The sequence below is a fragment of the Bifidobacterium samirii genome (assembly GCF_003952945.1).
Classification (GTDB): Bacteria; Actinomycetota; Actinomycetes; order Actinomycetales; family Bifidobacteriaceae; genus Bifidobacterium; species Bifidobacterium samirii.
The window spans coordinates 1-57671 of sequence record NZ_QXGK01000013.1 but is presented as its reverse complement, the minus strand read 5'-3'; the positions used below and the strand labels follow the sequence as shown (position 1 = coordinate 57671).

The following is a 57671-nucleotide window of genomic DNA, read 5'->3' as shown; positions in this document are numbered from 1 at the left end:
GTGAGCGGCAAGAAGATCGAGACCGTCGTCAACATCGGCATCGGCGGCTCCGATCTGGGCCCCGTCATGGTGTACGAGGCGATCAAGCCGTACGCCGACGCCGGCATCTCCGCCCGCTACGTCTCCAACATCGACCCGAACGACCTGGCCGAGAAGACCAAGGGCCTCGACCCGGAGACCACCCTGTTCGTCGTCGTCTCCAAGACCTTCACCACCCTGGAGACCCTGACCAACGCCCGCTGCGCCCGCACCTGGCTGCTCGACGCCCTCAAGGCCGCCGGCGCCGTCGACGGCTCCGACGAGCAGAACGCCGAAGCGGTCAAGAAGCACTTCATCGCCGTCTCCACCAACCTGGAGAAGGTCGCCGAGTTCGGCATCGACCCGGAGAACGCCTTCGGCTTCTGGAACTGGGTCGGCGGCCGCTACTCCGTCGACTCCGCCGTCGGCACCTCCCTGGCCATCGTCTTCGGCCCGGCCCGCTTCGAGGAGTTCCTCAACGGCTTCCACGCGATCGACACCTACTTCGCCGAGACCCCGTTCGAGGAGAACGTCGTCGCGCAGCTCGGCATGCTCAACGTGTGGTACCGCAACTTCTTCAAGGTCGCCTCGCACGCCGTGCTCCCGTACGACCAGTACCTGCACCGCTTCCCGGCCTACCTGCAGCAGCTGACCATGGAGTCCAACGGCAAGTCCGTGCGCTGGGACGGCACCCCCGTCACCACCGAGACCGGCGAGATCTTCTGGGGCGAGCCGGGCACCAACGGCCAGCATGCCTTCTACCAGCTGATCCACCAGGGCACCCAGCTCATCCCGGCCGACTTCATCGCGTTCGTCAACACCCCGAACCCGACCAAGGACGGCGACCAGGACGTGCACGAGCTGTTCCTGGGCAACTACTTCGCCCAGACCAAGGCCCTCGCCTTCGGCAAGACCGCCGACGAGGTGCGCGCCGAGGGCACCGCCGAGGAGATCGTCCCGGCCCGCGTGTTCACCGGCAACCGTCCGACCACCTCCATCTTCGGCGTGGCCCTGACCCCGTTCGCCGTCGGCGAGCTGATCGCCCTGTACGAGCACATCACCTTCGTCGAGGGCACCGTGTGGGGCCTGGACTCCTACGACCAGTGGGGCGTCGAGCTTGGCAAGCAGCTCGCCAAGCAGATCACCCCGGCCATCTCCCAGGACGACGAGGCCCTCGCCGCCCAGGATGCGTCCACCCAGTCGCTGATCCAGTTCTACCGCAAGAACCGTCAGTTCTGATCCGGAGCCGGCCGCAGTCCGTCCGCCGGATCGTCCCCATGACGGTCCGACGACCCGGCCGGCCATCTGTCGGGCCGCCCCCGTGACGGTCCGACGTTCCGTCTGACCGGCGGCCACCGCGCACCGAGGCCCGGCATCATCCGTGATGCCGGGCCTCGTCATATCCCCGCCCGTTCTTTCCGCGTCGCAATCCGATTCATTCCGCCGATTCCCTTACGGATTACGACGCTGGCCGTCCCGTTTGCGTCGCAACCCGCAAAATACGGACGGTCCGTTAACTGATTGCGACGCTGGACAGCCGGTTTGCGTCGGGATTCGCACAGGTTGGATGGTTTATGGACGGATTGCGACGCTGGTCGGTCCGTTTGCGTCGGGATTCGTATGGGATGGGTGGTTCGTTGACGACTTGCGACGCCGACCCGCCCGTTTGCGTCGGGATTCGTATGGGATGGATGGTTCGTTAACGGATTGCGACGTTGGCCGTCCCGTTTGCGTCGGGATTCGTATGGGATGGGTGGTTCGTTGACGACTTGCGACGCCAACCCGCCCGTTTGCGTCGGGATTCGCATAAGTCCGATGATTCCCATACGACTTGCGACGCGCCACCCGCCGGCCCCGCGTGCCGCGCCGGCCGCGGTAAGCGGCAGGGACTAGTCTGGAACCGGCAAAGCAACCATCGTCGGCAAGGAGGCGGCAATGGCATCCACATATCAGAGCCATGACACGGACTATCCGATGGCTCCGGCGGTCTACTTCACGCGCGACATCAGCCCGGAGGGCCTGATGCGCGTCTACGAGGCGCTCGGCGCGCGCCCGACCGGCAAGGTCGCGGTCAAGCTGAGCACCGGTGAGGGCGGCAACAGGCACTATCTCGACCCGAACCTCATCAAGGACCTCGTGCAGCGGCTCGACGGCACCATCGTCGAATGCAACACCGCGTACGCGGGCACGCGCGACACGAACGACGCGCACTGGCGCACGATCAAGGAGCACGGCTTCCTCGACATTGCGCCCGTCGACCTGCAGGACGAGGAGGGCGAGATCGAGATCCCGGTCGAAGGCGGCCGCCGCATCACCGCCGACATCGTCGGCTTGCATTTCACCGACTACGACTACTACGCGGTCCTCTCGCATTTCAAGGGCCATGTGATGGGCGGCTTCGGCGGCGCGCTCAAGAACATCTCGATCGGCATCGCCTCGTCGAACGGCAAGAAGCGCCTGCATTCCGGCCAGGACGACATCCTCGGCCAGCATTTCTCCGGCGACCAGGTAGCGTTCCTGGAGGCGATGGCCGAAGGCGCGACGGCCGTGTTCAACGCGCTCAAGGGCAACATGTGCTTCGTGAACGTGATGAACAACCTGTCGGTCGACTGCGACTGCGACGGCAATCCGTCCGCCCCGGTCATGGCCGACGTGGGCGTGTTCGCCTCGCTCGACCCGGTCGCCGTCGACCAGGCGTGCGTCGACACCGTGTACCTGTCCGACGATCCGGGCCGCGACGCGCTGGTCGAACGCATCGAATCACGTCTGGGCGTGCACATCATCGAGCACGCCGTCGAGATGGGGCTGGGCAGCCGCGACTACCGTCTCATCGACCTCGACGCCCGCTGACCGCGCGCCGGTCGCGTCGATGGACCGGGCGGTCCGTCGGGTTCCGCCATAACCCATGACCCCCCGGACCGCCCGGCACCGGCAACGAAGCATCGCATTGTTGAATTGAAGGAGAGCATCATGTCAACCACCACCGCACACGCCTCGACCCGCACGCTGCCGTCGGTTAGGGTCCAGTCCGCCGCGACCGTCCTCGCCATCGTCGGCGCGGTCGCGCTGCCGCAGGTGTTCCACGTCGCCGGCGCCGCGATCGGCGTGGGCACGGGCCTCGGCCAGTCGCTGCTGCCGATGCACCTGCCGGTCCTGCTCGTCGGCCTGCTGGCCGGCCCGTTCGCCGGCGTCGCCACCGGCGCGATCGCCCCGATCGTCAGCTTCGCGCTGACCGGCATGCCCGTCGCCGCGATGGTCCCGTTCATGGTGATCGAGCTGGCCGCGTACGGCCTGTTCGCCGGCCTGATGCGCGGCGTCGACGCGCCGCGTCCGCTCGCGTCGCCGATCGCCTGGTTCGGCCGCCTGTTCGCCGCGCAGGTCGCCGGCCGCCTCGTGCGCGCCGTCGCCGTCGTGGTCGCCGTGTCACTGCTGGGCGGCACCGCCGTGACCGTCGCGTCGATCTGGACGTCGGTCGTCGCCGGCGTGCCGGGCCTGATCGTCCAGTGGATCGCGATTCCGGCGATCATGGCCGCCGTCGACGCCCGCCGATGAGCGATACGACGACGATTCAACCGGCGCCTGCCGTTCCGTCCGCCGTCGCCTCGCCCGACGGAACGGCCGCCCCGACGGCCGGTCCGGCGACGGCCCCGCCGACCGTCCCGTCGGCCGACCCTCCGTCCGATCTGACGCGCGCGATCGCGGTGCTCGCCGCCGACGCGACGCTCGGCTGCGTCGCCTGCCGCACCGGCGACGACGGTGTGACGGCGACGCTGACCGGCTCCGGCCGTGGCGTGCGCCCGCTGCTGCAATGGCTGGCGGACGGCGTGCGGCTGGACGGGTTCGCCGCCGCCGACCGCGTCGTCGGCAAGGGCGCGGCGCTGCTGTACGCCCGACTGGGCGCAGCGGCCGTGCATGCGCGCACGATGAGCGAATCCGGCCGCGACGCCCTCGCCGCGCACGGCATCGCCGCCTCATGGGATGTGCTCGTGCCGACTATCCTCAACCGCGCCGGCGACGGCATGTGTCCGATCGAGCGTTCCGTCGCCGGCATCGAGGACCCGGACGAGGCCGAGCCGGCGATCCGCGCCGCCGTCGCTGTCCTGATGGCGGCGCGCGGCTGAAGGGCGCGGGGCAATCGGACGAGTGAGGGGAAGAATCCGGGCCTTGCACGCTTCTTTCGGCGATCTGAGGGGACCGTCACGCCGGATAGTTCCCGTCACATCGGGCCGTTCCGGCCGGAAACCCTTGCCATCCGGCCCTCGGATCAGAGGAATCCTTCCCCTCAGATGGCGAAACGAAGCCTGCAAGGCCCGGATTCTTCCCCTCAGATGGTCGAAAGAAGTCTGCAAGGCCGCGATTGCTCCCCTCGGATCGGAATTTCATGTGGACCGAGCCGTACACGCGGCTGCACGGCCCTGACGCGCCACCATGTGAAGAGCGGGTTCGTCCCGCACGCCGCGTATAATCGTGCGTTGCTGTGCCGGGAGGCGGGCCGCCGCGTAAGCCCGCATCTCCACGAGTCCAGCCGCCGGCCGCAAGGCCCGTGCGGCGGATCGGCAGGCGTCCCGAGGGCAGACCCGAGGGACCACGATTCCGGCTCCCGCCGCGCCGACGCGCCGGCGGCAGGGCCCCGTCCGTGGCTGATATGCGGCAGCCGCTAAGGAACACCAATGGTTAACGCTATTGAGGCTTTCGACGCCAAGCACAAGAAGCCGGCCGAGGAGATCCCGGCCTTCCGTCCCGGCGACACCGTCGACGTGAACGTGAAGATCAAGGAAGGCAACAACTCCCGTATCCAGACCTTCACCGGCGTGGTGATCGCCCGTCAGGGCGGCGGTCTGCGCGAGACCTTCGTCGTCCGCAAGATCAGCTTCGGCACCGGTGTCGAGCGTCGCTTCCCGCTGCACTCCCCGTCCATCGACTCCATCAAGGTCGTGCGTCACGGTCGCGTGCGCCGCGCGAAGCTGTACTACCTGCGCGCCCTGCGCGGCAAGGCCGCTCGTATCGCCGAGCGCCGCGACAACTCCGCCAAGTGAGTTTCGTCGCCTGAGGCGAGCGCAGCGTAGTCTGCATGCGATTCGGCCCGGCACCGGAAGGTGGCCGGGCCGTTTCATATCCGTCGCGTATGATGGGGCCGTCGCATACGTTGTCGTTAAGGAGCCTGGATGCCGCAACGGTATGAGGAAGGGGACGCCCCGCAGCCGCAGGACGCGTCGGATCAGCGTCGGCCGGGAAGCCGGCGCGCGCGTCGCACGCCGCGCCACGCCGCGCCGAGACGCCGTGACACGGTCGCCTCGGGCGTCGTCGGCATGACCGGAGGCGCCGGTGAGGAGCCGCGCAATCCGCTGCATGCGACGAAGTCGATGGAGCAGGCCGTCGACGACGCGTTCGGCCTGCGCGACATGCTCGTCTGGTGCGGCGTGCCGGTGCTCGTCATGCTGCTGCTGCGCCTCGTGCTGTTCGGCTGCTACATGATCCCGTCCGGCTCGATGCTCGACACGATCGAACTGGGCGACCGGGTCGTCACGTCCAAGCTGTCGCCGCGGTTCATCGACCTGCAGCGCGGCGACATCATCGTGTTCCACGATCCGGCGAACTGGCTGTCGTCGGAGAAGCAGTCCACGGTCGGCGGCGACTATCTGATCAAACGTCTCATCGGCATGCCGGGCGACACGGTCTCGTGTGCGGGCGCGGGCGAGCCGATCACCGTCAACGGCGTCGCCGTGGACGAGAGCGCGTATCTCAAGCCGGGCGTCGATCCGAGCGCGTTCCCGTTCTCCGTGACCGTCACCGAGGGGCATGTGTTCGTGATGGGCGACAACCGCGCCAATTCCGCCGATTCCCGCTACCATCAGAACGACGGCGCGAACGGTCTGGTGCCGATCGACGACGTGGTCGGCGTGGCCGTCGCCCGCTATTGGCCGTTGGATCGCATCTCGCTGCTGTCTGGCCATCACGACGTGTTCGCCGACGTGCCCGACGCGACGGCGTCCGGTTCCGCCGGTTCGTCCGGTTCGTCCGTAGCGTCGGCTGCCTCCGGTTCGTCCGGTCCGTCTGATTCCGTCGGCTCGTCGGCCTTGCCGGCCGCGCTCGCCGCCGGAAAGGGGGCATGATGGCCGTTTCGGAGATTCCCACCCTCGATATGGAGCGCGCGCTGGCAGCCGACGGCCATGACCTGATCGTCGGATTCGACGAGGTCGGCCGCGGTTCGCTCGCCGGCCCGGTGATGGTCGGCGCCGCCGCCGTATGGTCGCGCGACCTGCCCGATCTGGACGTGCCCGACGGTGTCGCCGATTCCAAGATGCTCACCGAACGCCGCCGCGAGGCGATCTGCGACCCGCTCAAGGAGTGGTGCGCTGCATGGGCGGTCGGCGAGGCGTCGAACGACGAGATCGACGAGTGGGGCATCGGCTACGCGCTCGGCGTCGCCGCCCTGCGCGCACTCGACCGCGTCGAACGCACGCTGGGACTGGGGGATGGGTCGGTCGGCACGCCGATCGGCACGCCGGTGCGCGTCGCCGGCATCCTCGACGGCCCGCACGACTACATCACCAAGGCGCTCGGCACGTTCGACGCGCCCGCCATCCCCGTCGCCCCCACGATGACGACCCAAGTCAAGGGCGACCGCCACTGCGCGACCGTGGCCGCCGCCGCAGTCATCGCCAAGGTGACCCGCGACCGGCTCATGGCCGGCATCGCCGCCGCGCACCCCGAATGGGACACGTACGGCTGGGCGTCCAACAAGGGCTACGGTTCGACCGCGCACCGCAAGGCGATCGCCGACCTCGGCCCCACGCCGCTGCACCGCGTCAGCTGGAAGCTGACCTGATTCGGTCGACTGGTCCGCTGAGATGGAAGCCGTTGGAAACCAACGTTTGTTAGCGCTCACCGTGTCGCGGCGCCGCACGCGGTAAGCTCGAAGCGGACCGCAACGAGGCGCGCACGCGCCGCCCGGACGAATCGGACGAATCGGACGAATCGGACGAACCGAACCGGACGAACCGGGCGCATCGCGGCGGGCCGGAACGCACCGGAAAACGCCGGAACGAGCCGGAACCAACCGGAAAGGACCGCATATGGGAACCAGCCGCGGCGCCGCCAAGCGCCCCTCGATGTTCGAAGTCGCCAAACTCGCCGGCGTCAGCCACCAGACCGTATCCAGGGTCATCAACCGCTCCCCGGACGTGTCCGACGCGACCCGCGCCAAGGTCCTCGCCGCCATCAAGGAACTCGACTACCATCCCAGCAACTCGGCGCGCGCCCTCGCCTCGCGGCGCTCGCGCACGATCGGCCTCATCGCCGGCGGCCTGCGCTTCTTCGGCCCCATCTCGGCGATCTCGTCGATCGAGACGCTCGCCCGCTCCCACCGGCTGTTCATGTCGGTGATGATGGTGCACGAGGCGTCGTGCACCCAGCATGACTTTGAGGAGCTGTGCGGCACGTTCAACGAGCAGAACGTGGACGCGTTCATCTACCTGACCCCCACCGACGCGATGTTCGACGCGGCCTGCCGCACGCTGGTCGCCCAGCCGCGCGTGTTCGTCACGTCCACGCACGGCTCGCTCGCCATCACCGACGGGCTGCGGCTCGCCGGCACGCGCGACCGCAGCCGTGTCGCGATGGTCGGCATCGACCAGTGGGGCGCGATGGAGGACCTGGTGCGTCTGCTCGACGAATACGGTCACCGCCGCGCCCTCTACTTCGCCGGACCCACCGAATGGCGCGACGCGGCGACCCGCCTCGACGCGTGGGTCAAGACGAGCCGCGCGCATTCGATCAGTTCGGTCACCGTGCGCTGTGACACGTGGGATTCCACCGAGGCGTACGGTCGGATGAACCATCTGCTCGACTCGATCGGCCGCGCCGGCGGCGTGCTGCCGACCGTCGTCGTCACCGCGAACGACAGCCAGGCGGTCGGCGTGGCGCGCGCCCTGCACGAGCATGGCGTGCGCATCCCGCAGGACGTGAGCGTCGTCGGATTCGACGACATGCCGGCGATGGACAACATGTTCCCGCCGCTGACGACGGTCCGCCCCGACTTCGAGCAGCTGGGCGCCGCCGCGATGCGCGAGACGCTGCGGCTGCTGGGGGAGGGCGGCGACGTCGCCTACCCGTCCTCGTCGCACGGCGTGGGCCTGATCCCCGCCAAGGTCGTCAAGCGCGCCTCGCTCGGCCCCGCCGCCCGTCGCTGACGCCGTCTAGTTCTGCGTGACCTGAGTTCGAGCTTTCCGACGGTTCTCGGACTCCAGTCACGCAATATGCCCGCTTCGCGTGACCGGAGTCCGAGGTTTCTGTCAGTTCTCGAACTCGGGTCACGTAATCTCTTGGCTTGATCATGAGACGTGCCGTGCTGAGCGGGATTCGGCGAGCATGATCGACAGGTTAATCCCGGATTGTTCTCGCTGAGAGGGGTGCAGCGAGAAGAATTCCCGATCTCGTCAGAGGTTGTTCTCGTTGGACGGTTCCCGGCGAGCATGATTGGCGGGCCGGTACTGGATTGTTCTCACTGAGAGCCCATTGGTGAGAAGGATTCCCGGGTTGGCCGGTGATCGTTCTCGCTGGGATGGTCCCCAGCGAGCGTGATTGGCGGGGTGATCCCGGATTATTCTCGCTGAGAGGGGTGCAGCGCGAAGCATTCCCGATCCGGTCGGAGGTCGCTCTCGCTGAGAGGAGCCTAGCGCGAAGGATTCCCGAGCTGCTTGGAGCTTGTTCTCACTGGATGGTTCCCAACGAGAAGGATTAATGGGTTGATTCCGGATTGTTCTCGCTGAGAGGGGTGCAGCGAGAAGAATTCCCGATCTCGTCAGAGGTTGTTCTCGCTGGCTGGTCCCCAGCGAGCATGATTGGCGGGCCGGTGCTGGATTCTTCTCGCTGAGGGCCTATTAGTGAGAGGAATTCCCGGGTTGACCTTGAGATGTTCTCGCCGGGAGCCTATCAGTGAGAGGAATTCCCGGGGTGGCCGGTCATCGTTCTCGCTGAGCGGGAGCTGGCGAGCGCGATTGGCGGGTTGATCCCGGATTATGTTCGCTGACGGGTTTCCAGTGAGAAGGATTTCCGGTGTGGTCGGAGGTAGTTCTCGCTGAGAGACTGCCGGCGAGAAGAATCGCCGGTCTGGTCGTGGGATGTTCTCTCCGATGGAGGCGGAACTTCGCAATGGACGCGCAATCGGATGGGCTGCGTGTCCGTTGTGAAGGTTGGATGGGGTGAAACCTCACAACGGACACGCACACGTTGGGATTGCGCGTCCGTTGTGAGGATTGATGGTCCGGTGCGAGGGACGGGGACGATGTGAGCGGCAGGGAGCCTGATGGGAGAGGCGGGAGCCTGATGGGAGAAGGAACCTGATGGGAGAAGGAACCTGATGGGAGAGGCGAAAGGCGTGAGGGACGGGACGATGTGAGCGGCAGTGGGTCCGGTGGGAGAGGCGAGGGGCGCGACGCGCACGGGCGCGTCGCGGCTTGTGCTGTCCCGGTGTCGTCGCTACAATGAAACCGAAGATTGTGAGCGTTAACAATTCTCCGATGTGGCAGAAGGCGGCGCTCAGGGCAAAGGAGTTCGACAGTATGGCAACCATCCAGAACGACACCGACCAGATCGCCGCGATCGCCGGCAAGATCCGCGACGGCAGGACCTCGCTGGGTATCGAATTCGGTTCCACCCGCATCAAGGCCGTGCTCGTCGACGACGAGTACGCGACCATCGCCTCCGGCGACCACGGCTGGGCCAGCCACCTCGAAGACGGCCTGTGGAGCTACTCCGTCGAGGAGATCTGGGACGGCCTGCGCGACGCGTACGCCGCGATGTCCGCCGACGTCGAAGCCAAGTACGGCGTCAAGCTCACCACCGTCGGCCACATCGGCTTCTCCGCGATGATGCACGGCTACCTCGCCTTCGACGAGGCCGGCGAACTGCTCGTCCCGTTCCGCACCTGGCAGAACACCAACACGCACGCCGCCCACGAGAAGCTCTCCGAACTGTTCCAGTACAACATCCCCGAACGCTGGTCCATCGCCCACCTCTACCAGTGCGTCCTGAACGGCGAGGAGCACGTCGGCAAGGTCGCGTTCTTCACCACGCTCGCCGGCTACGTCCACTGGAAGCTCACCGGCCGCAAGGTGCTCGGCGTGGGCGACGCGTCCGGCATGTTCCCGATCGACCCGGCCACCCGCACCTGGGAGCGCGACTTCGTCGAGCGCTTCGACGCGCTGCCCGAGATCGCCGCCCAGCCGTGGACCCTCGAACAGCTCCTGCCCGAGCCGCTCGTCGCCGGCGAGCCGGCCGGCGAGCTCACCGCCGAAGGCGCGCTCCTGCTCGACCCGACCGGCACCCTGCAGCCGGGCGTCGTCATGGCCCCGCCGGAAGGCGACGCCGGCACCGGCATGATCGCCACCAACTCCGTGCGCGTGCGCACCGGCAACGTGTCCGCCGGCACGTCGATCTTCGCCACCGTCGTGCTCGAAGGCAAGCTCGAACGCCTCCACCCCGAAGTCGACCTCGTCGCCACCCCCGACGGCCATCTCGCCGGCATGAGCCACGCCAACAACTTCACCTCCGACCTCAACGCGTGGGTCGGCCTGTTCGGCCAGTTCGCCGATGCGCTCGGCACGCCCGTCGACGCCGGCACCCTGTACGGCACGCTGTTCCGCCTCGCCATCTCCGAGAGCGCCGACGCCGACTGCGGCGGCCTCATCAACTACCCGTTCCGCTCCGGCGAGTTCCTCGCCGGCCTCGAAGAGGGCCGACCGCTGTTCGTGCGCAACCCCGAGGCGACGATGACCCTCGCCAACTTCATGCGCGCCCAGCTGTTCTCCGCGTTCAGCCCCGTCAAGATCGGCATGGACGTCATGACCAAGGACGAGCACGTGCGCGTCGACTCGCTCGTCGGCCACGGCGGCATCTTCGCCACGCCCAAGGTCGCGCAGAGCATCCTCGCCGCCGCGTTCGACACCCCGATCAAGGTCATGACCACCGCGGCCGAAGGCGGCGCCTGGGGCATGGCCGTGCTCGCCGACTACCTCGACCACGCGAACGCCGACCGCTCCGACCTCGCCGACTGGCTCGACGAGCGCGTGTTCGCGAACGCCCAGTCCGTCACCGAAGAGCCCGACGCGCACGACGTGGCCGGCTTCGAGGCCTTCTTCGCCCGCTTCGCCCAGGGCCTGCCCGTCGAGAAGGCCGCCATCGCCGCGATCCCGCTCGAAGGCTGACACCCACCGGCCGGCCCCGCAATCCGAAATCCAAAACCGCACAACCCCGAAACCGGGGCCGGCCCCACGCAAATTTCACCAACGTCACACCCCAACCGAAAGGAACAATCATGGCAACCCTGGCCGATTACGGTCCCGAAGTGCGCGCCGAAGTCAAGCAGGTGCGCGAGGTCGTCGCCAACCTGCACGACCAGCTCATCAAGTGGAACCTCGTCGTGTGGACCGCGGGCAACGTGTCCCAGCGCCTCAAGACCGCCGACCTGATGGTCATCAAGCCGTCCGGCCTGCGCTACGAGTACCTCACCCCGAGCTCGATGGTCGTGTGCGACCTCGACGGCAACGTCGTCGACGGCTCCGAGGCCCCGTCCTCCGACACTGCGTCGCACTGCTACATCTACCGCAACATGCCGGACGTGTACGGCGTCGTCCACACGCACTCCACGTACGCGACCGCGTGGGCGGCCACCGGCCAGAACATCCCGTGCGGCCTGACCATGATGGGCGACGAGTTCGGCGGCCCGGTGCCGGTCGGCCCGTTCCGCCTCATCGGCTCCGAGGCGATCGGCGAGGGCGTCGTCGAGACGCTGAAGAAGTACCCGAAGTCCCCGGCCGTGCTCATGCAGAACCACGGTCCGTTCACCATCGGCAAGGACGCCGAGGCCGCCGTCAAGGCCGCCGCGATGACCGAGGAGGTCGCCCACACCATGTGGGCCGCCCGCCAGCTCGGCGAGATCATCCCGATCCCGCAGGAGGACATCGACAAGCTCAACGACCGCTACCAGAACGTCTACGGCCAGCACTGACGGGATGGAGCGTCCTCCGCGTTGCGGGAGGCTCGACGTACCGCCGTACGCCTTCGCCTCCCGCGCCTAGAGGCCGCACGCATCCCGCCAGCGCTGCGCACTGAGTTATCGGGCGCGTCTGCGGCGTTGCTCCTCGGTCGACGTACCTCTTCGTACGCCTTCCCTCGGTGCGCCTTGCAGCCACACCCGCTAACTCAGTGCTCCGCACTGACCAGCACTGACAAACCCCGTCACACCACGAAGTAACACACGCAACAAAGGAGTCAACATGGCATTCGCAAACCCGTTCGAGGGCAAGGAGATCTGGTTCGGCGTCGGCTCGCAGGACCTGTACGGCGAGGAGGCGCTGCGCCAGGTGGCCGAGCAGTCCACCGAGATCGTCGACGCGCTCAACGCGACCGGCAAGATCCCGGTCAAGCTCGTCCTCAAGCCGACCCTCAAGTCCTCCGACGGCGTCAAGCAGTTCATGGTCGAGGCGTCCGCCAACCCGAACGTCATCGGCGTGATCGCCTGGTGCCACACCTTCTCCCCGGCCAAGATGTGGATCCGCGGCCTCGAAGTGCTCACCAAGCCGCTGCTGCAGCTCAACACGCAGCACCACTTCGAGATCCCGTGGGAGACCATCGACATGGACTTCATGAACCTGAACCAGGCCGCCCACGGCGACCGCGAGTTCGGCTACATCCTGTCCCGTCTGGGCATCGCCCGCAAGATCGTCGTCGGCCACTACACCGACCCGGAGGTCGCCGAGAAGATCGGCACCTGGGCCCGCGCCTGCGCCGGCTGGGACGCCTCCAATACCATGAAGGTCATGCGCTGGGGCGACAACATGCGCAACGTGGCCGTCACCGAAGGCGACAAGACCGAGGCCGAGCGCGTGTTCGGCGCCTCGATCAACACCTGGGCCGTCAACGAGCTCGTCGCCGCCTACGAGGCCGTCAAGGACGCGCAGGTCAAGGACATCATCGAGGACTACAAGGCCAAGTACGACGTCGACCCGGCCCTGCTGGACGCCAAGTACGACTCCCTGTACATCGCCGCCAAGGAAGAGGCCGCGATGGTCAACATGATGACCGCCAACGGCTGCACCGCCGGCGTCGACAACTTCGAGGACCTGGGCGCCCTCCCGCAGCTGCCGGGCGTCGCCCCGCAGCGCTTCCCCTCCGAGTACGGCTGGGGCTTCTCCGCCGAAGGCGACTGGAAGACCGCCGTGCTGGTGCGCATCGGCGCCGTGATGGGCTGGGGCCTCGACGGCGGCGCCTCCCTGATGGAGGACTACTCCTACAACTTCGCCCCGGGCCATGAGATGATCATGGGCGCCCACATGCTCGAGGTGTCCCCGTCCATCGGCACCATCGCCAAGCCGAAGCTGGAGATCCACCCGCTGGGCATCGGCGGCAAGGCCGACCCGGTGCGTCTGGTGTTCACCGGCGCCCCGAAGAAGGACGTCGTCGTCGTGTCCATGTCCGACGTGCGCGAGCGCTTCCGCCTGCTCATGAACGTCGTCGACGTGGTCGAGCCGGAAGGCTCCCTCAAGGAGCTGCCGTGCGCCCGCGCCCTGTGGATGCCGCGTCCGAGCCTCAAGGCGTCGGCCGAGTGCTGGCTGCGCGCCGGCGGCTCGCACCACACCTGCATGACCACCTCCGTCGGCCGTGAGGCTTGGGAGGACTTCGCCCGCATCGCCGGCGTCGAGCTGGCCACCATCGACGAGAACACCACCCCGGCCGCGTTCGAGCGTGAGCTGGAGCTCTCCGAGATGGTCCACCGTCTGCAGAACAAGCACTGAGCCATCGAACGTCGGATCGCCGGCGGCATGTCCCGTCATCGTGCCGCCGGCGATCCGCAATGATGAGGCCGGCCGTCCCGTAATGGGATGGCCGGCCTCATTGCATGCCTGCGGGTTCGGCGAATCCTTGGCGTCCGATCCCCGCTGCGCCTACTGTTGCGGCGCCTCCTGCGGTGGCTGCGACGCCTCCTGCGCCTGCGCCGACTGCGCCGACTGCTCCTGCTGGCGTTGGAGGTCGCGTACCATGCGTCTGAGCTCGTCCACCTCGCGTTCGAGGCGGACGATCCGTTCCCGGTAGTTGAGCAGCGCTCCCGCGAGCGGATACTGCACGTCCGCGGCTTTCATCAGCGACGTCGGGTGCGTGTGCCCGCCGTTCTGCCCGGCGGTTTCGCGTTCCGCCTCCCTGCGCCATCGGTCCGCGCATCGTTCGATGCGTTTGGCGCCGATGACCTGCGGGTCGAGTCCGAAGGCCCGGAAGATGCTGGTGGGGGAGTGGCCGGCGGCGCTGCGGCGGAGGAATTCGTCTCGGAATTCGCGGGTGTAGTAGATGCGCGTGCGGGTCACGGCCCGTACTGCGGGCAGTCTGCGCAGCAGCTGCATCTGTTCGTCGTCGAATTCACTGGTCATCGGTTCTTCCTTCGTCGCAATGCCCGATCACGTCCGACTGTGGCGTGGCGGCCCTTCCATTCTGCCTCGTTTCGGCTCGTTCGTCGTGTTTTGTCCGGTTTCATGACCCGCGTCGCGTGTCGGATTCTTGCCGTCGCCGTCGCGTGTGGCGTCGCCGTCGCGTGCGGTTCCGTCGTCGTCATCGTCGTCATCGTCGCCGACTGCTCCGACCGCATTGCCGCCGGTTCCGCCGTCTCCGCGCGCCGCGTTCCGCGCGCGTCGCCGGTGGAGTATGGCTGCGGCGATCGCGCCGATGGTGACGGCTGCGGATACGCCGCCCCAGCGCAGCCAGGTGTCCCAGGATCGGGCGGAGATGACGGTGTGGGTGGGGGTCAGGTCGGGGTCGTCGGGATCGTAGTCGGTGCGTTCGCCGGTGACGAGCAGCCGGTGCGTGTTGACCGCGTATGGGGTGCAGGTGACGAGGGTGACGAGGTCGCGGTCCGGGTCGGGGAGGATCTCGTTGATCTTGTCGGGGGTGACCACGTCGATGTCCACGACGCGGTAGGCGAGCGTGTCGCCGAGTACGGTGATGGTGAACAGGTCGCCTGTGTCGAGTTCGTCGAGTCGGGTGAACAGTTCGGCCGAGGGCAGGCCGCGGTGGCCGGTGAGGACGCTGCGGGTGCCGATGCCGCCGATGGGCAGTGCGGTCTGGCTCATGTGGCCGACGCCTTGTTCGAGCGTCTCCTCGTCGATGCCGTGGTAGATCGGCAGGTTGAGTGCGATCTTGGGGATGGTGAGGGTGCCCATGACGCCGTCGCCGGCGAGGTTGAGCACGTCGTTGTAGTTGGTGGGCAGGGCGTAGCCGCTGCCTTCGACGAACGGGTCGTGCAGGGGGTCGCCGGCGAGGTTGTCGTTGTATTCCTGGGCGAGTTGCAGCTGCCGTTGCTTCTCGTCGGGGTCGAGTTCGGAGGTGGCGGTCCCGTAGTTGCGGATGACTTCGGCGTGTTCGCGGTCGGCGAGCATGTTGGCGACGAGCGGGTAGGAGAAGACGCCGATGCCGCCGATGATGAGCAGTACGGCGAGGGCCGTCGCCAGCGCGCTGTGCGCGTCGGCGACGGCCCTGTCGTGGTGGGTCATGCGGGTCACGAACGGCGCTTGCGGGCGACGATCGAGATGCCGGCGGCGACGAGCAGGATGCCGCCGACGGTGAAGACGGTGGTGCCGATGCTGCCGGTGTTGGGCAGGCGGCCCTTGCGGTTGGTGACGGTGCCGTCCCAGTAGCCGCTCGTCTGGTTGACGACCTTGCCGGTGAACTCGCCGCGGTCGCGTTCGGCTTCGATGGTGACGTCGATCGGCGCGCTCAGCTTGTTGTAGTCGGCCGGAGCCTTCTCCTCGACGAGCTGGTACTTGCCCTTGTCGAGGCCGTCGAGGGTGAGCCGGCCCTTGGTGTCCTCGGTCTCGCCGACGACGAGGTTGGTCACGGTGGACTCGGCCTTATCTTCGGCGGTGGCCTTACGGTAGTGGCCGTCCTTGGCGTCACCGACCTTAACGAACGCGATCGGGGCGCTCTTGTCGTTGACGCGCAGCGAGAACTCGGCGCCGGTGAGCGCTCCCTTTTCCACACCGTCAACGACGCCCACCTTGAGCACCTTGATGCCGTACGTGTACACCTTGACCTTGTCCGGGATGGTGGTGTGGGAGTCCTGCTCGTACGGGTTGTTGGTGTACTGGAGCTTGGCGGTGTTGTCGATGGCCGTGTCGACCTTGGCGTTCTCGTTCACCGTGGCCGTGTACTGGACGTGGATGTAGTCCCACTTGCGGATCTTCTCGTAGTCGAAGTTGAGCGTGAAGGTGGCGTCCTTGCCGTCGAGGTCCTTGCCGTTCACGGTCAGCGTGTAGGCGTCGGCCGGGACCGGGGTGTCCTCGTCATGGGCGTTGCCGAACTTGGCACCCTCATAGCCCCACACCTTGATGGAGCCCTCGTTGAGGGTGAGCTCCGTGCCCATCGCATCGGCGATCATGTAGTTCTTCTCGACGGCGTTCGCCGGGAAGACGGGCACATCGGAGCGCAGGTCGAAGGTCACCTCGTCGCCGATCGCGACGGTGTCGGAGCCGGCGTCCTTGGCATCCTCGCCGCTGATGTGGTCCTTGGCGTCCTCGTTGATGGACTTGTCGATGCTCGCATTGCTGCGCTTGGCGGTCGCGGTCGCGTTCTTGACGGTCCAGACCTTGGTCTTCTCATTCCATTCGGGCTGGATGGCCACGCCGATCGGACGGTACACGGTGGTGCCGTTCGTGAGGGAATCCCCCGTGTCGGTGTTCTTGAGGAGCACGAGGTAATCACCCAGCGGCAGGTTCTCGAACGTAAGGGTGTCGCCCGTCGCGGTCTGCTCCGCAGCGTCCGGGGTGGCGGGAGTGTCGCCGTTGGCGATGGCGCTGGTCAGATCGTCGTAGAACGTGGCGAGTTTGGTGGCATTGCCAGTGTTCTGTCCGTCCTCGGTCTTCTCCAGTCCGTCCGTGTCGCTCGGCATCTGCTGGAATACGTCGCTGACCGCATTCGCATCGCTGATGTAGCTGCGATACTTTGCGCGGACCCACGAGGCGACGGATTCGTCCCAGGTGAACTCCGGGTCGAGCGGTGTATTGGTCTTGCCGTCGACGTTGACCTTGGCGATCTTATAGGCGGTCGCATGCACGCCGGCTTCGACGTTGTCGATCGTGATGGTGCCGGTGGCGTCGGGGGTGAGCGGGGTGACGGTCTCCTCGGCCATGGCCGGTGCGGTCACGGCGAGCGAGCCGAGCATCGCGACGGCCGCTGCCGCGGCTATGGCGCGTACTGCCTTGAGGCGGTTGAACATGATTCTTCCTTTTCTTTATATGGACATGGTTAACGGGTTATGGCCGGTATGGCCGGAAATCAGGATCGGGTGCGGCGGCTCCTCCTCTTCGCGTCGATGGCGATCACCCCGGCGCCTGCGGTGATGAGCAGGGTGCCGGCCGCGGCCACGCCGATGAGGCCGGTGGCTCCGGTGTGGGGTACGTCGGAAGGCGTGTAGTTCGCCACGGACCATGCGGGCTTGTCGTCGGTGGCGTCGGTGTCGTCCTTGTCCTTCACGATCTGGAAGGCGGGCGGGTTGCCGCCGTTCTTGCCGCGCACGGCGGTCGGTTCTCCGACCTCGCCGTTCTCGACGACGATCGACCACTGGCCGTCGGGCTTGAGGTAGCCGGCGGGCGCCTTGGTTTCGACGAGCCGGTATTCGCCGTCGGCCAGTCCGGCGAACGTGACGATGCCGTTCTCGTCGCTGGTCTGCGTGCGGTTCTTGTCGAGCGTCCAGCCGTCGGCGAGCTTATCCGGGTCGATGGCGGTGGCGGAGCAGCGGCCGGTGGTGCAGCGGTAGAGCGTGAACTCGGCTCCGGCGAGCGCCTTGCCGTCCGCGTCGGTCTTGGTGAACTTGACGGTGGGGTTCACCGTGTTGTGGTACGTGAGCTTGCCTGCCCCCACCGTGAGGGTCCGGTCGGAGGCGCTGTTGGTGGTGGTCGTGGTGAGGACCTCACCGGTGTCGGCGTTGCTGATGGTGATGTTGGCGGTCAGACCGTGGGTGACGCCCTGCTCGTTCGGATCCTGTGTCTCGCTGACGGCGATGTCGATGCGATACTGCGTATCGTCGTATTTGATGTCGCCGTAGCAGCGTTCGTCCTCCGAGCCGTTGGTCTCGCACGGGTTGACTTCGCTGGCGAGGAAGGAGAACGTGCTGACGTTCGCGTCCTCACCCGTACCACCGTTACGCCATTTCTTGTACATCTCGTTCGAGATGGACAGTACGGACGACACGTTGGTGGGATGGTCCTTGTCCAGCGTGATGGAGCCGAACCCCTCGTTCTGGGCGGCGAGATCCTCGGCCGCCTCGTTGGCGGGGGTGATGGACACCTCGAAGGTGCGGTCGCCGAAGGCCACCTCATTGTTGGAGAGGTCCTTGAGGATCTTCTTGGCGGAGAAGCGCATTGTCACCGGCTCGGCCGGATCGTCCTGCGTACCGCTGTTCAGGTCGAGGCTGTTCTTGTCATGGACGACCATCGTGGTGTTCACATTGTAGTAGTCATTATTCTTCTTCATACGGGAGTTCTGGATGATGTCATTGATGACGCTCTGAGCCTGAGTGAGATTCGTTGTGGCGGCGTTGACACCATCGGCCTTGTAGGTAGCGGTAACCTTGCCACCCGTGAGGAGGTCGGTGGACGCATTGCGCACTTCGTAGTCGGTACCGATCTGCATGGTGAGTGCAATGTTGTTGCCGCCATTGCGAATAAACTGGTCTCCGCCGTTGAAGTTTTTAGCGCTTTTGGTCTGGGTAACTGGTGAGCCGTCCTTAGTGGTCAACGTCATCGCGTTGCCGGAGTTCATGTAGTCGGTGGAACCATCGGACAGAGTCTGCCAGCTCAAAGTGTTGCTGTCCCACTGGTCTGCGGTCGCGATGACGTTGCTGTTGGTAATTGACGCTTCCGCGCCTTCGCCACCGTCGGTCACCGGCGTCGCCGCATTGGCATGGCATTTGACGACCACCGGGGTTTCCTTGGTCTCCTTGTCAATGGAGTAGCCGTCGGGGGCCTTGACCTCCACCACGGTGTACGTCACGCCTTTCTCGGTGGCGGGCAGATCATGCGCGGTGAATTGGCCGTTCTCATTGGTGGTGAGCTTCAAGACCTCTTCGGAGTCCGCGGAATCGACGGTTGCCAGCGTGCCGTTGGCATCGACCTCGGCCGTGTCGCCCTTGCCCTTGACATAACGACCGTCTGCGGTCCTGATCACATACTCGGCACCCTTGAGCGGCTGGCCCGTGGCGTCGGCCTTCTTGGTGAAGGAGAAGTCGGCGAGCGTGACGGTCGAGACCTCCTGTCCGACAGTGCTCAGGAAGTCGACGCCTAGCGCATAGTAATAGCTGAGTGTGACGCAATTGGAGTTATTACCAGCCTTGTGCCTGACGACATGGTCGAACTGGGCGTTCTTGACGATGAGTCCCTCAACGGCCTGCTGGGAGAAGCCGCTGATATCCCAGCCTACTGCGTCCGGGTCGGAAACCGTTGCGCCTTCAGCGGTCGTGAAACTCTGATCCGCGGTTCCTGTGCTGAATTGCATGTCATCGAGCACCTGTTCGGAAGTGATCTGGCTGAGATCGCCGGTATCGGAATTTATCAGTCGGAAGATCTTGGCATTGATATCAATGACTTTGTCCTGTCCGGAGCCATCGCGCACATAGGTCACTTGTGCGTGATGATAGTTCGCCTCCGAAACCTGAATATTCATAGTTTTAGTTTGGGGAAAGTTGTATTCCGTATACATATCTTGGGGGAAGATATGCAACGCGTTCCTTCCCAGATTAAGATCAGGGATTTTTGCTGAAGAGTCCACATCAGGCATGGCAAGTACTTGCAACCCGATGTTCTCGGCGAAGATACGAGACAGGCCGTTCAGGTATTGGATGCCATTGAGTACCTGAACCGGCTTCAGACCACTGCGCTTATAGGCTAAGTTGAGATACCATGTGCCGTCGCCATAGTCACCCTTCATCATCGCAAGCACGTCCTGCGTGCTTTTTGCGGAGAAGTTCTGGCCCTGGAACTCATTCGCTATTTCTTGGGTGACGAGTGTACGCAGGGTCTCATCGGGGAAATACTGCGCCATGTCCTGATCCCAGGTGGCGGGGAGTGTGACGCCCAGGTCGTCGGCGAGCGCCGTGGATGGTGCAGCGAACAGGGAGATGGCCATCATCAGGGCGGTGATCAGTGCGACGAGCCGGTTCGTCCATGAGCGGGCCTTGCCGGTCCGTCGTATGCTGACGCCGTGCCCCCTCCCGCTTCCGGGCGTGATCTGCGGCATGTCTGTTGCCTCTCTTTCCAAGCCGCACAGCCCCGTCCATACGGGCCCTATGCGGTCACTTCAACATACTTACGGTATAGCCTCCGATATCAAAAGTAACGGCGAACCGGCCAACAGGTGAACACCGAACGGGGGTCTGTTGTCAATGGTGTTGACAGTGCTAATCGGCTTGTTCGCAACGATGCGCAGCCGTTTGGAATGGTCCCCTATACGAACACACCCGGCCCTTTGGAATCGCCAATGATCCCCTACACGCCGCGAAACATACCCCCCCTATGTTGTCCATGTAACGACATGCCGGTCGGCAGGCGGACACGCCCATGCGCATCGGCCCGCCGACCAGCATACCGGCATCACGCCGTGCCGCGTGTCGGACCCGGACGACGGGATCCGGACCCGACACCGACCGTCACGGGCGCACGCCCGGCCGGTCGCCCGCCGTCGGCGGATTCACCAGCACGGCGCCCGCGTCACGACGCTCCGCATCACCGCGCAGATCCCAATCCGGGCGGCGCAGCGCATACAGGACCAGCGGCGGCACGCCCAATACCACGACCACCGCGCCCACCAGCAGCGCATAGCCGGCGGCGCCGATCCCCGAGAACCCGGCCGGACGCACGAACGCGAGCACGAACGCGGCGGCGCTCGCCGCGAACCCGACGCCGGCGACCAACGGCAGCATCGGCACCCGGTAGGAGCGCACGACCGCCGGGCGCGTGCGGCGCAGGCGGATCGCCGCGGCGAACATCATCATGTACATGACCAGATACAGTGCGGCGGCCATGTCCACCAGCGTCGCGAACGCCGTATCGCCGTTCGGGACGATCACGAACAGCAGCGCCAGCACCGTCACGATCACGCCCTGCGGGATGAGGATGCCGACCTGCACGCCAGCCTGGTTGCGCCGCTGCATCGCAGGCGGCAGCAATCCGGTGCGCGCCGCCGCCAGCAGGCCGCGCGACGGGCCGGCGATCCACGCGACCACCGACGCGAACGCGCCCACCGCGATCAGCAGCGAGACCGCCGGCGTGCCCCACGGCATCCCCCAACGGGAGAAGAAGCCGTCGAACGCGAGATTGATGCCGTCGATCAGCCCCAGGCGGGCGTGCGGCACGGCGATCGCGATCGCCAGCGTCGGCAGCACCAGCACCAGCAGGATCAGCACCACCGCCATGCCGATCGCACGCGGGAAGTCACGCCCCGGCTCGCGCAGGTCGTTCGCATGCACCGCGTTCACCTCCATGCCCGCGTAGGCGAGCACGTTCGACACGACCAGCACGATCGACGCGACGCCCGTCCACGGCGGCAGCAGCGCCCGCGCGTCGAGCGGCGTGTACGACGGCGCGCCCGACGCCAGCCACACGCCGCCGAACACGATGAGCAGCAGCGCCGGGAACAGCGTGCCGACCAGGCCGCTCACCGACCCGACCCTCGCGAACAGCGTGCCGCCGGCCAATGCGATCAGCGTCGAAATCCAGTAGAGCACGATGATCGTCGCCGCCACATACACGCCGTTGCGGCCCAGCCGGCCGTCGCCCGCCACATAGGCGAGGCTCACCGCGATGAACGACAACTGGATCGGATACCAGACGACGTTCTGGATCCACTGCAGCCAGATCGCGACGAACCCGGCACGGTCGCCGAACGCCTCGCGCACCCACACGTACACGCCGCCCTTCCAGCCGGTCGCCAATTCGGCGGCGACCAATGCGGTCGGGATGAGGAACAGCACGGCGGGGATCAGATACAGCGCCACCGACGCCAGACCGTAGTCGGCCATCGCCGGCAGTGAGCGCAGCGAGGCGACCGCGACGAGCGTGAGCATCGCCAGCTGGCCGGCGGTCATCGTCGCACGGGCGGCGGTCGTCGCGCGGGCGACGGTCGCGGCGTGGGCGGTGGCGCGGCTTGCGGTACGGGATGCGGCGGTCGCGGCGGTCGCGGATGTCGCGGATGTCGCGGCGGTCGCGGATGTCGTGTCGGTCACGGCGTGGCGCATGGACGCCGCGGCGGCATGGTTCGCCATGACCCCGCCGCCGTCCGCGCCGGCCGCACGGGTCATGCGGGTCATATGAGTTGCATTCGTCATACGAGGCAACCTGACCTGCATCAGTGGTGGAATCCGGCCGAACGCGCCTGCGACGGCATCGGGGCCGGCAGCGCGTCGAGGTAGCGCACCGCGTCCTCAAGATCGGCGAGGAAATCGTCGGCCAGGTCACGGCTGAACCCGTTGCGCACGACGATCCGCTGCACGGTCACCGTCGTCAGATCCGCCGGCATCGGATAGGCGGGCACCAGCCAGCCCTTGGCGCGCAGACGCTCCTGCAGGTCGTACAGGTCCCACTTGCGTTCGGGGCGGCCCGACCCGGCCGGACGGTCGGCGAGCATCCACGCGAACACCGGGATGTCCGACCCGTCGTTCCACAGCGTGAAATCGTCCATACGGCCGATCCGCTCCGCCAGATAGACCGCCACGTCATGCGCGGCCTGCTGGACGCGACGGTAGCCGTCGAAGCCGAGCCGCAGGAACATGTAGTACTGGAGCAGCACCTGCGCGCCCGGCCGCGAGAAATTCAGCGCGAACGTCGGCATCTCGCCGCCCAGATAGCTCACCTTGAACACCAGATCCTCCGGCAGGTCGGCGGCGGTGCGCCACACCGCCCAGCCGAGACCCGGGTAGACGAGCCCGTACTTGTGGCCCGACGTGTTGATCGACACGACGCGCTCCACGCGGAAATCCCACTTGAGGTCGGGCTGGATGAACGGCGCGACCATGCCGCCCGACGCCGCGTCCACATGGATCTTCACGTCGAGGCCGGTGCGCTCCTGGATGCGGTCGAGCGCCGCCGCGATGCGCTCCACCGGCTCGTACATGCCCGTGTACGTGACGCCCAGGATCGCGACCACGCCGATCGTGTTCTCATCCACGTAATCCTCGAGACGGTGACCGTCGAGCGTCTTGTGCTCCTCGCTGATCGGCACGAAGCGCGGCTCCACCTCGAAATAGTTGCAGAACTTCTCCCAGCACACCTGCACGGCCGAGCTCATCACCAGATTCGGCCGGTCGGTCGGCTTGCCGGCCGCGCGACGCGCCTGCTGCCAGCGGCGCTTGAGGGCCAGCCCGCCCAGCATCGCCGCCTCCGACGAGCCGATCGTCGACGTGCCGATCGTGCCCTCGGGCGACGGCGCATGCCACAGGTCGGCCAGCATCGTCCAGCAGCGGCGTTCGATCTCGGCCGTGCGCGGGTACTCATCCTTGTCGATCATGTTCTTGTCGGCCGCTTCGAGGTAGAGGCGGTTCGCATGGTCGTCCATCCACGTGCCGACGAACGTGGCGAGGTTGAGACGCGCGTTGCCGTCGAGCATCGCCTCGTCGTGCACGATCTGATAGGCCGTCTCCGGCAGGCTCTCGCCGGACGGCAGCCGGTCGCGGTCGAACGCGGTCGCCACGCCGGGGCGGGCGAACAGCGGGTTCAGCGCGATGCCGTCGAACGGGGCGTCGGGGGAAGGGGAAGCAGGGGTGGAACCGCAGGCGCGGGCGGACGTGTGCCGGTCATCGTCGCAATCGCAGGCGCAATTGCAGCCGCAGTCGCCGGACGTGCCGTCGGCGTTGCAGCCGGCTTCGGCGGCGCGGTCGCAGTCGCATGCGCCGTGCTCGTCGCAGCCGCAACGGCAGCCGCAATGGCAGGTGCCGGCGGTACGGGCGGCATCGGAGGCGCAGCCGTCGCCACAGGTGCCGGTGGTGCAGCAGGTGCAACGGTCGCCGCAGGTGCATCCGGTGCGGCCGCAACGGCACGCGCAGGTGCGGGCGTCGCCGTCGGCGCGTTCGGCGGTGTCGCCGGCGCACCCGCAACGGCAGACATCCTGCGATGCTTCGGACATGGATTCGATGGTCATGATGGTCTCCTTGGAATCTCGATTCGGGTCGCCGCGCGCCGCAGCGCACGGTGATGCCAAGGGAAGGCGTTCCGACGGCGGCCGATGGCCGTCGCGTCGGGACGATGGATGCGGACGCGGCGCAATGACGGCGCCGCGCGGACAGCTTCGCGCATCCGGCCGCAACGGGCCGGGAACGACGGGCGGCGGCCGATCGGCGGAGACGGTGTGAAGCCTGAAAGTATGCCGGTCTCCGTCCGAGCCGCGGCCCGACGACGCCCCAGTAAAGCACCCCCGCCTCGGCGCGGCCGGGCGGGGGAGCGGATGTGACCAATCGCACACCGGACGTGCCCCGTCGCGTGTCCGTAGGCGTCCGTCGGCATCGTCGCCGGACGGAACCGCCCTGCCAACGGGCCGAAATTACGCTGATGGAGAACGAAAAATCGGCGTGTCAGGCGAAAAACCTGCTACACGCCGATGATCATGCGTCCGCGGTCGCACCGCGATGGAGAACCGCGGCGACGCCACGGCGGAGAGGTGCGGCACGACCCGCGGAACGCACGCCGCGACGGCAACGCGGAAACGGGCGCGACGCCGTCGCGGAAGCCAAGCCGCCTAACGGCGGTCGCCGTACACGCGCACCGCGATGTCGTCGGCGAACACGCGGTTCACCGACGGACGCACCACCTTGAGCGACGGCGTCAGGCACCGGTTGTCCTGCGTGAACTGCGTGTCGAGCACCACGAACTTGCGCACCGACTCCGCGCGCGACACCGTCGCGTTCGCACGGTCCACATACGGCTGGATCTCCGCCGCCACGTCCGGCAGCTGCGCCACGTCCGCCAGCGGCATGTCCGCCGCATGGCCGTGCGCCGGCAGCCACGACTCCAGCGCCTCCGGATCGAGCGTCACCAGCGCGCCCACGAACGGCCGGTTGTCGCCCACGACCACCGCATGCTCGACGATCGGGCACTTGACGATCTCCTGCTCCATCGGGATCGGCGACACGTTCTTGCCGCCCGCCGTGATGATGATGTCCTTCTTGCGACCCGTGATCGTGATGCGGCCCTCGTCGTCGATCGACGCCAGATCGCCCGTACGCAGCCAACCGTCCTCGGTGAACGCCTCCGCCGTCTTCTCCGGCAGATTGTGGTAGCCGCGGAACACGTTGTCGCCATGCACCTGCAGCTCGCCGTCGTCCGCGATGCGCACCGAACCGCCCGGCGCCGGCTGGCCCACCGTGCCGATCACGTTGTCCCACACGCGCGTCGCCGCGAACGGGGCCGCGGTCTCCGTCATGCCATAGCCCTGGATCATCGGCAGGCCGATGCCGGAGAAGAAATGCGCCAGATCCGGATCCAACGGCGCACCGCCGCACGCCACATACTTGATGCGCGGGCCGAGCGCGCCACGCACCGTACGGTACACGGCCGCCTCGTAGCTCAGATGCTCCGCCATCTGACGGGCGGTCGGGCGCTCGCCGGCCTGCTCCATGCGGCTCCACGCGCGCGCCGCCTCCGCGGCCTTGAGGAAGACGCGGCCCTTGAAGCCGGCGCCCGCCTTGCGCGACGCCGCGTTGTACACCTTCTCGAACACGCGCGGCACGCCCAGCAGATACGTCGGCTCGAACGAGCGCAGGTCCGGCAGCAGCGACTTCGTGTCCGGCAGATAGCCGCACACGCCGTAGTCGGAGCCGATCGAGCAGTACTGGATGAAGCGGGCGAAGCAGTGGGCGAGCGGCAGGAACAGCAGCAGACGCGGACGGCCCTCGGCGATCATCTCCTTGAGGCACTCCAGACCGCCGCGCGTGATCGACAGGAAGTTGCGGTGCGTCAGCTCGGCGCCCTTCGGCGCGCCCGTCGAACCGGACGTGTACACGATCGTCGCCAGATCGTCGGCCTTCACCGACGCGATGCGCGCGTCCAGCTCCTCGTCGGACACGGTCACGCCGAAGCCCTGCAGCGCGCCCAGCGCGTTGCCGTCGAGCATGAGGATCTGGCGCAGCGACGGGCAATGGTCCTTGACCGAGTCGAGACGGTCGAAGCGCTCGCGGTCGTCGGCGATGGCGAGACGCACCTCGGAGTCGTTGAGGATGCGCTCGGCCTGCGCGGCCGAATCCGTGTCGTAGATCGGCACGTTCACCGCGCCGATCGCGGCGAGCGCGAAGTCGAGCACGCCCCACTCGTAGCGGGTCGCGGAGAACAGCGACACCGCGTCGCCCTTGCGGATGCCGAACGCGATCAGACCCTTGGCGACCTCGCGGGTGAGCTCGTGGAACTCGCCGGTCGTGATGTCGTCCCAACGACCCGGGCCGAGCTTGCGCGCGGCGATGACCGTGTCCTCGCCGGTGCGCGCGATGCGGTCGGTGAGCAGGGAGTACAGCGTCTCGTCGTCGTCGACGACGATCGAGCCGGGGGTGGTGTATTCGGTGAGCATGATGCGGTCCGTTTCTCGGGGGTGGTTCCCGGTGCTGCTGGTTCTATGCGTTCTGCGCTTGTTGCGGGGCGGTCCGGGCTGTCTGGCCCAGCCGGGTTCGGGCTGGGCCGGGCCGGATGGCCAATCTGGACTGGTCGGACTGGACTCGTCCAGCCCGGTTCGGTTTGATCCGATTCGGCTTGACTTCGTCCGGTGATGACGTTTCCCGTCGTTCCGTCAACGAACGTTACGCTCCCGTAGCCGCCGTCGCGTTGTGCGCTTCCACGAATTCACCGGCACCCGTTTGTGTTGCGATACAAACCACGCCGATTCGTCAACAGGCTGTCAACATCTGGTGTCGCGGCGAAATTGACCCTAGCCAAACCGGCGTCGCGTTGTTAGGGTGGAGGCTGATTGCGTCAACCGCCGTCGCCGCGCCCGCCCGTCGTCCGCCTGCCGCCTTGCCGGCTCGCGTCGGCTCGTCCGCGTGCGCGCGCCGACGGCCGAACCGGTGAGGTGTGCATGTTCGACAAGAGGCTGTTCTCGATCGCGCCCGGCGTGGGCCGGCTGGTCGCCGGCAAGATCGCGTGCCTGTGGGCGTCGCTGATCGCGAACATCGTGTTCGTGGCCGGCCTGGTCGCGCTCCTCGGCGACGTGCTCGCCGCACTTGACCCGCACGCCGCGGCCGCGTTCTGCGGCGCGTCCACCGCGACGGCTACCGCCGCATCATCCTGCCCCGACCCGCTTGCCGCACTGCCGGCCGCCATCGGCGACGGCCTGACCCCGGCGCGCATCGGCGTGTACGCGCTCGTGTTCGCCGCCTGCGCCGCCGTGCGCTACGCGGCGGCGCGCATCGGCGCGGGACTGGGCACCGAAGCCGCCGAACGCGTCAAGCTCGCCCTGCGCGACGCGCTCTACGGCAAGATGCTGCGGCTCGGCCCCTCGTACGCGAACCGCGTCAAGACGTCCGACGTGGTCCAGTCCGCCGGCGAAGGCATCGAACAGGTGCAGACGTTCTTCGAACTGTTCCTCCCGCAGCTCGTGTACGCGGTGCTCGCGCCCGTCACCCTGTTCGCCGTCATCGCGCCGCTCGACCTGCCCACCGCGGCTACGCTGCTCGTCTGCGCGCCGCTCATCGTCATCATCGTCGGCCTCGTCGCGATGAGCGCCGCCCGCATGTTCAAACGCTACTGGGGCACCTACACCGACCTGGGCGCCGCGTTCCTCGACGACCTGCAGGGTCTGGAGACGCTCACGATCTTCGACGCCGACGCGCGCGCCGCCCGCCGCATGGACGAGCAGGCCGAACGCTTCCGCATCATGACGATGCGCGTCCTGCAGATCCAGCTGCGCTCCCTGTCTGCGATGGACCTCGTCGCCTACGGCGGCACCGCGGCCGGCATCGGCATGGCCCTGTGGCGCTACTTCGCCGCCGGCGACGCCGTGTCCGGCGGTGCGGGCGCTTCCGGCGCGCCCTCGCTGGCCGCCGTGGTGCTCATCGTGCTGCTGTCCGCCGACTTCTTCATCCCGCTGCGCCAGCTCGGCTCCTACTTCCACGTCGCGATGAACGGCATGACGTCCACCAAGCGCATCTTCGCCCTCCTCGACGCCCCCGAACCCGCGCGCGGCACCGACGACCACACGTTCGCCGCCGCGCCCGCCGTCGCCTTCGACCACGTCACCTACGACTACCGGCGCGCCGGCGATGCCGCCGATGCCGGCGATGCCGCCGGTGCCGATGATGCCGCCGATGCCGTGGATGCCGTCGATTCGTCCGATTCGGCGGGGATGACCGACGCCGGCGCGCCGTCAGTCGCCGGTTCCGCCGACGCCTCCGCGAGCGCCGATTCCGCCGTCGCAGGTGCGTCCGCGGATACGCCCGCAGGCGCGCCCGCCGACGCTGACGCCTCCGCTTCCGCCGCCCGTCCGGCGCTCGCGGACGCGACCTTCACGGCGCGTCCGGGCGAGGTGACCGCGATCGTCGGCGTGTCCGGCTCCGGCAAGTCGACCGCCGCCGCCCTGCTCGCCGGCACGCTCACCGGCTACCGCGGGTCGATCACGCTGCATGACGGGCCGATCACAGCCGGCGCATCCGCCGCCGATGCCGCCGCCGATGTCGTCGCCGGGACTGCGACCACGTCGTCGCTCCCGGCGCTCGCCGTACCGACCGACGCCGATCCGGCCTCCGCCACCTCGGCAACCGCGCACGAACTGCGCGACCTGACCGGCGACGCGCTCGCCCGCACCGTCACGCTCGTCGGCGCGCGCAGCCACCTGTTCGCCGGCACCCTGCGCGACAACCTCATGCTCGCCCTGCCCGATTCGACCGTCACTTCCACCGACGCCGCAGAATCTTCCGCCACCGTCATGTCCGAGGCGGTCTATGCCGGTCACTCGGCCTCCACTGTTGCCGATTCAGTCGCATCCGCCACCGCGTCGGCCGCTGCCTCGGCCACAGCCGCCGACGCGCGCCTGTGGGACGCGCTCGAACGCGCCCGCGTCGCCGACTTCGTGCGCGCCCACCCCGACGGACTCGACCTGCGCATCGACCCCGACGCCGCCAACCTGTCCGGCGGCCAGCGCCAGCGCATCGCCATCGCCCGCGCGCTCCTGCACGACAGCCCCGTCCTCGTGTTCGACGAGGCCACCAGCAGCGTCGACGTCGACAGCGAAACGCGCATCCTCGCCACGATCCGCGACCTCGCCGCCGCCGGCAAGACCGTCGTCATGATCACCCACCGCATGGCCAACGCCGCCGACGCCGACCACGTCGCCGTATTCGCACGCGGCCGCATCGTCGAAACCGGCACCCCCGCCGCGCTCCTCGCCGCCGACGGCACGTACGCGCGCCTCCTGCGCACCCAGCAGGCCATCGAATCCGTCGGCCGCGCAACCCGGCCGCGCATCGACGACCTGCGCGCCGACACGGCCGCCGTGATCGCCGCAATCGCCGACGGAACCGCCACGACCGTCGATGGGACCGCGCCCGCCGGCACATCATCGACCGCAATCATCGGCGACCAACGAACCGCGGCATCCGCGGACGGCAGTGCGTCCGACGATTCCGCGTCGGCGGCCCAGAACGGCTCGGCCGGTTCGGACGAAACCGCGATCGCCGGCCGTGCGGGAACATCCGCCGCGGCAATCAGCGATGGTCGAACCACGGCAAGCAGTGCCGACCACTCCGACGACCACGCAACCGACCGCGGATCGACCCTGCCCGTCATCATGCGACTGCTCGGCGAAGCGCGACCGCTCGCCCACCTCATGACCGCGGCCAGCGTCGCCGGCACCATCGGCCACATCGCCGCCACCATGCTCCCCGCATTCGGCGTGATCGCGCTCCTCGCGCTCGCCGGCCACCCCGTGTGGGGGATGGGCGCCGCGCCCGCCGTCATCGCGATGACCGTGTGCGCGATCCTGCGCGGCGCGCTGCGCTACGTCGAACAGTACCTCAACCACAACGTCGCATTCCGACTGCTCGCACTGTTCCGCTCCAAGGCGTTCGCCGCGCTGCGCCGCCTCGCGCCCGCCCGCCTCACCGGCCACGGCAAGGGCGACCTGATCGCGCTCATCACCACCGACGTGGAACTCCTCGAGATCTTCTTCGCCCACACCATCTCGCCGGTCGCCATCGCGCTCGCCACCAGCATCACGTACGCGGTCCTCCTCGCCACGCTCGACCTGACGCTCGCGCTCGCGCTCATCGCCGCACACCTCGTCATCGGCGTCATCGTGCCGCGGTTCTTCGCGACCAGCGTGCACGGGCTCGGCCCCACGATCCGCCGCCAATCGTCCGCACTCGACGACCGCATGCTCGACGACATGCGCGGCCTGCGCGAGATCATCGGCTTCGGTCGCGGCCGCGAACGCGCCGCCGACATCACCCGACGCACCCGCGACCTGTGGGCCGAACACGCGCGACTCAGCCGCGTCAACGGCGGATTCGCCGGCATCGGCATGGTCCTCGTCATGATCCTCACCATCGGCGCGACGGCGCTCGCCGTATGGCGCGCCGCGCTCGACCCGACCGCCGCCGGCCGGCTCGCCGTCGCCGTCGTCCTGTTCGCCAGCTCGTTCGGCCCGACCCTCGCGCTGAGCGCGCTGCCGTCCAACCTGACGCAGACGTTCGCCGCCGCCCGCCGCCTGTTCGCCCTGATGGACGAGACGCCCGCCGTCACCGAACGCGGCACCGCCACGCCCGACTACGACGGCATGACCCTCGACCATGTCACCTTCCGCTATCCGACGGCGGGGGAGCGCGGGTCGGCTGCGGCGGTCGCTTCGGCTGCGGCGGCTGGGACCGCCGGGACGGGTGGAACCGCTGCGACTGCTGCATGGACCGGGGACGGCCGTATAGGCGACGGCGTCGCATCCGATGATCCCGTCATCGTATCCCCAACCGGCTCCGGCTTCGCCCAGACATCATTCCGGGCCGCCGCCGACACAGGGAACATCGGCGACACGGAGACCTCGGACTCCTGTTCCGGCATCCCGAATCCCATGCCGTCCGACGCCGCCAAGGCCGACGATACCGCGCCGATCCTCGACGATGTCAGCCTCGACATTCCCCGCCACGGCATCCTCGGCGTGCAGGGGCCGTCCGGACGCGGCAAATCCACCACGCTCAAGCTCCTCATGCGCTACTGGGATCCGCAATCCGGCACGGTCAGCCTGTCCGGCACGCCGCTCGGCGACGTGGACGTGCATCACCGCCGGCGCATCCAGACCATGATGAGCCAGGAGACCGCACTCTTCGACGGCACCATCCGCGACAACCTCCTCATCGCCATCCCCGACGACGAGCGGGCCGATGCGGGAGACGCCGCCTCCGAATCCGCCGGTGCCGGCGGCGCCGTTGCGGGCATCAAGTCGGCCGCGGCGCATAGGCGTACGGAGTCCGCAATCGTATCCGATTCCTCCCCAGCCTCCGGTTCGACCGCATCGTCCCTGCAAACTGTGGTGGCCGCACCCGCAGCATCCGCTACGTTTGCCGAATCGTCCGAATCGTCCTCATCGACTGCATCGGCCGTTGCGGGCGCCGCATCGCTCGACGAGCGGCTCCTCGACGCATGCCGCAAGGCGTCCGTCCTCGACCTGATCGAATCCCTCCCCGACGGACTCGACACGCGCGTCGGCGAACTCGGCGACCGCCTCTCCGAAGGCGAGCGCCAGCGCATCGGCCTCGCCCGCATCTTCCTGCGCCGTGCCGACCTCGTCCTCTTCGACGAACCCACCAGCCGCCTCGACGCGCTCAACGAAGCCGTCATCCTCCAATCCATCACGGCGCTCGCCGCGGACGGGACCGCCGTGGTCCTCGTCTCCCACCGCGAATCCGCCATGCGTATCGCCGACCGCATCGTCCGCATGTGATCGGCCCCCATCTGGGCCTATCCGCGTCGTAACCCGTACGGGAATGGGCCGTCTCATACGGATTGCGACGCAAACTGGCGCATCAGCGTCGCAATCCGTAACCGAACGGTCCATCATGTGCAGGTTGCGACGCATCCGGCTCCGTCCGCGTCGCAACCTGTATGGAATCAGACCGTCCCATACGAACGACGACGCAAACAGACGCTCCCGCGTCGCAACTCGTATGGGATCGGGCCACATGGTACGGATTGCGACGCAAGCGGTTCTGCCCGTGTCGCAATCCGTACGGGATGTTCATGTTTCAAACGGGTGATCCAGCGTCGCAAGTCGCATGAGGACAGGCGGAACCTTACGGATTGCGACGCAAACGGGGCTGTCGGCGTCGCAATCGGTACGGGAATGGGTTTTCCCATACGAACGACGACGCAAACGGGCGTCCCCGCGTCGCAACTCGTATGGAACTGAGCCGCATCTTACGGATTGCGACACAGACGGGCGTGTCCGCGTCGCAATCCGTAAGGGAATGCTCCGGATCATACGAAACGACACCCCACGCCGCACCAAGCCCCCACAATCCGTCGGGCGACGTATGCTTCCGTCAGGAAGCACAGAAAGGTTGTAGAGATGGAAACCAGCGATCTGAACGCCCTGGCGGCCGCATCGGTCGTCCCCGGCATCACGCTCAACGACGGCAACACGATCCCCCAGATCGGCCTGGGCGTGCTGCGCATCGAAGACGAGGACGTCCAGCCCGTCATCGAAACGGCGCTCGCCGCCGGATACCGCCACATCGACGGCGCCGCCGGCTACGAGAACGAAGGCGGACTGGGACAGGCGTTCGCCGCGACCGGCTTCAACACCGGCGAAGCGCGCGAAAGCCTGTGGCTGACCACCAAGCTCAAGGACTCCGAACAGGGCTACGATTCCGCCCTGCGCGCGTTCGACCGCCAGCAGAACCTGCTGCAGGTCGACTACGTGGATATGTACATGCTGCACTGGCCCACCCCGTTCAACTGGCGCAGCGGCGAGACGTGGAAGGCGTTCGCGCGTCTGCGCGACGAGGGCCGCGTGCGCACGCTGGGCGTGTGCAACTTCCTGCCCGAGCATCTGGAGCGGCTGCACGAGGAGACCGGCGAATGGCCGGCCGTCAACCAGATCGAGCTGCATCCGACGTGGCAGCAGCGCGACGTGGCCGCGTTCTGCCGCGAGCACGGCATCGCCGTCGAAGCGTACTCGCCGATGGCCCGCGGCGCCGACCTGAACGCCGGCGACGGCACGATCGAGCGCATCGCGGCCGCCCACGGCGTCACGCCCGCGCAGACGATCCTGCGCTGGCATATCGAGAACGGCACGATCATCATCCCCAAGTCGGTGCACGCGGACCGGCAGAAGCAGAACCTCGACGTGTTCGGCTTCGCGCTCACCCTCGACGAGCATGCGGCGATCGACGCGCTCGACGGTCCGACCCGCGCCGGCCACGACCCGCGCACCTTCACCTACGCGTAAGCCGGTCTGCGTAAGTCCGTCGGCGTAATCCGCCCGTCCGCAGATGTCCTCGGATGATTCCGCGGACGGTGGCGGTCGGCGGTCGGCGGTCGGCGATCGGCTACCGACGGACGACCGACGGACGACTGACGGAAACCGACTGACGGCAGTCGGCCGCCGGATGTCGGCCGCAACGGCTGCGATCATCCGCACGGCGGCAACCTTCCGCGTAGCCGGCCGTCAGCCGCAACGAAATCCCGAAACCCGCATCGCGTCAGCATCGCACCAGCATCGAGAAAGGCATCATGTCCCGTTCCCGCCGCCCGTCCTCACGCCGCCGCTCCCGTTCCCGCCGTTCGTCCGGTGCGAACGGGTACGGCGTGTGCTTCGCCCGCCGCTACTACAACACGTCCAGTCCGCTGGAACGTCTGCTGATCCTGATCGTCGCCGCGATCGTGATCGGCGTGGGCGCCGGCGTCGGCCTGCCGAAGGTGAGCGACACGGTCGGCGAGGTGACGGGCGAGTATGCGGCGAGCGGTCCGGCCGCGGACGCGCTCGCGCAGCTGACCGTCGACGACGAGCCCGACAAGTCCGGCTACGACCGCGACCTGTTCGGCTACCGTCAGACCGACGACGACGGCAACGGCTGCGACGTGCGCGACGACGTGCTCGCCCGCGACCTGACCGACGTGACGTACAAGTCCGCCGGATCGTGCGTGGTCCAGTCGGGCACGCTCGACGACCCGTACACGGGCGAGACGATCCACTTCCAGCGCGGCCGCACGACCAGCTCCGCCGTCCAGATCGACCATGTCGTCGCGTTGGAGAACGCGTGGCAGTCGGGCGCGCGCGACTGGGACAGCGCCAAACGCTACCGGTTCGGCAACGACATGGACAATCTGCTCGCGGTGGACGGTCCTGCCAACCAGGGCAAGGGGTCGGCGTCGGCCGCGTATTGGCTGCCCACGAACGCCGACTACCGTTGCGACTACGTGGCGCGCCAGATCAAGATCAAGACCGAGTACGGGCTGACCGTCACGAGTCAGGAGCAGCGTGCGATGAAGGCCGTGCTCTCCGCCTGCCCGGCCCAGCAGCTGCCGTAGCCGGCCCATTCTCATACCGATTGCGACGCTGACGGGCTGATTTGCGTCGCAATCCGTACGGGTTCTTGATTGTTCCTGAATGGAGTACGATGCCGGGGCTCTGGTTTGCGTCGTGACCTGTATGAGTTGGGCGGTCCGCAAACAGGTTGCGACGCTGGGGACTTGGTTTGCGTCGCAACCTGTATGGGAATGGCCGTCCGTTAACCGATTGCGACGCTGCCACGCCGATTTGCGTCGCAATCCGTATGGATTGGGTTGTCCGTAAACGGATTGCGACGCAAAAACCGGACGCCTCAGTGCGCGTGATGGTCGTGGACCGAGTGCATCGCGTGGAACTTGGCGACCGCGCGCTGGGCCACGTCGTGCGACGAGCCGGCGCCGTCGCCCTTGACGCCGACGAGCACGAGCGTCAGCTGGATGAGGACCAGCACCGCGCTGATGCGCAGCGTCCATTCGATGCCGAAGATGTTGGCCGCGACCGCCGTGTCGGCGCCGCCGCCGAGCGCCGCCTGACGCAGGCGGGTGAGCGTCTCCATCGTGATGACGAGCACCGGCGCGCCGATCGCGCCCGCGATCTGCCGCACCGTGTTCGTCACCGCCGACCCGGCGGACACCTCGGACGGTTCCAGGCAGTTGAGCGACCAGGTGGTGATCGGCATGAGCACGAATCCCATGCCCACCTGGCGGATGAACTGGCAGATCGAGATCCACCAGATCCACGTGTCGGGGCCGATCAGGCTCATCATGACCGTGCCGGCCAGCAGCGTCGCCGACCCGACGATCGCGACCGGGCGCGCACCGAACCGGTCGAGCATCTTGCCGCCGCCGAACTGGGAGATGCACTGGCCGAACGCGCCGGGCAGCATGATCAGACCGCTCATCGTCGCCGAATACCCGCGGTCGTCCTGGATGTACAGCGGGATGATGACCATGATCGAACTGAACGCGAAGAAGCTCAGCGCCGCGCACACCGTGCCCACGGTGAAGCTGCGGTTGCGCAGCACGCCCAGATCGAGCAGCGGCGGCTGGAGCGAGCGGCGCTCCTTGAACGCGCGCGCCCCGCGCACCTGCCGCACCACGAACCATGCGATGCCGGCCGCACCCAGCAGCATCGCGCCCCAGACGAGCGGATGCGTCGGCGGATACGATTCGATGTTCGTGAAGCCGAACATCATGCCGCCGAAGCCGACGACCGACAGTCCCACCGAGAAGAAGTCGGCGCGCGCATGCGGATCGTTGACGCCGAAGTTGCGCAATCCGACCGCCGCGAGCACGATCGCGACGACGCCGATGACCGTCAGCGTCAGGAAGATCGACCGCCAGCCGTTCGCATCCGTCTGCCAGCCGCCGATCGTCGGGCCGATCGCCGGGGCGACGCTCATCGCCATGCCGACCGTGCCCATCGCCATGCCGCGGCGCGACAGCGGGTAGATCGAGAACACGGTGATCTGCAGCACCGGCCACATCACGCCTGTACCCACCGCCTCGAGCAGACGGCCGAGCAGCACCAATCCGAACGACGGACCCAGCCAGGCGAACAGGGAGCCGACCGTGAACACCAGCATCGACGAGATCACGATCTGCCGGGTCGAGAACCGGCGCGTCAGGAACGCGGTCAGCGGCACCATCACGCCCATGACCAGCTGGAACACCGACGTCAGCCACTGGCCCGTCGTCACCGACACCCCGAACTCGGCGACGATCGTCGGCAACGCGGCGCTCAGCTGCAATTGCGTGAAATTGCCCACGAACGTGATGAACGTGAGAATGGCGATGGATATGAACGCGGCATGGGTCAGATGCCCGTCGACATAGGCGTCGGCGCTGGTGAGCGTCCGTGTGCGACTCGTAGTGCGGCTCGTGATGCGAGCCGTATCGGGCGTACGCTGCGCGCCGCCCGCCCCCGCGGATGTCATCGGCGTCCTGCCTGCGTCCGGGCGTGAGCTGTTGCGTAGAGGCATGCGTCACTTCTTCCACGAAATAGGATCAAGACAGAGAAACAGACGCGACACAGCGTACAACGACCCCGGAAAAACACGACGCCCGGAAGCCGGACCCGCCGCCGGACAACGGCTGGACTCTGGGCTATAGTTGGAAAGGCGTGCCATGCCCCGGCGGCATGGATGCAGCAGAACGCCCACGCCAGCATGCCTGACGACGTGCATGACGGGCGATACGCACGACGGTGGATCGCACGACGGTCGGCACGAGGACGAGACGAGAGAGAAGGAAGGGTGGACCGGAGGCGCAATGACTGAACCGAATTCGCTTGCCTCACAGCCGACACGGCAACCGGGAAGGGCCGCATCATCGCAGCCCGGCAAGACCGGCAAGACCGCCAAGACCGGCCGGACCCGCAAATCCGGCAAGACCTCCGGCAACGGACGATCGGGCCGCACCACCGGCCTCACCCCGACTCTGCGCCAGATCGACGACATGCGCCAGGCCCAGGCATCCAGGGTCCTCTACTGGCGGTTCTTCGTCAATCTTGCGCTCATGCTCTGCGACATGGCCATGTTCGTCATCGGCATGACCGTCGTCCTCACCCTGCTCGGCGCCACCGGAACGCTCCCCTCCGAACGCTTCTCCGCCGACGTGAACCTCAACGCGTTTACCGTCATCTCCGCCATCGTGTGGGTGCTGTGCCTGCGCGGCGCCGGCCTCTACCACCGCCACGTCATGGGCGACGGCTACGAGGTCAACGCCAAACTCATCGACGGCGCCATCCGCAGCTGGATCTGCCTGTCGGCGCTCGCCTACGTGCTCGACCTGCGGCTGACGCTGGTCGGACTGACGTTGGGCGTCGCCGCGGGCCTGCTCCTTACGATCGCGGAGCGCGTGGTCTCGCGCATGGTCATCACCCGGCATCGCAGCCGCGGCGCCTACTCGTATGCGACGGTCGTGGTCGGCTCGCCGGAGGGCATCGCCAGGACGCTGCGGTTCCTGAGCCGCAAGCAGCAGCTCAACTACCGTCCCGTGGCGGTGTGCCCCATCCGTCTCGACAAGCGCACCGGACTCGTCGTCGCGGACGACGACGCGGACGCGCTGCGCCGCAGCGTCCTCGATCACTGGCCCGAGATGAGCGTCATCCGCTACGGCGACCGCGAACTCGCCGAGACGTTCGTCCGCCGCCAGATCCAGACCGTCATGGTCTCCGACGTCATGACCCGCTTCTCCGACAACTTCAACACGTTCTCGGTGCGCATGGAGACCCTCGGCCTCGAGATCGCGCTCATCGCCTCCGCCGCGGACGCGGCCGGCCACGAGACGCAGGTCCGTTCGCTGCACGGCACCACGATCCTCACGCTGCGCTTGTCGCAGTACGCGCCGACGGTGGCGTTCGCCAAGCGCGTGTTCGACCTGGTCGTCTCGGCGCTGGCGATCGTGTGCTCGCTGATCGTCACGCTGCCGGTCGCGATCGCGATCAAGCTGACCGACGGCGGTCCGGTGTTCTACACGCAGACGCGCATCGGCCGGCGCGGCAGGCCGTTCCAGATGATCAAGTTCCGTTCGATGGTCACGAACGCCGACGAGCTCAAGGCGAAGCTGGCGGCCGAGACGGGTCAAGAGGACCGGTTCATCTTCAAGATGAAGGACGATCCGCGCATCACGAAGGTCGGCAAGTTCATCCGCCGCTTCTCGATCGACGAGCTGCCGCAGTTCCTCAACGTGTTCAAGGGCGACATGTCGGTGGTGGGTCCGCGCCCGCCGCTGCCGGAGGAGTACGCCCGCTACAACCAGGTGTATGCGACCCGCATGCTCGTCAAGCCGGGCATCACCGGCCCGTGGCAGGTGTCGGGCCGTTCCGACCTGTCCGCGGAGGAGAGCGAGCAGCTCGACGTCGCGTATGTGCAGAACTGGTCGATCATCGGCGATGTGATCCTCATGTTCCGTACCGTCGGCGCGGTGCTCGGCCACAAGGGCGCGTACTGACGCTCCGATGACGTGCCGCCGGCGGGTCGAGGGCACGTCGGCGCGCCGCCGGCAGACGGATGGCCTGCCGCCGATCCGATGACGATGCCGGGCGCGTGTCGTTGCGCGACACGCCCGGTTTCCGCTTGATGGGGGCCGTCGTGCGCACCGGTTTCCCGCCGGTGCGCCCCGACGGTCCTTGTACAGGCGACCCCGTATCATGGCGATGGTTAACGTGAATGGACGGCGTCGCCGGCCGCATCCCGCCAACGCCCGCTGGAATCAGGGCTGGCCGGGGATGCCGGGCCGCACTCGGGCCGTCTGCCGGGCGGGCCGCGTCGCCGGAATTCCGCGGAGATTTTAAAGGAGCACCCGTGACAGTAGCCGACATTCTCGAGGCACTGAAGAAGCATCTGATCGTCGAGCTCGTCGTCCTGCTGGCGGCGCTGGCCGGCGGATTCCTCTACGTCAACCAGCAGACCCCCCAGTACACCGCGACCGCGCAGATGTTCGCCAGCTTCAACCGCAATCCGACCGAAGCGGGCACCGAAACCGATCTGGGCACGCCCTCGTACAGCGAGATCCAGTCGCAGAGCAGCTATGTGACGTCGCAGCTGGGCACGCTGCCCACGCTGGCGACCACGCCGGCCGTGCTGCAGCCGGTCATCGACGAGCTGAAGCTCGACACGACCGTGTCGGCGCTGGCCGGGTCGATCGGCATCTCCACGTCGTCCACGTACTTCGTGAACATCACCGCGACCAATACGGACCCGCAGACCGCGGCCGACATCGCGAACGCGGTGGGCCGCAGCCTCAAGGAGCAGCTGTCGTCCGACTCGTACTCGTCGGAGCGCACGTACGTGCTCAGCTACCTCAACCTGTCGGTGATCCGCGAGGCGTCCGTTCCCGGCTCGCCGAGCTCCCCGAACGTGAAGTCGTTCATGTTCAAGATGCTGCTCATCGGCGTCGTGGCGGCCGTGTTCGCCGGTCTGGTCGCCGAGATGCTCGACCAGCGTCTGCGTCAGATGGCCGACCTGCAGCGCATCGCGCAGTCGCCCACGCTGGGCATCATCGGCAAGGACAAGGCGTTCCAGGAGGGCGCCCCGGTGGTCGTGTCCGCGCCGTCGAGCCGCGCCGCCGAAAGCGTGCGCCGACTGGCGCTCAACCTCTCGTTCCTCGCCCCCGACCGCACCGACCGGTCGAACGTGATCGTCATCGCGTCGAGCGGTCCGAGCGAAGGCAAGACCACGATCGCCACGAATCTGGCGGCCGCGATGGCCGAGAACGGCGAGCGCGTGCTGCTGGTCGACACCGATCTGCGCAAGCCGTCCACCGCCAAGACGCTCGACATCGATGGCAAGGTGGGCCTGACCCACCTGCTGGCCGGCAAGGTCACGTTCGCGGACGCGGTGCAGCGGTACTGGAAGGAGAACTTCCACATCCTGCCGGCGGGCGAGCAGACCACGAACCCGAGCATCCTCATCAACTCGCGTGCCATGCAGGAGTTCCTCGAGCACGCGGCCGCGCACTACGACCATGTGATCATCGACACCACGCCGATGCGCGTCGCCAACGACGCCGCCGTGTTCGCCAAGGACGGCGCGCGTCTGCTCCTGGTCGCCAGCCAGGGCGTGACCTTCAAGCGCCAGCTGCGCGACGCCGTGCAGGAGTTCCGCATGATCGGCGTGGAACCGGTGGGCACCGTGTTCAACCAGGAGCAGGCCAAGAAGGCCAAGAACGGCTATTACTACTACTATTACTACGGCGAGGGCAAGCGTCGCCGCAGCGGCCGCGGCTCGCACAGCGGCTCGGCGCGCGCCGCGTCGGCCGTCCGCTCCGGCGAGGACCGCTGATGAAGCGTCGCGTGCTGATGATCCAGGAGGCGATGGGCGGCTGCGGCCGTCACGTCGCCGATCTGATCGCCGGACTCGATCCGGAGCGTTTCGACGTCACGCTCCTGTACGGCGCGACCCGCATGGACGACTACTACCGTGAGACGCTGCCGGCGCTCAGCCGTCGCGCCCGCGTGATCCCGTGCGCCGACCTGCGCCGCGACATCAGCCCGAGGCACGAGCTGCGCGCGCTGCTCCAGACGATGCGACTGATCCGCGAGGTGCGCCCGGACGTGGTGCACTGCCATAGCTCCAAGGCGGGCGCGATCGGACGTCTCGCCGTGGCGTTGTGCGGCCGCCGGTACGGGGTGAAACGGGTGTTCTACACGCCGCACGCCTACTCGTTCCAGGCTCCCGAGTTCTCCGGAAAGAAGCGCCTCGTGTTCACCCTGCTGGAACGCTGGCTGAGCCGGTGCGTCACCGATCTGACGTTCAACGTGTCCGAAGGGGAGCGGCGGGCCGCGCTCGACGCTGGTCTTGACGACCCGTCCAAGTTCGAGGTAATCTACAACGGCATCGCCGACGAGCCGGTCCCGTCGAAGGCCGAGGCGCGCGCGATGCTCGGTCTGGCATTGGCGGGATTGCCCGACGATGCGCCCATCGTGGGCGTCACCGCGCGTCTGGTCGACCAGAAGGATCCAATGACGTCCATCGCGATTGCGGCGCGCGTGATCGAACGACGTCCCGACGTGCACGTCGTGTACGTCGGCGACGGCCCGTACACGTCGCGTATGGAGGCGTACTGCCGTGAGCACGGCGTCGCCGACCGGGTGCACATCCTCGGCTACCGTGCCGACGCGGAGCGCGTCGTGTCCGCGTTCGACGTGTACCTGCTGACGTCCCTGTATGAGGGGATGCCGTATTCGCTGGTCGAGGCGCTGCGCGCCGGCGTGCCGATCGCGGCGACCGATACGACCGGCAACGACGAGGTCGTGGAGCCGGGCCGTAACGGCCTGCTGTTCCCGGTGGGCGACGTGGAGGCGGGCGCCGCGGCCGTGCTGCGGCTGCTGGACGATCCGATGCCGCGCGAGGCGGTCGTCGGCTCGTTCCGTGACCGGTTCACACTCGACCGCATGCTCGAGACCATCAGTGCGCATTACGAGGAGGCGGCCGCATGATCGCGATCAAACTCTGGTACCGGTTCACCGGCCTGCTGCTCAAGGCCGTGTACAAGGTGGTGTACGGCCGCCGCATGCGCTGGGGCAAGGCGTTCCACATGCGCCGCGGCTTCCAGGCGACCTGCGACAACGGCGGGCGCATCGAGATCGGCGACAACGTGTTCTTCAACAACGGCTGCGGCCTGCACGCGCGCCAGCTGATCTCGATTGGCAGCGAGACGATCTTCGGCGAGAACGTGCACGTGTACGACCACAACCACCGTTTCGCCGACCCGACCGTCGCGATCAAGGATCAGGGCTACACCGAGGCGCCGGTGCGTATCGGCCGCCACTGCTGGATCGGCTCCAACGTGACGATCCTCAAAGGCTCGACGATCGGCGACAACACCGTGATCGGCGCCGGCTGCGTCGTGTCCGGCGACATCCCCGCCGATTCGGTGGTGCGGATGGAGTCGTCGCTGCGCGTCGACCCGATCCGCCGCGCCGAGCCGGCCGTCGTAGCCGCCGTCGCATCCGCGCCGACGGTCGCCGCCGATGCGACGGCTGCCGCCGGTCATGATTCGGCCGGGGGAGCGGCGGCGCCGACGACCGCCGGCGCCGGCGACGCCCCGACCCGCGTGCTGGTGCTTGACACGGTGATGGACCGCGGTGGCGCCGAGACGATGATGATGAACTATCTGCGGCATATGGACCGCAGCAAGGTCACCTACGATTTCCTGGTGAACCGCGACTACCGTGCCGCGTACGAGGACGAGATCGAGGCGCTGGGCGGGCGCATCTACCGTATGTGCCCGATGTACCCGCAGTACTTCGGCCGGTACAAGAAGGAGTTCCGCGCGTTCCTCACCGCGCATCCGGAGTACCGGATCATCCACTCGAACCTGGAGGAGCGCAGCTATTTCGGCCTGCGCGAGGCGTCGAAGCTGGGCATTCCGGTGCGCATCGCGCACGCGCACAACCGTCCGGTGGGCTTCGACCTGAAGTCGATCTTCCGCGAATACTTCCGGCTGCGCCTGCCCAAGTACACGACGCACATGTTCGCGTGCGGCGAGGAGGCGGGCGACTGGCTGTTCGGCGAGAAGAACCGCTCGCGCGTGATCCAGCAGCGCAACGCGATCGACACGGGCCTCTACCGGTACGACGAATCCGTGCGCGCCCAGATGCGCGCCGAATTCGGCACGCCGGGGGAGGACACGTTCGTGCTCGGCCATGTGGGCCGCTTCTTCCCGCAGAAGAACCACACGTTCCTCATCGACATCTTCGCCGCGGTGCACCGCGCGCAGCCGAACAGCGAGCTGTGGCTCGTGGGCGGCGGTGAACTGAACGACGAGCTGAAGAACCAGATCCGCGCCAAGGTGCGCGAACTCGGCCTGCAGGATGCAGTCAGGTTCCTCGGCGTGCGCTCCGACGTGAACCGCATCATGCAGGGCATGGACGCGTTCGTGCTGCCGAGCCTGTTCGAGGGCCTGCCGGTGACGATGGTGGAGGCTCAGGCTGCCGGCCTGCCGTGCACCATCTCGGACCGCGTGCCCAGGCAGTGCGACATCACCGGCAACGTGCAGGTGGTCGCCTTGGACGCCGCCCCGGAGGAGTGGGCGCAGCGCATCCTCGATCAGGCCGCGCAGCCCGCGGTCGCGGACCGTGCGCAGGGGCCGGAACTGGTCACCCAGGCCGGCTTCGACATCACTGCGAACGCCGAGTGGCTCCAGCGCTTCTATCTGGACGAACTGGCGAAGGCCGAAGGACGGGATTCCGGCGCCGGTAAGGTGAGCGGCTGATGGTCTCTCTCGATTCGGCATACTCTCGTCCCGGCGGCATGACCCGACGCGAGCGTCGGGAACGCCGCCAGGCGATGGAACTGCGCAATAAGAATGCGCTGCTGGCGTTGATTTTTCCGGTGATGATCGCCGCCAAACTGATGGTTGCGTATATCCTGCCGGATAATTATTTCTACGACAACACTCGCATCCTGAAGATGACGAACTATACGTTGGGATTCACTCTCACTGAAACCACCCAGGAGTGGGAGGGCGACTATCGCACCGCGTCCGATCTGTTTGCGAAGCTCAATTTCGCCAATCTCACGACGATGCTCGACTGGTCCATCTGTCTGGGCATCATCGGCACTGCGCTGGTGCTGTTCATGGTATTGCGGGCGGACGCGCCGGATCTGCTGCAGTCCTTGTTCATTCTGGCTACGGTCGGTCTGCTCAATATCTACATCTTCAACATCGGCAAAGATATCATCCAGTTCGCGTTCTTCTTCGCCGTGTATCTGGTGCTCCTCATCCCGTTGCACAATTCACTGATCAAAGCGCTGGCGAGCGCTGGTATCCTCTACTACGAGAGCACGTTTTTCCGGGAATACTACATCCTCATCGCTGCGCTGATTCTTGCGGTGTATGTGGTGCTGGTGCTGTTCCGTAGACGGCAGCGTCTCGGTTTCGGGTCGATGATCGGCATTCTGGTCATCCTCTATGCGGGCATCTATGCGATGATGCTGATGGCACAGCGCATGATGCCGGATGAATACAACCAGATGATCGGATTGCGTTCTGGTTACAATACTGCTTTCGGTGAGAGTGCCGACTCCGCCACACTGATTCGCAACTGGATTCCCGGCGATGGCCTGCTGGTGTTCATGGCGAATTACGTGTTCAATGCGTTCCGTATGCTGATTCCGTTGGAACTGGCGTTGAAGGGCGCGTATTATCTGCCGTTCTTCGCGTTCCAGTGCATGATCACGTTCTACATGGTGAACCTCATCCGCCAGATCAACAACATCGACGATCCGAACCTGTTCATCGCGCTATGCGTGTATATCGGGTACGCGTTGGCATCCTTCATCTTCGAACCTGATTTCGGTTCGTGGACGAGGCATGAATCAGCCACGTTCCCGGTGCTACTGCTGCTGGTCTGCAACCGCTATCAGAAGATTCCATTGAGTCAGGAGGAGCGTATGCTGCAGGAGGTGCACATCCGATGACCGTTCAGGATCTCATCGCATCGGATTGCCACCGGTATGCCGGTGGCTCGTCCCGCTCCCGGATAGTGAAGCAGCGGTTCGTGCAGCTCGGGTTCCGATATTCGTCGCTGCTGCGCAAGGCTCAGGCCCACCGCAGTGGGCTGCCGTATTACTGGTATCGGTTCCGTCTACTTGGTCTGTCCAAGAAGAGCGGATTCCAGATCGGGTATGGCGCCAGCATCGATGCCGGACTGTTCATCGGCCATCGCGGTACGGTGATCGTGAACGGTGAGGCACGGCTGGGCAGCAACGTGAATCTTAGTCCGGGTGTGCTCATCGGCCAAGAGAACCGCGGCCGTCATGTCGGTGTACCCAAGCTGGGCAATCGGGTGTGGGTCGGCACGAATGCCGTCATCGTCGGCGGTATCCGTGTCGGTAACGACGTGCTGATCTCACCGAATTCGTACGTGAACTTCGATGTGCCCGACCACAGCATCGTCATCGGTAATCCTGCACGCATCATCCATCGTGACAATGCCACGGAAGGATACTGCCATAATCTCGTGCCGAATCTGGTGCCCGACGAGGAATATTCCGTCAAGGAAGGCGGCTCCCGATGACCACCCGTACCCCGCATATTGCGTTCTTCTCCGGTGACGTCACCCGTTCCGGAGGTACTGAAAACGTCTCCATCCTCATTGCTAATGCTTTGGTGCAGCGCCACGAGTATGAGATCTCGTTCGTCAGCCTGTTCGAGGAGGCTTCGGAACCGTTCTTCCGGATCGACGGCGCCATCGCCCGATATACGGTCTATGACAAGCCGACCCATGGCATCCAGCATTACTTCGACACGGTCGGCCGTCTGCGCAAGCTGGTGGAGTCCCGCCATATCGACGTGCTGGTCGACATCGACGGCATCCTCGACATGTATTCGCTGCCGCTCAAGCACAGGACGGGCGTGAAGGTCATCTCCTGGGAGCATTTCAACTACCATCAGAACCCCAGCGTGCCGTACCGCAAGCTCACCCGACGTTGGGCGGCCCACAAGGCGGACGCCATCGTCACGCTCACCGAAGCTGACCGGAAGCTCTACGAGGAGAACGCGCACCCGAAGTGTCCGGTCATCGCTATCCCGAACCCCATGCAGCGGATCACACCGGAATCGGTGTATGACGCGACATCGAAGACCATCATCAGCTCGGGGCGCCTGACCTACCAGAAGGGCTTCGACATGCTGGTGGACGTGGCCGCTCAGGTGCTGCCGCAGCATCCTGATTGGCAGTGGCTCATCCTCGGCGAAGGCGAGGACCGACCCATGCTGGAGGAGAAGATTGCCCGGGCCGGCATCGGCGGCCAGCTCATCCTCAAGGGACGCGTCGATGACATGGATGCGTATTACCGCAGCGCCGCCATGTTCGTCATGACCTCCCGCTTCGAGGGCCTACCCATGGTGTTGTTGGAAGCGAAAGCCTACAAGCTGCCCATCGTGAGTTTTGATTGCGAGACTGGTCCTTCTGAGATTATCCGGGAAAAGATAAATGGCGATCTCATTCCTGAAGGTGACCTTGGAAGCATGGCTGAGTCTATTGGTTCTCTGATTGAGAATACGGATAGACGTAGATCATATTCGGTGATGGCGCGTAAAGATACTGATTATTTCAGTAAGGAAGTGATTGTCGATTTGTGGATTTCTGTTCTTGGGAGTGACGTCTGATTATGTCTCAGAGAATCTCTAATTCAAGATACGATAAGCGTAACTCTAATGTGGAATTGCTGAGAATTTTTGCGATGTTCCTTATCGTACTGAATCATTTCCACTGGTCGGTTGATGCTATTGTTGCAGATAGTGGTGCATTTGAACGTTTTTCTCTGCTGAATACCGTAGGTTTACTATCTAATTTCGGTGGCGTTGGCGATGACCTCTTCTTCATGATTAGCGCCTGGTATATGTGCGGGGAGAGCGTCTCTATAAAGCGAAATCTTCGTCGATCTTGGTTACTGGAACGACAGTTGCTGTTTTACTCCATCGGTCTTTTCTTTGTGGAAACGTTGATGGAACTATGGTGCAATGGCATTTATTCAACAAGAGGCATAGTCAAGAGTGGTATTTTTTCGTTATTCCCATTTCTTTCTGGGCGCTGGTGGTACCCGACAAGCTATATAATTTTCCTGTTTATTCATCCATGGCTCAATGAAGGATTACGGAGCCTGGGAGAGATAAGGCATCGTAATCTCCTTATTATTTCGATTGCACTATGGGGATTTATTCCATATATTCAGTTGAATATGGGATATTCGGTGATGCTGTTTCTGTATTTGTATGTAATAACGGCATATATTCGTTGGTACTTACTTGAATCAATGACCCCGAAAATGGAAAACATCATGTTGTTCTATGGGCTGTTGCTGGGCATTGTAAGTAATTGTATCCTGCAGCTTTTCAAGCCAGATTCCATAGTGCAAGCAGGATGGATGAACAATCCAAGGTGTATCCCTTCTCTTATGGTTGCTTTAGGATTGGTCTTGAAGTGCTGTCGTAAGGAAGTTATGCATTCTCGCGTGATTAATGTTTGCGCTTCCGCAACTCTAGCTGCCTTTTTGCTTATTGGCTTTGGTTCAAATCTGCTAGAAGAATACGTATTCCCCGTTCTTCATGTAGGTGGTTTATCCAGACTTCTCATAGAATTCTGCCTTGCGGTGCTGTTCTTTGTTTTGGCTCTGGCTGTTGATATGGCCAGACAAGCGGTTTTTGCTATTACGATTGACAGAAACAAAGCCAAACTGTTTGATTGTGGCTGGAACTGCAGTATGCGTATCTATCATGTTCTAGCTGATTGGTTTATGAAAAATCGGAATTTATCCGCTATTAGTGAATGAGAGCGATATGAGTGGAAAAGTTGCACTGATTACCTACCACGCCGCACACAACAATGGATCGTTCCTGCAGGCGTTCGCCACGCAGCGTAAGATCCAACAGCTCGGCTACGAATGCGACATCATCGATTTCTCGACACCTCGTCAGCAGTACCTGTACGACGTGTACAAGAAGGTATCCGGGCCGAAGGATATCCTCAAGAACGCCTACGCGCTGCTGCATCACCGTCTGATTCAGCGCCGCCATGACGATTTCACGTCGCTGATCCGCTCGGCGCTGTCACTGACCCCGAAGTTCTACGAAGACCCGTCCGAAATGACCGATCTGGAAAGCCAGTACGACGTGTTCGTCTCCGGCAGCGACCAGATCTGGAACATGGACGCATGGGACTACAGCGACGCGTACTTCCTCTCGTTCGTGCACCACAAGCCCAAGGTGTCGTACGCCTCCAGCATGGGCGGCCACATCCTCGACAAGCAGGGGGACGCGGCGCTCGCGGACCGCTACCGCGCGCTGCTGGCGGACTACTCCGCGATCGCCGTGCGCGAGAAGACCGCGCAGACATATCTCAACGGCATCATCGACAAGCCGGTCACCCAGGTGATCGATCCGACGCTGCTGCTGGAACAGACCGACTACGACGACATCACAGCCCCCCGGCTGGTGAAGGAACCCTACATCTTCTACTATGCGATCGACTCGATCGAACTCAACGACAGCGCGGCCAAGGCCGTGCAGCAGTACTCCGAAGCGGTGGGTCTGCCGGTCTACGTGATGTTCACCGGCAACAAGTCCTACGGGCTGAAGAAGTACGGGTTCCACATGCTGGAGGTGGCCGCCCCGAACCACTACCTGAGCCTCATCAAGCACGCCGACCATGTGCTCACCGCATCGTTCCACGGCACGGCGTTCTCCATCCTGTTCGAGAAGCAGTTCCATGTGGTCCGAGGCAAGCACAACGGCAAGGTCAACATGGACGACCGTATGAGCTCGCTGCTGTCTACCTGCGGTCTGGACGACCAGAACCTCATCGAAGGGGAGCGATGGAGCGACAACATCATCGATTACGAGACGGTGCGTCTGAATCTGGACGTCGAGCGACGGCGTTGCACGGACTACCTGTCCGCGGCTCTGAACGGCTGATCTGGACGGAGTAAGGAGAAGACCATGAAGAACGTGCTGAAGCATCTGATTCCGGAACCGGCGATCGCCGCACTGCGCGGCATGGAAGCCGATCTGAAGCTGCGCCGCGAGACCGTGCACCAGATGAAGCGATTCCGACGCAACTACGCCCGACGCGGCTCCATGCGCCAGGCGCATCTGGAAACCCGTATCATCTTCTTCACGCATCAGATTGAGAAGGGCCTGAGCCACACCGATTTCCGATACGGCTTCGGCAAGGGCGTGCTCGCCCAGCTGTCCCCGCTTCTGGAATCGCTGCGCCGTATCGACACCGATATCGCCCATAATGACGTGTATCAGACGGCGATCTCCTCCCTGCACGAATACCGTGTGCGCCACGAAGCCGAGGACTATGATCTTTCGTATGCGAAGGCCATGTTCTCCGCTCAGGTCTGGGATGAGGCCGCGGCCACACAGGACCGTACCGGCGGTGATCTGGTGATTCGTGCCGCCGACAAGACGGATAATGCGAAGCTGACGTTCTCCGAACTGATGGAAGTCCGCCACTCGGTGCGCGAATTCGCGGATGCCCCCATCAGCGTGGACGAGATCATGCCGGCGGTGCGCACCGCCATGCGCACGCCGTCCGTCTGCAACCGCCAGCCCACGCGAGTCCATATCATCACGAACCCGGACCTCATCCGCAAGGCCATGCCGTTGCAGGGCGGATTCCGCGGCTATCCGCTCCCGCCGGCCCTCCTGCTCATCACCGGCGACAATCAGGCGATGATGAACCAGGACGAGCGCAACGAATGCTATACGGACGGCGGCCTGTTCGGCATGTCGCTGCTGCTGGCTCTGGAGGAACAGGGCATCGCCGCCTGCCCGCTCAACACGATGCTGCCGATGCAGCGTGACGAGGCCACGCGCTCGCTGCTGGGCATCCCCGATGGTGAGTTTCTGGTCATGTACATTGCCGTCGGGCATTTCGCCGAAGAGGTGAAGACCTGCAAGTCGCAGCGCTTCGACGCCGATACGATCGTGACGGTGCACTCATGAGCGGGGAGACACCGACGCAGAACCGGCCGTTGATCAGCGTCATCGTGCCGGTCTATAAGGTCGAACAGTATCTCGACGAGTGCGTGACGAGCATCGTCAACCAGACCTACCGCAACCTCGACATCATCCTCGTCGACGATGGCTCTCCGGACGACTGCCCGGCGATGTGCGACGCATGGGCCAGAAAGGACGCCCGCATCCAAGTGGTGCATAAGGCCAACGGAGGATTGTCCTCCGCGCGCAACGCCGGATTGGACGTGGCCCGAGGCTCGCGCATCGCGTTCGTGGACAGCGACGACTGGGTGGACGACACCATGCTTGCCACCATGAATGCCTGGATGGACGCGAGACCGCACGCGGACGTGGTCATGTGCGGCACGATCAAGCGTTTCGAGGACGGCCGCACTGACCACATCGATGCACAGGTGCCCGAACGGACGTTCACCAGCGATGAGGCATTGCATGATTTCCTATACCATCGCAACCGCATGGCCAGCGCGGTATGGAACAAACTGTTCGACGCAAGACTGTTCGACCAGGAAGGCGGCATCCGCTTCCCCGAAGGGCTGAACAGCGAGGACTACTACCTGCTCGCCCACATATACCGTGTGATGCGAGGACTCTACTTCAACCCGCAAGGGCTCTACCAGTACCGTATCCGCGAAGACTCCATCACCACCGCACGCGTGAACGCCCACAGCCTCGACAAGGCCATCGGCGCTGAGGAATACTGCGACTATCTGGAACGCAACGGGTACGCAGACCGGGAGGCGCTCGCCTACGGGCGGATGCAAGGCTGGTATGATGTGCTATACGACATTCTAGGGAAGGATGCCGATGCTGCGATGATCCGACGGTGCCGTATCTCGTTGTCAAAACACGTGAAACTGGTCTTGGGAGATAGGTCTTTGCCTCTAAGCCGTAAGATTAAAATAATGCTGTTGTCGGTATCTCCGAGGATATATTATTGGATTTCCAAGAGGAATCTGTCTTGACTAGTATGAAGATCATGACGTAAAACCATGAATACCATTCTTAATGGTGATGGGGAGTTGATTATGAGGACCTGCGCATTTATCTTACCTTATTACGGGCGGTTCCCGCAGTATTTTCCGGTGTTTTTACAGTCCTGCGCCGCTAATAAAGAGTTTGACTGGCTTATTTTCACTGATGATCATACTGAATACGAGTATCCATCGAATGTACATGTGCATTATGAAACCTTCGGTGATATGCAGAGAAGAGTTCGTGAGGCATTTGAATTCCATCCGAATCTTCGCACTCCGTACAAATTGTGTGATTTGAAACCGATGTACGGATATCTGTTTGAATCATATCTTCAGGATTATCGTTTTTGGGGACACTGTGATTGTGATGTAATATTTGGTGACCTTTCTCGATTCATTACTGATGAGATGCTGTCTCGTTACGACAAGATATTTCCTTTGGGTCATTTATCCTTGTATCGTAATACAAACGAGAACAATCGTCGCTTCATGTTGCCACTGGACGGTAAGTTGCTTTATCGTCAGGTGTTGGAATCTGAATCTATTTTCACATTCGATGAAAGTTATCTTCCTACTAATGTGAATCGTATCTATCAACAAAACGGATTCCCGATTTACATGACAGATTTGTCAGGGAATGTGAATGTGCGTAGCCTGACTTTTGCGGTGAGTCGATATGATGAAGGTTTAGGGGCGTATCTTACCGAAAAGCCAGTACATGCAGTATATATATGGGATAATGGTAAACTTCTCCGATATTGGCGTAAATTTAAACGTCTTGAAATGAATGAATTAATGTATATGCATTTTCAAAGGCGTAGGATGCGTCTGGAAGAAGGGGTAATCAGATCGAAGCGCTTCAAGATTATGCCTGGATCGTTCGAGGAACTTGAAGTAGATGAGATTACCTCAGAGAATTTTGAATCGATTCGCTGGAAACGTTCTCAAGACCTTCGCTATCATAAGAAGAGTCTATTACGCGGCGACATCAGATTTTGGAAGAAAAAGATTATCGCAAGACTGAGTAGAAAAGGATAGACACAATGCAGGAGAACAATACTCTTCGCAATGGCATTACCGTTGTCACTGCATTCTTCCCTATTGGAAGAACGGATTGGGAGACGTTTACTCGTTCGGATGACACTTATTTCAATTATTTCGAACGATGGGCGCGACTGCATAATGATCTGATTGTTTTTACGATTCCTCAATATGCGGAACGCGTGGAACAAATTCGTCAGAATCTGGGAAGGACTAATACGATAGTTCATGCTGTTGAAGACTATCGAAAGATCGACAAAGAACTGCTTGAACGTATGACTCAAGTTTGTCGAACATACGCACCATTCAGCATGTTCCCGGATAAGCCGGAACCTTCGAAACCATATTATAATTATGTTATTGCTCTGAAATATTGGTGCATGAAGGAAGCTGCGAAGGAAGCATGTACCGATAAACTCGCGTGGATTGATTTTGGATTTGACCATGGTGGCGTAGATTACAAGAATCTAGATGATTATGATTTCGAATGGAACTATCCATTCGAAAAGCCTGTAACTTTCTTCCAAAATCATGAACTCGGTGATGATCCGATTTTCGAAATCGTTCGTCGGACTGATACATATTTTCAGGGGAAATTTATTTGTTACACGAATTTTGCAGAAGAATTCTATCAAGACATTCGGTCACACTACATTAGTCTGATCCGTTGTGGCCTCGTTGATGACGATCAGACTCCGCCTATTATGTGCGTTCGTGAGCGTCCTGATATCTACCATTGTCTTCCGAGTGGTTGGTTTTCCATGCTGTATGACTATTCTGATGTCAAACAGCCTAAGCATACTCCTGAAATGGAACCGGAATTCCTGAAAGTTGGTATTGTTCTCCGTCTAGCTTGGGCAAAACGTTGTCTGAAAACGTTGTGGCGCGAATTTAAATACCAGGTGAAGCGTTATCCTCTGTGATTGAATAAGAAGGCTTTGAAATGTCTACTTCTGCATCCCGTGATATGAGATTCGATTGGCTCCGTGTTGCGGGCATGATGTTGATTATCGCGTGCCATTTCATTTCTAATATTGGCTGGAACCTTGAGTCCACCGATGATCCTTGGATCGGTGGACTCAGTATGGCGGCTGACCAATTACTAGGGCAAGTAGGGTCCTGCTTTTTCTTTCTGATTACAGGATATTTTTTGGTAGCCAAGCAATTCAACGTTCGTCGCATCGTCAACGTGATATTGCAGACGTTCCTGTATTCTCTCTTGTTCCTAGTTTTGCAGTTAGTGCTGCTGTGGGTTCATCCCACCCCAGGCGTGAAAGCCATATTCTCGAGCGAACAACTTCCCATCACTCTTTATAGCGCTTTACTACCGGTGTTCAATGGGGCTTACTGGTTCATCACTGCATATGTGTTGCTTTTATTGGTGTCTCCATATCTGAATCGGATGCTAGCATCAGATGCTGAATCGTTGAGATTTATAGCTTTCTTACTAGGTATCAGTATAATGGGTCTGTTTTCGATGACTCAGTTGTTCTGGAATAACTGGTGTTATGCCATTACCGGATATCTTTTAGGAGGTTGGATTCGCCTTTATGGAAAAGATTCCATCTTCTGCCACAGCCTACGTTGGCCATATGTAGGTGTAGCTACCCTTGCTGCCTATTGTTTATTGGTTGTATTCGATTTCTGTGCGATGAATTTGGGCCTCATAGGCTGGCTGCAATCGGATGCACGATATATTACCGGCATGATTCCCGCACTGTCCATCGGAGTGGCATCTCTGGTGTTTATCTTGGTTACCCGATCTCGAATGGATTTTTTAAATCGTACGAGTTTGAGTAACAGTGGAAAATTGATCAGTTCCACGGTTTTTGGTGTCTATCTTATCCATAATAATCCTTATGTTCGTCCAAATCTGTGGGAAGCTATAACCGAAATGCTTCCGGAACCTAGTTCTTTTGTTTTTGGAATCTGTTTAGGGTTGCTTGTTGTAATCGTACTTTTTGCGATATGTGCTATCTTCGCGTATATATATGATACTTTTTTTGTAGAGCCTCTACAAAATTTTTTGTGGAAAATATTTTAAGGTTTGGAACCTTCTTGTCAAAGGTTCCAAACCTTAAAATTAGTCAAAGATTATATGGAACAATTTGCTGCGAATTTGATCGATTCCGATGCATACGATGCAAATCACTACGCTAATAAGAAGCATTGTAATAATAGGGATTGGAGTGTTATTCATCAGATGCAATGGGAATAATCTTTCCCATAGAATTTTTTGTGCTTCAGGAGTATCTGTAATAAGATATATCGCAAGTGAGGACGCTGCGAATCTATTGATAGGAGGCCAGAAATGTGGTGTTGCTTCTGTTAAGGCTATGACTACAGAAAGTGAAATAATAATAACAGGCAAACTATAATAATCTTGCAAGTGTAACCATAGTCGCTCCAACATCGAATTGAATGGTTGGATATTCGCCATGTTGGCTATATAAGATATCATCAGGAGCAATCCTGATGCGATTGGGAGCAAACTCAGCTTATACATTTTACGGGGGGGGGTAATGATGTCTTTATACCAACGACAATAGCAAGTGGCAACAGTAATGATGACTACGCCCATTACGTTAGAGAAATCCGATAATGCTGAGTCATATATATAAGGGAAAAATTGAATTAATCCAAAAAAACTCAGCAATACAAGCGTTAGTATCCGATGCTCTAATTCATTCAAAGCTTTCAATCCAGTACACAGAAAAGGAAGGAGGAAGATGAGGAGCATATAGGCGCAGACGAACCACCATTCGCCGGTGATTACTGGAAAAAATCGTGTGATGAACATTTTTGGCCAGAATGTGTCAAGAATGAACGAATAGATCAAATAGCATGAAATGCTATAGAATAATACTTCGCGCTCCAACACTTGCATACGATGCAGTGTGCTTTGAATTGTTTGAGATCGATCCGAAAGAAACCAGACGGTAATAATCAGGAATATACATACTGCAATTTTTCCGAAAAGAATGTTTGCGAAATCTAATATGATACGGCTCGAGCCATTAACTGTATCAAGAGAATCAATGTTGTGTGCTACAAAATGATGCATAACTATCGCAAGCATCGAGACAAGCCGTAGCATTTCAATATTGGAGTTGCGCTTTTGAGTCATTTTCTGTATAAAGTAATAATCATGTTTTACGAAAAGGTTGTATTTGTCATTCCCCATAATCGGGCGACAAATACAACCTTCTCAGGCGTGAATCTTGTTAATGCTTAAATCGGAATTGCTCTTGCACTTGCTTTGTAGACATTTTGGCGAGTTTCTGAGCAATGGTACGGCTCTCTAGCTGACGCTTCCGCTGGACGCTCTCCGCATCCTTCTTCCAAGCCATCTTGGCGCTGCCCCGCTCTTTATGTAGAACTTTGTACTCAGGGCAGTACATCTCCCTCATCCCTGTCTTCTGGCAGAGGATGGAGAGACAGTCTTCTTCATAGTACAAGAACGTACCAGGGTAAAAGCCATCGTATTCTTTGAAGAAATTTTCAGTGAACAGGAGCGCTGCTCCATGTAACGTTTCGCTATTGGGATTGAGTATACGCGGGGCGTTATCATGCTGAATCACTGCTTTTTTGACAGTGCTAACAATGGGTTTGCTTGTAATGTACTTATTCTTAAACCCGCCAAGAGTGGTATAAATATCTCGTAAAATAGTGAAACCAGAACGAACAGTTACATTGCGCGGAGTTGAATTTTGGCCTTCATTATTCTCCGTTCGGAATCCAACAATGCCGACATTGTCAGGAACTGTAAGATGCTCGAGTTTCATCGCAAGATTCTCATCCGTCAGCACGATGTCACTATTAAGAACTAAAATTCGATCGATACCTTGACTGCGCAATGCGGAGATTCCGACATTATTACCTTTGGCGAAACCAAGATTCTCGGAATTAGCGATAAACTCAACGTCTGAAAGAGGTCTGCAGAACGTTGCAAGTTCTTTCGATGATTCATTCGTGGAGCCATTGTCCACGACAACGGTCTTTATATCTGCTCCACGCTGCCGCATAACCGATTCCACACACTCGATGGTGCATGAATAGTTAAGATAGTTGAGAACTACGACTCCTAATGTCAACGGTACTCCTTAATCGCATAAATTATACATACTGTTAATTATAATACTAAATTATGAGTGATGGATTGGGAGAAAACGCCCACATATCTCGAGAATTAATTGATCTCGAATAATTAGTAGTGTGCCTCCATAGCCGAGCGAAAAGCCAAGTCCCAAACAAACTATCTGTGGGAGGACCGTTACGTTTGGGACAACGTTAAGCCAAATAAAACCAGCTATGACTAGTCCGATTAGGCTTGCAAAAAGTATCTTAGGGAGATCCAGCATCGCGATGATACTGCGCATCCGTGACCGCAGGAGCCAAGCTCGAATAACGAAGGTTCCAATTTCTGCGCAGATATTTCCTAGAGCTGCGCCGTTGGCTCCGAACACGGGGATCAGAGTAAGGTTGACCGCTAGCGCGATGAATAGCCCCATGAATGTTGCCGCAGACGCTTGTTTTTCTTTACTGTCAGCTACCAGTGTCTGCTGGAGGATAGCATTGACTGCGGCGAAGGGCAGCGCCGTAACCGCAATCGCCAGAGGGACTGCTGAAGCTGTGAACTGAGCGCCGCCGATAATGAGGACAAGTTGTGGAGCACAGATAATGCCTAATAAAGTTGCTGCTGTACTGATAATCAGCGAAAAATGAAGGAATCGTCCAAAGAGACTGTCAGCATTTTTGGCTTTACCATTGGCGTAATAATATGAAAGGCGAGGAAGTAGTACTCCGCCCAAGGAATTAATACAGGTGAGCAGCAGTGTCTTAATCTTGACGGCAAGCTGATAGATGCCTACAATTGCATTGCTGCTCATAAGGCCTAAGATTAACGTGTCAATTTGCAAATATACGCCAGAAGAAATGCTAATGACGATAAATGAGAACATTGGTTTAAAATGACGCCGTATGTTCAGTGAGTCAGTGTTTTTCAATGAAATGAATCGATGAAGACGTATAAAATTCAGAATATTTGAACCATAGCTGGCGATGACCGTAATCAATGCATAGATTCTATAATCTTCGGTATTATGCACGAATATGAGCATAAGTGCAAGACCAAGAAATTTGAAAGCGATGTTCCTTACGGTTATATATCCATATTGTTCTATCGCTTGATAGAACCATTCAACGCCAAAAGAAGACAGTATGATCATGGCACTGCAGATAATCATCAAAGGCTTGTCCTGTGATAAACGAGGTATCGCAAACAAGCAAATGAGAAAGATTCCATACATGATGGAAGATGACGTCATAAGAATGCATAGAAGCTCTTTGACTAGCGTACTGAGTCGTTTCGAATCGTCGCGCACTTTTGCGCATTCTCGGATGCCATATTGAGGTATACCAAGTAATGCAATCGTGGCAAAGTAGCCTCCGATGCTTTGCCCGAATGCTACTGCGCCGGTGCCTGTTGGGGAAAGAACACGTGAGACATAAGGGACAGTAATCAAAGGAAAAATGAATGCGGATGACGTGAGAATCATGTTCATCAGTACATTGAATTTTACCGATCTGATTTTCGGCTTTTGCTCATTTGATTGACTGTTAGCGGGCATCTTATTCCTATAAAACTAATTTTATATACCATATGTCAGCTTCGTTTATACCAGAGATTGGTATATCTATCATGTTGCTGACTGTTTCCTCTGTTATATCCAGAGGCGTATTCAAAAGTGAGATTATACCATAGGGGGTGATAATTTTGGAGGCTTCTGCTGTTTTGTGGTTTAGATAGTCGATTCTGCAGTTAAAAGTCGCGTCCATCATATCTGGGCACGACGAGCAAGTCGGGATGATCGATACGATAGAAACGCTAGACTACATGGGCTGCGCGATGTGTCGACATACGTAGATGCTACTCTATTCTTGGTACTCGATGAAAACGGATTTCCGGACATGTTGTGGCTTAGCCCGAGTGCTCTCAGATTTGAACGTATCGAGGTGCCTCATTTGAAAATGAGCGCGTAATCCGGAGTGGTGCCTCACCTGTGGTGAGCGTGAAATCCTAGTCCGCGTCGGCTTGTGGGGTTTCGTCGTCTTCCGGTTCGACGCCCGCGATCCG

Annotated in this window: 39 protein-coding genes (1 of these 39 running past the window's edge); 28 read left to right on the top strand and 11 right to left on the bottom strand. The window is 62.7% G+C overall.

The window, feature by feature from the left end; translation table 11 throughout:
- The 11 genes from pgi to araA form a co-directional block, all read left to right on the top strand.
- A protein-coding gene (gene pgi, locus D2E24_RS06995; protein ID WP_125968624.1) for a glucose-6-phosphate isomerase crosses the window boundary here: on the top strand, nt 1–1257 show its 3' portion. It extends 441 nt beyond the left edge of the window; the window shows 1257 of its 1698 coding nt (coding positions 442–1698); the start codon falls outside the window, past its left edge; the stop codon is at nt 1255–1257.
- A gap of 696 nt (nt 1258–1953) precedes the next feature.
- Nucleotides 1954–2868 carry a DUF362 domain-containing protein gene (locus tag D2E24_RS06990; RefSeq protein WP_206430946.1) on the top strand — a complete coding sequence of 305 codons (915 nt, stop codon included), beginning with the start codon at nt 1954–1956 and terminating at the stop codon, nt 2866–2868.
- Between the two features lie 120 nt (nt 2869–2988).
- Nucleotides 2989–3570 carry an ECF transporter S component gene (locus tag D2E24_RS06985; protein ID WP_125968623.1) on the top strand — a complete coding sequence of 194 codons (582 nt, stop codon included), beginning with the start codon at nt 2989–2991 and terminating at the stop codon, nt 3568–3570.
- Nucleotides 3567–4139 carry a DUF1893 domain-containing protein gene (locus D2E24_RS06980; protein WP_125968622.1) on the top strand — a complete coding sequence of 191 codons (573 nt, stop codon included), beginning with the start codon at nt 3567–3569 and terminating at the stop codon, nt 4137–4139. Before D2E24_RS06985 ends, D2E24_RS06980 begins: the two co-directional genes overlap by 4 nt.
- Nucleotides 4140–4688: 549 nt before the next feature.
- On the top strand, nt 4689–5054 hold the full coding sequence (rplS, locus tag D2E24_RS06975; protein ID WP_125968621.1) for a 50S ribosomal protein L19: 366 nt from the start codon (nt 4689–4691) through the stop codon (nt 5052–5054).
- 129 nt (nt 5055–5183) lie between these two features.
- Nucleotides 5184–6131 carry a signal peptidase I gene (lepB, locus tag D2E24_RS06970; protein WP_241222904.1) on the top strand — a complete coding sequence of 316 codons (948 nt, stop codon included), beginning with the start codon at nt 5184–5186 and terminating at the stop codon, nt 6129–6131.
- Nucleotides 6131–6847 carry a ribonuclease HII gene (locus D2E24_RS06965; RefSeq protein WP_125968646.1) on the top strand — a complete coding sequence of 239 codons (717 nt, stop codon included), beginning with the start codon at nt 6131–6133 and terminating at the stop codon, nt 6845–6847. Before lepB ends, D2E24_RS06965 begins: the two co-directional genes overlap by 1 nt.
- A gap of 247 nt (nt 6848–7094) precedes the next feature.
- A complete protein-coding gene (locus D2E24_RS06960; RefSeq protein ID WP_206430945.1) occupies nt 7095–8210 on the top strand; it encodes a LacI family DNA-binding transcriptional regulator in 1116 nt (371 codons plus the stop codon).
- Between the two features lie 1371 nt (nt 8211–9581).
- Nucleotides 9582–11225, top strand: a complete 1644-nt coding sequence (locus D2E24_RS06955) for a xylulokinase (protein ID WP_125968620.1) — start codon at nt 9582–9584, stop codon at nt 11223–11225.
- A gap of 110 nt (nt 11226–11335) precedes the next feature.
- Nucleotides 11336–12028 carry an L-ribulose-5-phosphate 4-epimerase gene (locus tag D2E24_RS06950; RefSeq protein ID WP_125968619.1) on the top strand — a complete coding sequence of 231 codons (693 nt, stop codon included), beginning with the start codon at nt 11336–11338 and terminating at the stop codon, nt 12026–12028.
- A 268-nt stretch (nt 12029–12296) separates the two neighbouring features.
- Nucleotides 12297–13814 (top strand): L-arabinose isomerase, encoded by a 1518-nt coding sequence (araA, locus tag D2E24_RS06945; RefSeq protein WP_125968618.1) that lies wholly within the window; start codon nt 12297–12299, stop codon nt 13812–13814.
- A gap of 150 nt (nt 13815–13964) precedes the next feature.
- On the opposite strand, the gene D2E24_RS06940 is transcribed toward araA, so the two are convergent.
- The 7 genes from D2E24_RS06940 to D2E24_RS06910 form a co-directional block, all read right to left on the bottom strand.
- On the bottom strand, nt 13965–14441 hold the full coding sequence (locus D2E24_RS06940) for an HTH domain-containing protein (protein WP_125968617.1): 477 nt from the start codon (nt 14439–14441) through the stop codon (nt 13965–13967).
- 27 nt (nt 14442–14468) lie between these two features.
- Nucleotides 14469–15557 (bottom strand): class C sortase, encoded by a 1089-nt coding sequence (locus D2E24_RS06935; protein WP_125968616.1) that lies wholly within the window; start codon nt 15555–15557, stop codon nt 14469–14471.
- 5 nt (nt 15558–15562) lie between these two features.
- Nucleotides 15563–17278, bottom strand: a complete 1716-nt coding sequence (locus D2E24_RS06930) for a SpaH/EbpB family LPXTG-anchored major pilin (protein ID WP_125968615.1) — start codon at nt 17276–17278, stop codon at nt 15563–15565.
- Between the two features lie 59 nt (nt 17279–17337).
- Nucleotides 17338–20295, bottom strand: coding sequence for a prealbumin-like fold domain-containing protein (locus tag D2E24_RS06925; protein ID WP_125968614.1), 2958 nt, complete (start codon nt 20293–20295; stop codon nt 17338–17340).
- Nucleotides 20296–20704: 409 nt separating this feature from the next.
- A complete protein-coding gene (gene gadC / locus D2E24_RS06920) occupies nt 20705–22363 on the bottom strand; it encodes a glutamate/gamma-aminobutyrate antiporter GadC (RefSeq protein ID WP_241222903.1) in 1659 nt (552 codons plus the stop codon).
- Nucleotides 22364–22401: 38 nt separating this feature from the next.
- Nucleotides 22402–24189, bottom strand: a complete 1788-nt coding sequence (gene gad, locus D2E24_RS06915) for a glutamate decarboxylase (protein ID WP_241222902.1) — start codon at nt 24187–24189, stop codon at nt 22402–22404.
- A gap of 594 nt (nt 24190–24783) precedes the next feature.
- Entirely contained in the window at nt 24784–26604 is a 1821-nt protein-coding gene (locus D2E24_RS06910; protein ID WP_125968613.1) for an AMP-dependent synthetase/ligase, read from the bottom strand.
- 501 nt (nt 26605–27105) lie between these two features.
- On the opposite strand from D2E24_RS06910, the gene D2E24_RS06905 reads away from it, so the two are divergent.
- The 3 genes from D2E24_RS06905 (at nt 27106) to D2E24_RS06895 (ending at nt 34544) form a co-directional block, all read left to right on the top strand.
- Nucleotides 27106–31956, top strand: a complete 4851-nt coding sequence (locus D2E24_RS06905) for a thiol reductant ABC exporter subunit CydD/CydC (protein ID WP_125968612.1) — start codon at nt 27106–27108, stop codon at nt 31954–31956.
- 624 nt (nt 31957–32580) lie between these two features.
- A complete protein-coding gene (locus D2E24_RS06900; RefSeq protein WP_125968611.1) occupies nt 32581–33462 on the top strand; it encodes an aldo/keto reductase in 882 nt (293 codons plus the stop codon).
- Between the two features lie 284 nt (nt 33463–33746).
- Nucleotides 33747–34544 carry an HNH endonuclease family protein gene (locus D2E24_RS06895; RefSeq protein ID WP_125968610.1) on the top strand — a complete coding sequence of 266 codons (798 nt, stop codon included), beginning with the start codon at nt 33747–33749 and terminating at the stop codon, nt 34542–34544.
- A gap of 293 nt (nt 34545–34837) precedes the next feature.
- Here the strand turns inward: D2E24_RS06895 and D2E24_RS06890 are convergent, their stop codons facing one another.
- Nucleotides 34838–36460, bottom strand: coding sequence for an MDR family MFS transporter (locus D2E24_RS06890; protein ID WP_125968642.1), 1623 nt, complete (start codon nt 36458–36460; stop codon nt 34838–34840).
- A 334-nt stretch (nt 36461–36794) separates the two neighbouring features.
- Here D2E24_RS06890 and D2E24_RS06880 point away from each other — a divergent pair, with 334 nt between their 5' ends.
- The 14 genes from D2E24_RS06880 to D2E24_RS06815 all read left to right on the top strand — a co-directional run bounded on the left by D2E24_RS06880 (nt 36795) and on the right by D2E24_RS06815 (nt 53579).
- Nucleotides 36795–38477 carry a sugar transferase gene (locus D2E24_RS06880; RefSeq protein WP_338142207.1) on the top strand — a complete coding sequence of 561 codons (1683 nt, stop codon included), beginning with the start codon at nt 36795–36797 and terminating at the stop codon, nt 38475–38477.
- Between the two features lie 353 nt (nt 38478–38830).
- Complete coding sequence (locus tag D2E24_RS06875; protein WP_164521049.1) at nt 38831–40309, top strand: tyrosine-protein kinase domain-containing protein; 1479 nt, start codon at nt 38831–38833, stop codon at nt 40307–40309.
- Nucleotides 40309–41466, top strand: coding sequence for a glycosyltransferase family 4 protein (locus D2E24_RS06870; protein ID WP_125968606.1), 1158 nt, complete (start codon nt 40309–40311; stop codon nt 41464–41466). Before D2E24_RS06875 ends, D2E24_RS06870 begins: the two co-directional genes overlap by 1 nt.
- On the top strand, nt 41463–43244 hold the full coding sequence (locus tag D2E24_RS10620; protein WP_125968605.1) for a glycosyltransferase: 1782 nt from the start codon (nt 41463–41465) through the stop codon (nt 43242–43244). Before D2E24_RS06870 ends, D2E24_RS10620 begins: the two co-directional genes overlap by 4 nt.
- A complete protein-coding gene (locus D2E24_RS06860) occupies nt 43244–44452 on the top strand; it encodes a hypothetical protein (protein ID WP_241222901.1) in 1209 nt (402 codons plus the stop codon). The genes D2E24_RS10620 and D2E24_RS06860 overlap by 1 nt, the downstream gene beginning before the upstream one ends.
- Nucleotides 44449–45051 carry a serine acetyltransferase gene (locus D2E24_RS06855; protein WP_125968604.1) on the top strand — a complete coding sequence of 201 codons (603 nt, stop codon included), beginning with the start codon at nt 44449–44451 and terminating at the stop codon, nt 45049–45051. Before D2E24_RS06860 ends, D2E24_RS06855 begins: the two co-directional genes overlap by 4 nt.
- The gene (locus D2E24_RS06850) at nt 45048–46145 is read left to right on the top strand and encodes a glycosyltransferase family 4 protein (protein WP_125968603.1); all 1098 of its coding nucleotides are present in this window, start codon (nt 45048–45050) and stop codon (nt 46143–46145) included. Before D2E24_RS06855 ends, D2E24_RS06850 begins: the two co-directional genes overlap by 4 nt.
- A 2-nt stretch (nt 46146–46147) precedes the next feature.
- Nucleotides 46148–47308 (top strand): acyltransferase family protein, encoded by a 1161-nt coding sequence (locus D2E24_RS06845; protein ID WP_338142206.1) that lies wholly within the window; start codon nt 46148–46150, stop codon nt 47306–47308.
- A gap of 7 nt (nt 47309–47315) precedes the next feature.
- Complete coding sequence (locus D2E24_RS06840; RefSeq protein WP_125968601.1) at nt 47316–48449, top strand: polysaccharide pyruvyl transferase family protein; 1134 nt, start codon at nt 47316–47318, stop codon at nt 48447–48449.
- Between the two features lie 24 nt (nt 48450–48473).
- Entirely contained in the window at nt 48474–49487 is a 1014-nt protein-coding gene (locus tag D2E24_RS06835) for a nitroreductase family protein (RefSeq protein WP_125968600.1), read from the top strand.
- Nucleotides 49484–50482 carry a glycosyltransferase family 2 protein gene (locus tag D2E24_RS06830; protein WP_125968599.1) on the top strand — a complete coding sequence of 333 codons (999 nt, stop codon included), beginning with the start codon at nt 49484–49486 and terminating at the stop codon, nt 50480–50482. The genes D2E24_RS06835 and D2E24_RS06830 overlap by 4 nt, the downstream gene beginning before the upstream one ends.
- A gap of 27 nt (nt 50483–50509) precedes the next feature.
- A complete protein-coding gene (locus D2E24_RS06825; protein WP_241222900.1) occupies nt 50510–51532 on the top strand; it encodes a DUF6625 family protein in 1023 nt (340 codons plus the stop codon).
- A 5-nt stretch (nt 51533–51537) separates the two neighbouring features.
- Nucleotides 51538–52458: a WlaTC/HtrL family glycosyltransferase gene (locus tag D2E24_RS06820; RefSeq protein ID WP_125968598.1), complete on the top strand. Its 921-nt coding sequence runs from the start codon at nt 51538–51540 to the stop codon at nt 52456–52458.
- A 20-nt stretch (nt 52459–52478) separates the two neighbouring features.
- Nucleotides 52479–53579, top strand: coding sequence for an acyltransferase family protein (locus D2E24_RS06815; protein ID WP_125968597.1), 1101 nt, complete (start codon nt 52479–52481; stop codon nt 53577–53579).
- A 39-nt stretch (nt 53580–53618) separates the two neighbouring features.
- Here D2E24_RS06815 and D2E24_RS06810 read toward each other — a convergent pair whose 3' ends face one another.
- The 3 genes from D2E24_RS06810 to D2E24_RS06800 form a co-directional block, all read right to left on the bottom strand.
- Entirely contained in the window at nt 53619–54662 is a 1044-nt protein-coding gene (locus D2E24_RS06810; RefSeq protein WP_164521048.1) for an acyltransferase family protein, read from the bottom strand.
- 97 nt (nt 54663–54759) lie between these two features.
- The gene (locus D2E24_RS06805) at nt 54760–55629 is read right to left on the bottom strand and encodes a glycosyltransferase (RefSeq protein ID WP_125968595.1); all 870 of its coding nucleotides are present in this window, start codon (nt 55627–55629) and stop codon (nt 54760–54762) included.
- A gap of 51 nt (nt 55630–55680) precedes the next feature.
- Nucleotides 55681–57165, bottom strand: coding sequence for a flippase (locus D2E24_RS06800; RefSeq protein WP_125968594.1), 1485 nt, complete (start codon nt 57163–57165; stop codon nt 55681–55683).
- Nucleotides 57166–57671: the final 506 nt, after the last annotated feature.

Coding starts and splice junctions, on each gene's coding strand:
- D2E24_RS06990 (WP_206430946.1), top strand. CDS start 1,954: ATGGCATCCACATATCAGAGCCATGACACGGACTATCCGATGGCTCCG.
- D2E24_RS06985 (WP_125968623.1), top strand. CDS start 2,989: ATGTCAACCACCACCGCACACGCCTCGACCCGCACGCTGCCGTCGGTT.
- D2E24_RS06980 (WP_125968622.1), top strand. CDS start 3,567: ATGAGCGATACGACGACGATTCAACCGGCGCCTGCCGTTCCGTCCGCC.
- rplS (WP_125968621.1), top strand. CDS start 4,689: ATGGTTAACGCTATTGAGGCTTTCGACGCCAAGCACAAGAAGCCGGCC.
- lepB (WP_241222904.1), top strand. CDS start 5,184: ATGCCGCAACGGTATGAGGAAGGGGACGCCCCGCAGCCGCAGGACGCG.
- D2E24_RS06965 (WP_125968646.1), top strand. CDS start 6,131: ATGGCCGTTTCGGAGATTCCCACCCTCGATATGGAGCGCGCGCTGGCA.
- D2E24_RS06960 (WP_206430945.1), top strand. CDS start 7,095: ATGGGAACCAGCCGCGGCGCCGCCAAGCGCCCCTCGATGTTCGAAGTC.
- D2E24_RS06955 (WP_125968620.1), top strand. CDS start 9,582: ATGGCAACCATCCAGAACGACACCGACCAGATCGCCGCGATCGCCGGC.
- D2E24_RS06950 (WP_125968619.1), top strand. CDS start 11,336: ATGGCAACCCTGGCCGATTACGGTCCCGAAGTGCGCGCCGAAGTCAAG.
- araA (WP_125968618.1), top strand. CDS start 12,297: ATGGCATTCGCAAACCCGTTCGAGGGCAAGGAGATCTGGTTCGGCGTC.
- D2E24_RS06940 (WP_125968617.1), bottom strand. CDS start 14,441: ATGACCAGTGAATTCGACGACGAACAGATGCAGCTGCTGCGCAGACTG.
- D2E24_RS06935 (WP_125968616.1), bottom strand. CDS start 15,557: ATGACCCACCACGACAGGGCCGTCGCCGACGCGCACAGCGCGCTGGCG.
- D2E24_RS06930 (WP_125968615.1), bottom strand. CDS start 17,278: ATGTTCAACCGCCTCAAGGCAGTACGCGCCATAGCCGCGGCAGCGGCC.
- D2E24_RS06925 (WP_125968614.1), bottom strand. CDS start 20,295: ATGCCGCAGATCACGCCCGGAAGCGGGAGGGGGCACGGCGTCAGCATA.
- gadC (WP_241222903.1), bottom strand. CDS start 22,363: ATGACCCGCATGACCCGTGCGGCCGGCGCGGACGGCGGCGGGGTCATG.
- gad (WP_241222902.1), bottom strand. CDS start 24,189: ATGACCATCGAATCCATGTCCGAAGCATCGCAGGATGTCTGCCGTTGC.
- D2E24_RS06910 (WP_125968613.1), bottom strand. CDS start 26,604: ATGCTCACCGAATACACCACCCCCGGCTCGATCGTCGTCGACGACGAC.
- D2E24_RS06905 (WP_125968612.1), top strand. CDS start 27,106: ATGTTCGACAAGAGGCTGTTCTCGATCGCGCCCGGCGTGGGCCGGCTG.
- D2E24_RS06900 (WP_125968611.1), top strand. CDS start 32,581: ATGGAAACCAGCGATCTGAACGCCCTGGCGGCCGCATCGGTCGTCCCC.
- D2E24_RS06895 (WP_125968610.1), top strand. CDS start 33,747: ATGTCCCGTTCCCGCCGCCCGTCCTCACGCCGCCGCTCCCGTTCCCGC.
- D2E24_RS06890 (WP_125968642.1), bottom strand. CDS start 36,460: ATGACATCCGCGGGGGCGGGCGGCGCGCAGCGTACGCCCGATACGGCT.
- D2E24_RS06880 (WP_338142207.1), top strand. CDS start 36,795: ATGACTGAACCGAATTCGCTTGCCTCACAGCCGACACGGCAACCGGGA.
- D2E24_RS06870 (WP_125968606.1), top strand. CDS start 40,309: ATGAAGCGTCGCGTGCTGATGATCCAGGAGGCGATGGGCGGCTGCGGC.
- D2E24_RS10620 (WP_125968605.1), top strand. CDS start 41,463: ATGATCGCGATCAAACTCTGGTACCGGTTCACCGGCCTGCTGCTCAAG.
- D2E24_RS06860 (WP_241222901.1), top strand. CDS start 43,244: ATGGTCTCTCTCGATTCGGCATACTCTCGTCCCGGCGGCATGACCCGA.
- D2E24_RS06855 (WP_125968604.1), top strand. CDS start 44,449: ATGACCGTTCAGGATCTCATCGCATCGGATTGCCACCGGTATGCCGGT.
- D2E24_RS06850 (WP_125968603.1), top strand. CDS start 45,048: ATGACCACCCGTACCCCGCATATTGCGTTCTTCTCCGGTGACGTCACC.
- D2E24_RS06845 (WP_338142206.1), top strand. CDS start 46,148: ATGTCTCAGAGAATCTCTAATTCAAGATACGATAAGCGTAACTCTAAT.
- D2E24_RS06840 (WP_125968601.1), top strand. CDS start 47,316: ATGAGTGGAAAAGTTGCACTGATTACCTACCACGCCGCACACAACAAT.
- D2E24_RS06835 (WP_125968600.1), top strand. CDS start 48,474: ATGAAGAACGTGCTGAAGCATCTGATTCCGGAACCGGCGATCGCCGCA.
- D2E24_RS06830 (WP_125968599.1), top strand. CDS start 49,484: ATGAGCGGGGAGACACCGACGCAGAACCGGCCGTTGATCAGCGTCATC.
- D2E24_RS06825 (WP_241222900.1), top strand. CDS start 50,510: ATGAATACCATTCTTAATGGTGATGGGGAGTTGATTATGAGGACCTGC.
- D2E24_RS06820 (WP_125968598.1), top strand. CDS start 51,538: ATGCAGGAGAACAATACTCTTCGCAATGGCATTACCGTTGTCACTGCA.
- D2E24_RS06815 (WP_125968597.1), top strand. CDS start 52,479: ATGTCTACTTCTGCATCCCGTGATATGAGATTCGATTGGCTCCGTGTT.
- D2E24_RS06810 (WP_164521048.1), bottom strand. CDS start 54,662: ATGACTCAAAAGCGCAACTCCAATATTGAAATGCTACGGCTTGTCTCG.
- D2E24_RS06800 (WP_125968594.1), bottom strand. CDS start 57,165: ATGCCCGCTAACAGTCAATCAAATGAGCAAAAGCCGAAAATCAGATCG.